Annotated in this window: 49 protein-coding genes and 7 tRNA genes (1 of these 56 running past the window's edge); 33 read left to right on the plus strand and 23 right to left on the minus strand. The window is 37.6% G+C overall.

The features are described 5' to 3' along the window. Positions 1 to 569: 569 nt before the first annotated feature. The 13 genes from F0475_RS10750 to F0475_RS10810 all read left to right on the plus strand — a co-directional run bounded on the left by F0475_RS10750 (position 570) and on the right by F0475_RS10810 (position 13,890). On the plus strand, positions 570 to 1,844 hold the full coding sequence (locus F0475_RS10750; RefSeq protein WP_155716632.1) for a nucleotide sugar dehydrogenase: 1,275 nt from the start codon (positions 570 to 572) through the stop codon (positions 1,842 to 1,844). Continuing rightward, positions 1,831 to 2,505 carry a DUF1919 domain-containing protein gene (locus tag F0475_RS10755; RefSeq protein ID WP_155716633.1) on the plus strand — a complete coding sequence of 225 codons (675 nt, stop codon included), beginning with the start codon at positions 1,831 to 1,833 and terminating at the stop codon, positions 2,503 to 2,505. The genes F0475_RS10750 and F0475_RS10755 overlap by 14 nt, the downstream gene beginning before the upstream one ends. Beyond that, entirely contained in the window at positions 2,486 to 3,481 is a 996-nt protein-coding gene (locus F0475_RS10760) for a glycosyltransferase (RefSeq protein WP_155716634.1), read from the plus strand. The genes F0475_RS10755 and F0475_RS10760 overlap by 20 nt, the downstream gene beginning before the upstream one ends. A gap of 33 nt (positions 3,482 to 3,514) precedes the next feature. After that, entirely contained in the window at positions 3,515 to 4,714 is a 1,200-nt protein-coding gene (locus tag F0475_RS10765; protein WP_155716635.1) for a glycosyltransferase, read from the plus strand. Between the two features lie 26 nt (positions 4,715 to 4,740). Beyond that, positions 4,741 to 5,886, plus strand: a complete 1,146-nt coding sequence (locus F0475_RS10770) for an EpsG family protein (protein WP_155716636.1) — start codon at positions 4,741 to 4,743, stop codon at positions 5,884 to 5,886. Then, on the plus strand, positions 5,886 to 6,755 hold the full coding sequence (locus F0475_RS10775; protein WP_036886804.1) for a glycosyltransferase family A protein: 870 nt from the start codon (positions 5,886 to 5,888) through the stop codon (positions 6,753 to 6,755). Before F0475_RS10770 ends, F0475_RS10775 begins: the two co-directional genes overlap by 1 nt. Positions 6,756 to 6,965: 210 nt before the next feature. Beyond that, positions 6,966 to 7,892: a glucosamine inositolphosphorylceramide transferase family protein gene (locus F0475_RS10780; protein WP_004361243.1), complete on the plus strand. Its 927-nt coding sequence runs from the start codon at positions 6,966 to 6,968 to the stop codon at positions 7,890 to 7,892. 5 nt (positions 7,893 to 7,897) lie between these two features. After that, positions 7,898 to 9,001: a glycosyltransferase family 4 protein gene (locus F0475_RS10785; protein ID WP_155716637.1), complete on the plus strand. Its 1,104-nt coding sequence runs from the start codon at positions 7,898 to 7,900 to the stop codon at positions 8,999 to 9,001. Positions 9,002 to 9,170: 169 nt separating this feature from the next. Beyond that, the gene (locus F0475_RS10790; protein WP_155716638.1) at positions 9,171 to 10,085 is read left to right on the plus strand and encodes an O-fucosyltransferase family protein; all 915 of its coding nucleotides are present in this window, start codon (positions 9,171 to 9,173) and stop codon (positions 10,083 to 10,085) included. 3 nt (positions 10,086 to 10,088) lie between these two features. Further along, on the plus strand, positions 10,089 to 11,201 hold the full coding sequence (locus F0475_RS10795; RefSeq protein WP_155716639.1) for a glycosyltransferase family 4 protein: 1,113 nt from the start codon (positions 10,089 to 10,091) through the stop codon (positions 11,199 to 11,201). Next, positions 11,191 to 11,826, plus strand: a complete 636-nt coding sequence (locus tag F0475_RS10800) for a GNAT family N-acetyltransferase (protein ID WP_155716640.1) — start codon at positions 11,191 to 11,193, stop codon at positions 11,824 to 11,826. The genes F0475_RS10795 and F0475_RS10800 overlap by 11 nt, the downstream gene beginning before the upstream one ends. Positions 11,827 to 11,884: 58 nt before the next feature. Beyond that, positions 11,885 to 12,520, plus strand: a complete 636-nt coding sequence (locus tag F0475_RS10805; RefSeq protein ID WP_155716641.1) for a sugar transferase — start codon at positions 11,885 to 11,887, stop codon at positions 12,518 to 12,520. A gap of 8 nt (positions 12,521 to 12,528) precedes the next feature. Further along, the gene (locus tag F0475_RS10810) at positions 12,529 to 13,890 is read left to right on the plus strand and encodes an aminotransferase class I/II-fold pyridoxal phosphate-dependent enzyme (protein ID WP_155716642.1); all 1,362 of its coding nucleotides are present in this window, start codon (positions 12,529 to 12,531) and stop codon (positions 13,888 to 13,890) included. 453 nt (positions 13,891 to 14,343) lie between these two features. On the opposite strand, the gene F0475_RS10815 is transcribed toward F0475_RS10810, so the two are convergent. Both F0475_RS10815 and F0475_RS10820 read right to left on the minus strand, forming a co-directional pair. Continuing rightward, positions 14,344 to 14,952, minus strand: coding sequence for a tetratricopeptide repeat protein (locus F0475_RS10815; RefSeq protein WP_234423003.1), 609 nt, complete (start codon positions 14,950 to 14,952; stop codon positions 14,344 to 14,346). Positions 14,953 to 14,966: 14 nt separating this feature from the next. After that, positions 14,967 to 15,293 (minus strand): 2-amino-4-hydroxy-6-hydroxymethyldihydropteridine diphosphokinase, encoded by a 327-nt coding sequence (locus F0475_RS10820; RefSeq protein WP_009436039.1) that lies wholly within the window; start codon positions 15,291 to 15,293, stop codon positions 14,967 to 14,969. Positions 15,294 to 15,458: 165 nt separating this feature from the next. Between F0475_RS10820 and F0475_RS10825 the strand changes: the two genes are divergently transcribed. Next, on the plus strand, positions 15,459 to 16,361 hold the full coding sequence (locus F0475_RS10825) for a glucosaminidase domain-containing protein (RefSeq protein ID WP_449421268.1): 903 nt from the start codon (positions 15,459 to 15,461) through the stop codon (positions 16,359 to 16,361). A gap of 569 nt (positions 16,362 to 16,930) precedes the next feature. Here F0475_RS10825 and F0475_RS10830 read toward each other — a convergent pair. The 6 genes from F0475_RS10830 to F0475_RS10855 form a co-directional block, all read right to left on the minus strand. After that, the gene (locus F0475_RS10830; RefSeq protein WP_155716645.1) at positions 16,931 to 18,127 is read right to left on the minus strand and encodes a CobW family GTP-binding protein; all 1,197 of its coding nucleotides are present in this window, start codon (positions 18,125 to 18,127) and stop codon (positions 16,931 to 16,933) included. A 196-nt stretch (positions 18,128 to 18,323) separates the two neighbouring features. Next, positions 18,324 to 18,405 (minus strand) — tRNA-Tyr (locus tag F0475_RS10835). Positions 18,406 to 18,413: 8 nt separating this feature from the next. Continuing rightward, positions 18,414 to 18,488, minus strand: a tRNA-Val gene (locus F0475_RS10840). A 223-nt stretch (positions 18,489 to 18,711) separates the two neighbouring features. After that, entirely contained in the window at positions 18,712 to 20,013 is a 1,302-nt protein-coding gene (locus F0475_RS10845; protein ID WP_155716675.1) for an NCS2 family permease, read from the minus strand. A 30-nt stretch (positions 20,014 to 20,043) separates the two neighbouring features. Next, positions 20,044 to 20,820: an NAD(+) diphosphatase gene (gene nudC / locus F0475_RS10850; RefSeq protein ID WP_004383324.1), complete on the minus strand. Its 777-nt coding sequence runs from the start codon at positions 20,818 to 20,820 to the stop codon at positions 20,044 to 20,046. 51 nt (positions 20,821 to 20,871) lie between these two features. Next, complete coding sequence (locus F0475_RS10855; RefSeq protein ID WP_155716646.1) at positions 20,872 to 22,620, minus strand: bifunctional metallophosphatase/5'-nucleotidase; 1,749 nt, start codon at positions 22,618 to 22,620, stop codon at positions 20,872 to 20,874. A 184-nt stretch (positions 22,621 to 22,804) separates the two neighbouring features. On the opposite strand from F0475_RS10855, the gene F0475_RS10860 reads away from it, so the two are divergent. Continuing rightward, entirely contained in the window at positions 22,805 to 23,317 is a 513-nt protein-coding gene (locus F0475_RS10860; RefSeq protein WP_155716647.1) for a hypothetical protein, read from the plus strand. 258 nt (positions 23,318 to 23,575) lie between these two features. Here F0475_RS10860 and F0475_RS10865 read toward each other — a convergent pair whose 3' ends face one another. From F0475_RS10865 to F0475_RS10890, 6 genes are all read right to left on the minus strand, one after another. Then, positions 23,576 to 25,294, minus strand: coding sequence for a DEAD/DEAH box helicase (locus tag F0475_RS10865; protein WP_155716648.1), 1,719 nt, complete (start codon positions 25,292 to 25,294; stop codon positions 23,576 to 23,578). A 63-nt stretch (positions 25,295 to 25,357) separates the two neighbouring features. Continuing rightward, entirely contained in the window at positions 25,358 to 26,575 is a 1,218-nt protein-coding gene (locus tag F0475_RS10870; protein WP_009435142.1) for an LptF/LptG family permease, read from the minus strand. Between the two features lie 11 nt (positions 26,576 to 26,586). Beyond that, a complete protein-coding gene (tgt, locus tag F0475_RS10875; RefSeq protein WP_009435140.1) occupies positions 26,587 to 27,714 on the minus strand; it encodes a tRNA guanosine(34) transglycosylase Tgt in 1,128 nt (375 codons plus the stop codon). After that, positions 27,711 to 30,176: an endopeptidase La gene (lon, locus tag F0475_RS10880; RefSeq protein ID WP_155716649.1), complete on the minus strand. Its 2,466-nt coding sequence runs from the start codon at positions 30,174 to 30,176 to the stop codon at positions 27,711 to 27,713. Before lon ends, tgt begins: the two co-directional genes overlap by 4 nt. 120 nt (positions 30,177 to 30,296) lie before the next feature. Continuing rightward, entirely contained in the window at positions 30,297 to 31,010 is a 714-nt protein-coding gene (locus F0475_RS10885; RefSeq protein WP_155716650.1) for a tRNA1(Val) (adenine(37)-N6)-methyltransferase, read from the minus strand. A gap of 17 nt (positions 31,011 to 31,027) precedes the next feature. After that, on the minus strand, positions 31,028 to 32,059 hold the full coding sequence (locus F0475_RS10890) for a diacylglycerol/lipid kinase family protein (RefSeq protein ID WP_155716651.1): 1,032 nt from the start codon (positions 32,057 to 32,059) through the stop codon (positions 31,028 to 31,030). A gap of 193 nt (positions 32,060 to 32,252) precedes the next feature. Here F0475_RS10890 and spt point away from each other — a divergent pair, with 193 nt between their 5' ends. The 13 genes from spt (at position 32,253) to F0475_RS10955 (ending at position 41,068) form a co-directional block, all read left to right on the plus strand. Next, positions 32,253 to 33,443, plus strand: coding sequence for a serine palmitoyltransferase (gene spt / locus F0475_RS10895; RefSeq protein WP_155716652.1), 1,191 nt, complete (start codon positions 32,253 to 32,255; stop codon positions 33,441 to 33,443). Positions 33,444 to 34,324: 881 nt separating this feature from the next. Next, positions 34,325 to 34,398: transfer RNA gene (locus F0475_RS10900), tRNA-Pro, on the plus strand. A 36-nt stretch (positions 34,399 to 34,434) separates the two neighbouring features. Beyond that, a tRNA-Gly gene (locus F0475_RS10905) sits at positions 34,435 to 34,507 on the plus strand. Between the two features lie 41 nt (positions 34,508 to 34,548). Next, positions 34,549 to 34,630 (plus strand) — tRNA-Leu (locus F0475_RS10910). Between the two features lie 30 nt (positions 34,631 to 34,660). Continuing rightward, positions 34,661 to 34,744: transfer RNA gene (locus tag F0475_RS10915), tRNA-Leu, on the plus strand. 36 nt (positions 34,745 to 34,780) lie between these two features. Next, positions 34,781 to 34,853: transfer RNA gene (locus tag F0475_RS10920), tRNA-Gly, on the plus strand. A 40-nt stretch (positions 34,854 to 34,893) separates the two neighbouring features. Beyond that, entirely contained in the window at positions 34,894 to 35,433 is a 540-nt protein-coding gene (locus tag F0475_RS10925) for a hypothetical protein (protein ID WP_155716653.1), read from the plus strand. A 31-nt stretch (positions 35,434 to 35,464) separates the two neighbouring features. Continuing rightward, the gene (locus F0475_RS10930) at positions 35,465 to 35,872 is read left to right on the plus strand and encodes a single-stranded DNA-binding protein (RefSeq protein ID WP_155716654.1); all 408 of its coding nucleotides are present in this window, start codon (positions 35,465 to 35,467) and stop codon (positions 35,870 to 35,872) included. After that, positions 35,872 to 37,191 (plus strand): gliding motility-associated protein GldE, encoded by a 1,320-nt coding sequence (gldE, locus tag F0475_RS10935; RefSeq protein ID WP_155716655.1) that lies wholly within the window; start codon positions 35,872 to 35,874, stop codon positions 37,189 to 37,191. The genes F0475_RS10930 and gldE overlap by 1 nt, the downstream gene beginning before the upstream one ends. Beyond that, on the plus strand, positions 37,175 to 37,678 hold the full coding sequence (locus F0475_RS10940) for a 4'-phosphopantetheinyl transferase family protein (protein ID WP_317163225.1): 504 nt from the start codon (positions 37,175 to 37,177) through the stop codon (positions 37,676 to 37,678). Before gldE ends, F0475_RS10940 begins: the two co-directional genes overlap by 17 nt. A gap of 171 nt (positions 37,679 to 37,849) precedes the next feature. Beyond that, the gene (locus F0475_RS10945; RefSeq protein ID WP_155716656.1) at positions 37,850 to 38,995 is read left to right on the plus strand and encodes a replication initiation protein; all 1,146 of its coding nucleotides are present in this window, start codon (positions 37,850 to 37,852) and stop codon (positions 38,993 to 38,995) included. A 120-nt stretch (positions 38,996 to 39,115) separates the two neighbouring features. Next, a complete protein-coding gene (locus F0475_RS10950; RefSeq protein ID WP_155716657.1) occupies positions 39,116 to 40,354 on the plus strand; it encodes a hypothetical protein in 1,239 nt (412 codons plus the stop codon). Between the two features lie 12 nt (positions 40,355 to 40,366). After that, positions 40,367 to 41,068, plus strand: coding sequence for a hypothetical protein (locus tag F0475_RS10955; RefSeq protein WP_155716658.1), 702 nt, complete (start codon positions 40,367 to 40,369; stop codon positions 41,066 to 41,068). A gap of 183 nt (positions 41,069 to 41,251) precedes the next feature. On the opposite strand, the gene serB is transcribed toward F0475_RS10955, so the two are convergent. The 5 genes from serB to F0475_RS10980 all read right to left on the minus strand — a co-directional run bounded on the left by serB (position 41,252) and on the right by F0475_RS10980 (position 47,212). Continuing rightward, positions 41,252 to 42,499, minus strand: coding sequence for a phosphoserine phosphatase SerB (gene serB / locus F0475_RS10960; RefSeq protein ID WP_155716659.1), 1,248 nt, complete (start codon positions 42,497 to 42,499; stop codon positions 41,252 to 41,254). 616 nt (positions 42,500 to 43,115) lie between these two features. Then, on the minus strand, positions 43,116 to 43,988 hold the full coding sequence (gene sucD / locus F0475_RS10965; protein WP_009435237.1) for a succinate--CoA ligase subunit alpha: 873 nt from the start codon (positions 43,986 to 43,988) through the stop codon (positions 43,116 to 43,118). A gap of 10 nt (positions 43,989 to 43,998) precedes the next feature. Beyond that, the gene (gene sucC, locus F0475_RS10970) at positions 43,999 to 45,138 is read right to left on the minus strand and encodes an ADP-forming succinate--CoA ligase subunit beta (RefSeq protein ID WP_155716660.1); all 1,140 of its coding nucleotides are present in this window, start codon (positions 45,136 to 45,138) and stop codon (positions 43,999 to 44,001) included. Between the two features lie 60 nt (positions 45,139 to 45,198). Then, positions 45,199 to 46,263: a butyrate kinase gene (buk, locus tag F0475_RS10975; protein ID WP_155716661.1), complete on the minus strand. Its 1,065-nt coding sequence runs from the start codon at positions 46,261 to 46,263 to the stop codon at positions 45,199 to 45,201. A gap of 37 nt (positions 46,264 to 46,300) precedes the next feature. After that, a complete protein-coding gene (locus F0475_RS10980; RefSeq protein ID WP_155716662.1) occupies positions 46,301 to 47,212 on the minus strand; it encodes a phosphate acyltransferase in 912 nt (303 codons plus the stop codon). A 146-nt stretch (positions 47,213 to 47,358) separates the two neighbouring features. Here F0475_RS10980 and F0475_RS10985 point away from each other — a divergent pair, with 146 nt between their 5' ends. From F0475_RS10985 to F0475_RS10995, 3 genes are all read left to right on the plus strand, one after another. Then, positions 47,359 to 48,726: a toxin-antitoxin system YwqK family antitoxin gene (locus F0475_RS10985; protein WP_394350005.1), complete on the plus strand. Its 1,368-nt coding sequence runs from the start codon at positions 47,359 to 47,361 to the stop codon at positions 48,724 to 48,726. A gap of 171 nt (positions 48,727 to 48,897) precedes the next feature. Then, positions 48,898 to 50,817 (plus strand): polysaccharide biosynthesis protein, encoded by a 1,920-nt coding sequence (locus tag F0475_RS10990; RefSeq protein WP_155716663.1) that lies wholly within the window; start codon positions 48,898 to 48,900, stop codon positions 50,815 to 50,817. 42 nt (positions 50,818 to 50,859) lie between these two features. Then, the gene (locus F0475_RS10995; RefSeq protein WP_155716664.1) at positions 50,860 to 51,987 is read left to right on the plus strand and encodes a nucleotidyltransferase family protein; all 1,128 of its coding nucleotides are present in this window, start codon (positions 50,860 to 50,862) and stop codon (positions 51,985 to 51,987) included. A gap of 377 nt (positions 51,988 to 52,364) precedes the next feature. On the opposite strand, the gene rny is transcribed toward F0475_RS10995, so the two are convergent. The 4 genes from rny to F0475_RS11015 all read right to left on the minus strand — a co-directional run bounded on the left by rny (position 52,365) and on the right by F0475_RS11015 (position 55,239). Next, positions 52,365 to 53,906 (minus strand): ribonuclease Y, encoded by a 1,542-nt coding sequence (gene rny, locus F0475_RS11000; RefSeq protein ID WP_155716665.1) that lies wholly within the window; start codon positions 53,904 to 53,906, stop codon positions 52,365 to 52,367. Positions 53,907 to 53,941: 35 nt separating this feature from the next. Continuing rightward, complete coding sequence (locus tag F0475_RS11005; RefSeq protein WP_155716666.1) at positions 53,942 to 54,235, minus strand: cell division protein ZapA; 294 nt, start codon at positions 54,233 to 54,235, stop codon at positions 53,942 to 53,944. 11 nt (positions 54,236 to 54,246) lie between these two features. After that, entirely contained in the window at positions 54,247 to 54,540 is a 294-nt protein-coding gene (locus F0475_RS11010) for a hypothetical protein (protein ID WP_155716667.1), read from the minus strand. A gap of 66 nt (positions 54,541 to 54,606) precedes the next feature. After that, positions 54,607 to 55,239, minus strand: coding sequence for a hypothetical protein (locus F0475_RS11015; protein ID WP_155716668.1), 633 nt, complete (start codon positions 55,237 to 55,239; stop codon positions 54,607 to 54,609). 282 nt (positions 55,240 to 55,521) lie between these two features. On the opposite strand from F0475_RS11015, the gene rfbA reads away from it, so the two are divergent. After that, positions 55,522 to 56,394 (plus strand): glucose-1-phosphate thymidylyltransferase RfbA, encoded by an 873-nt coding sequence (rfbA, locus tag F0475_RS11020; protein ID WP_155716669.1) that lies wholly within the window; start codon positions 55,522 to 55,524, stop codon positions 56,392 to 56,394. Positions 56,395 to 56,441: 47 nt separating this feature from the next. Next, positions 56,442 to 57,671, plus strand: the start of a protein-coding gene (locus tag F0475_RS11025) for a GumC family protein (RefSeq protein ID WP_155716670.1). Its footprint extends 1,275 nt past the window's final position; the window shows 1,230 of its 2,505 coding nt (coding positions 1-1,230); it begins with the start codon at positions 56,442 to 56,444; its stop codon lies off the right edge, out of view.

Raw genomic sequence — 57,671 nt, forward strand, 5'->3', positions numbered from 1 at the left:
TTGTGGGGTAAGGGGATATTGTAGGCAGAAGTGGGTGCTTCAAGTTCAAATTATCTGCAAATTCAGTAATGAGAGGACGTGTAAACGCAATAAGAACCTTCAAGGGCTTAGTTGCGGATTTGAGGTCGATTTCATTTTTTAATACTTCTGCTTTCTTTGATAGTATTAGGAGGAGGATATTTGCTTCCCGAAACACATTCTCTCTTTATTCATTTTATGGCATATACTTATGTATATAATTCCCCTTTTCTTTTGATACTTTCTATTTCAATTTTCTGTTTATTTAGAAATTTATCGTTCAAGAATAATATTATAAACTATTTAGCAAGTTCTTCTCTTGCAATTTATTTGATACATGAACATCCCTTGATGAGAGAAATTATATATGTGAAACCTTTTATGAAGATTATTTATATGAATCCATATTACTTATTTGGTACAATTATAATCTTTTCAATATTACTGTCAGTGATTTGTATGTTAATGGATAAAATAAGAGTATTTATTTTTAATTTAATAGATAAACCAATATCAATTGTTTCTGATAAGATTGAAAAAAAAATAGAGTTATGAAAGTGGAAAATATTAAAATTGCCGTTATTGGCTTAGGTTATGTTGGCTTGCCTTTGGCAAGATTATTCTCAACAAAGTTTAAGACCGTTGGTTTTGATATGAATCAGAGTCGTGTTGATGCGTTAATGGCTGGTCATGATGCTACATTAGAAGTATCAGATGAGTTATTACAGTCTGCTATAAAAAATGGTTTTCTTTGTACAACTAATCTGGAAGACATTAGAGACTGTAATTTTTATGTAGTTGCTGTACCAACACCTGTAGATGTAAACAATCGCCCTGACTTGAAGCCTCTTTGGGGTGCAAGCGAGACTGTTGGTAAAGTTATTTCTAAGGGAGATATTGTTGTTTACGAGTCAACTGTTTATCCAGGAGTAACGGAAGAAGAATGTTTACCTGTAGTAGAGAAGGTTTCTGGCTTAACATTCAATAAAGATTTTTTTGCAGGTTATTCTCCTGAGCGTATAAACCCAGGTGATAAGGAGCATACTGTAGAAAAAATAAAAAAGGTAACATCAGGTTCTACTCCAGAGATTGCTGATTTGGTAGATAATGTGTATAATGCAGTTCTTATCAACGGAACACATAAAGCACCTTCTATAAAAGTAGCTGAAGCTTCAAAGATTATTGAGAACTCTCAACGTGACGTTAACATTGCGTTTATGAATGAGTTGGCTAAGATCTTTAATGCAATGGGTATCGATACAAGAGATGTAATAGATGCTGCTGCTTCTAAGTGGAATTTTATTAAGTTGAATCCTGGTTTAGTTGGTGGTCATTGTATCAGTGTAGATCCTTATTATCTCATTCAAAAGGCACAGGTCTATGGTGTCTTGCCACGTATCATGTCTGCAGCACGTAGATTGAATGACGGTATGGGAGATTACGTCGCAAATCAGACAATCAAGATGATGAATAAGAAGGGTGCACTCGTCAAGGATTCTAATATCTTGATACTTGGTATCACCTTTAAGGAAAATTGTCCTGATGTACGTAATACTAAGGTTGTTGATATCTATTCTACATTGTCGGAATACACTTCAAACATTACGGTCTTAGACCCATGGGCTAATGTTGAAAGAGTGAAGAAAGAATATGGGATTGATGCTGTCGCGTCTTTGCCTAAGGATAAGAAATATGATGCTATTATTCTTGCCGTTTCTCATAAGCAGTTTGCTGATACAGACTGGAGAGAGAAATTAAATGAGAATGGTGTTATTTATGACGTCAAAGGCTTCTTAAATAGAAATCAAATTGATGGTAGACTTTAAGAGCTTTCTTCTCAATCATCTAAAAGGATTAGCCTCACGTGTTATGACTAATCCTAGACGATTGTATCATAAAAAGAAATCAAAGTACTGTTACAGAGATAAATGTAGTATTATTTGTAACAATTGTACGGGTGGTGTTATTCTACACGATTTAGGACTAAAATTTGATACGCCTACAATAAACACTCTCTTTTATAGTGCAGATGATTTTATTTTTTTTGTTTCAAATATAAGAGAGTTTTCTAAAACTGATGTTTTCAAGATAAATGACTCTAAATATTCTTATCCTGTTGGTGGAATAAAACTTGGTTATCGTGTTGTAAAAATAGGTTTTGTTCATTACTCAACTTTTGAAGAAGGAAAAAGAAAATGGATAGAACGTTTTGCTAGAGTTGACTTTGATAACATGGTTATTTTGTGGGAAGGAAAGGGTGTTGATGAAAAAGAACTTGTCTCTTTAGATGCTCTGAAATTTAAAAAGATGGTTATTTCAAATGTAAATTATGCCCTTTCAGATAAATTCCCTTTCTATAGGGGAAGTAATCTATATGAGAATTGGTTTCCAGGTAAAATCCTAGAATATAAAAATATATTTGGGCTAAAAAGATTTCTTGATGATTTCGATTATATTAGTTTAATAAATGATGGAGTTAAAATTTGATTTAATGCTTAGCATAATAATTCCAATGTATAATGCTGAGAAGTACATTGAAGAATGTTTGGATTCTATTCTTAATTCAAATTTACCAAAAAAATTGTATGAACTTGTTATAGTTAATGATGGATCGAAGGATAAATCTCCAGAGATAGCTCAGAACTATGCAGCAAAGTATTCCAATGTAACATACTTAACTCAAGAAAATCAAGGACAGAGTACTGCGAGAAATTATGGAATAAAAACTTGCAAAGGTGAATATGTTTGGTGTGTAGATGCTGATGATAAAGTTATAAGTGAGCAGTTGCCAAAGATTATTGAAGCTTTAGACGAATATAAAAATTTGGATATTCTGGCTGTTCAACTTCAGAACGTAACAGAAGGAGGACAGTATTTAGATGTTGAATGTAGTCAGCCTATGCTTGAGCACAATAAGGTTTTATCTGGTGTTGAGGCAGTTCTTTCTGGTTATAATCCTTCTTCAATCTGTGCTTTAATTACAAAGAAGCAATTATTTATTGATAATAATATATTCTTTGTGAAGGGAATTACACATCAAGATGTTGAGTTGACATATAGACTTATGCCGTGTGCAACGAATGTTGTGTTTAGCGATATAACTCCTTATCTGTATATATATCATCCAAATTCTACCAGCAAGTCTATGGTACCAGAGAAGAAGATAAAATACATTAAGGATGATATTTATATTATAAATTCTTTCCGTAGGTTAGCTTTGTCTTTTAAGGATATAAACCCTCAGTTATATAGTGTAATATTTAATCGAAGCCAGAATGTGCTGTTTGGTTTGGTATACTCTTTATATAAAAACAAAAAAGAATGGGGAAAGCTTGGTATCAATTCTGTTATTATAGAAGAAATGAAAAAAGAACAGTTATATCCAATGAAGGGACATTTTGATTCATTGAAGAAATCATTATTTGTAAAGTTGTTTTTGAATATTCCTTGTTTAATTAAATAATTTATCACAAGTCGTTTAAAAGTATAGAATAATATGAAAGTCACTATGATTTCTGTGATGATGCCTGCTGCGGAAAATATCCGTGGTACAAGTGCATTGCCTTATCATTTACTTGCTGGTAGAGATAGAAGTATAGAGGTAATTCTTTATTCGTATAACTTAAATCGGCTTTCTAAAGAGCAGATTGATTCTGTAGCAAAGGAACTTAATATAAAGATTTGTTTATTGCCAGTACCATGGTGGTATAATTTTTTCCTTAGATTTCTTTTACCATTTAGAATATTATTGAATTATCCTATTGGTAATTATATTAGCTTAAGTTCTTCACAATTAGATACTATTATTAATGATTATCCTGATGCTATATGGATTTATGGCGAGGAGTTATCTCGTGTCAGTTGTCAATTAAAGGATTTTAGGCGAATACATACATTGCCAGATTGTGAATCTCTCTATTATTATAGGATGCTTGGTAAGCGTTTCGCAATAAGAAATAGAATAAGATTTTGGAGATCAGCGTTTATGTATCCTAAGTATCTGAATATGGAGAAACAGTTTGATACATCTTCAAATATTCACTATCATTTGGTAGGTAAAGAGGATGTTAATTTCCTTGAGGAGATTTGTCCTGGAATTCAAGCTCATTTTCTTCGTCACCCTCATTATCAAGTTGCAAAACCTGCTAAGGTTATTTCCTTTAATTCTCCAAAAATAAAGGTTTTATTTGCAGGGCAGTATAACTTGTATATGCAGCAGGATGCTGATATGCTGATAGATTGTCTGATAAAATCTAAAGATCTCTCAGAACTAAAAGAACATTATGTATATACTTTTTTAGGTAAGGGATGGGATAATCATGTAGAGAGACTTAATAAAGCAGGGTATGAAACTCATCATATAAAATTTGCCCCTGATTATATTGAAGAAATTTGTAAACATGATATTCAGGTAACACCTATATGTATAGGTACAGGTACTAAGGGAAAAGTCCTAGACGCAATTGCTAATGGTTTGTTGGTAATCGGCTCATGGTATGCACTGGAAAATATAGCTGTAGAGCATAATGTTTCATGTATACAATATGAAGAGATAAAAGATGTTGTTAACATTCTAAAGAAAATACACCTTAATCCTTCTAAGTATGAGGCTATAGCTGAGTGTGGTAGAGAAAATATTTTGCAGAAGCATAACGGAGAGACTACTTCTAAAGAGCTTTTCTGTCTCTTCAAGTAGTTATTTATAATTAAAAATATCCTCACATGATAGTCTATTTATTCATTTTTATTCTTGTTCTTTTCATTAACAGTTTAGCCATCAAGTATAATTACAATCGCGATAGGGCCTTGTTTTTCTCACTTGTGATATTGGCCGTTTTTGTAGGTCTGTCTGACATGCTTGGTGGATATGATAGATATATATATGCAAGTTTATTTGATGACATTGCTGATATTACTAGAGTAGGAGGAAATTATAAAGATGCTAGTATTTTTACATTATATCCATCTGAGATAGGTTATATTGGGAGTAATGTCTTGATTTCTTTTATTACAAGTAATAGGTATATATTTATTCTACTGTATACTTTGATAATTTATTTCCTATATTATTTTTCCCTAAAGAAGTATTGCATTAATTATCCATTTGCTATAATGCTTTTTATGGGACTTATGTTCTTCTTTACATTCACTTATCTTAGACAAATGGTGGGAGTAGGTATTGCTTGGTTTGCTATTAGATATGTTTATAAGAAAGAATTGTACAAATTCATAATATGCGTATTGGTTGCAGCCTCATTTCACAATTCTGCTATAATTTTATTCCCATTATATTTCTTACCAATCAAACGTTTTAGTCAACGAAGTATTATTATTATTATGAGTATATGTTTGGTTCTTGGTTTGTCTGGTGGTCCTTCTGCATTATTCAGATTATATGGTGATGTAACAGATATGCAATATCGAACAGATTCTTATGCGGAGCAAGAGACTGGCTTTAGATACGAATATATTATAGAAGCATTTGTTTTTTTATATTTCATATTAAAGAATTATTCTTTAATCCCAACTACGAAAAAAAATATAGTTCTACTCAATACATCTTTAGGATTCTGTGCAATATTATTACTTTTTGTTCTTTCTCTTAATGGTGGGCGATTAGGATGGTATTATTTGATAGGAGTAATAAGTACATTATCTTTGATTGCAAATAATATCAAGAGTAATAATCTAACGAGGAAAATTATTCCTATTATCTGTTTCTTACTTTTCTTCCGAATTGTGTATTATTGGGGTTTTTTGCTTTCTCCTTATAAAACATTCTTCACAAATGGTGTACGTGAATATGATCCTATCTACGAAAAATACGAGTATGATGAGAAATATTCTATAGATAAATTTTATCGTTGATGATTACAGTTTTAACACCTACTTATAATAGGGCTTCTTTACTTATTAATTTATATCAAAGTCTTACAAAACAGGACTTTGAAGATTTTGAATGGGTTATTGTTGATGATGGTTCAACAGATACTACTACAGATATCGTAGATAAGTTTATAAAAGAACAGAAAATAGTTATAACTTACATACAGCAGCTTAATGGAGGTAAGCATAAAGCCCTAAATAGAGGAGTTAAAGAAGCAAAAGGTGAACTTATTCTTATTGTTGATAGTGATGATAGTTTACCTCAAAATTCTTTATCTATTATACAGCGTTATTATTTGGATATAAAAGATAACCCTTTAATTGGGGGGATATGTGGTTTGATGGCCCATCACGATGGGACCGTTATCGGAAAGCGGAACGTTTCTTTACCGATAAATATAAGTTCTATAGAAATGCGTTATAAATATGGATTTGTAGGAGATGTTTGTGAAGTGTTTAAAATAGATGTTTTGCGAGAGTTCCCTTTCCCGGAGTTTGATAATGAAAGGTTTTGCCCAGAAGATTTAGTTTTAAATAGAATAGCAAAAAAATTTAAGTTACTATTTATTAATGATGTTATCTATTTGCGTGATTATTTAGAGGGAGGACTAACATCGAAAATAGTAAAGATACGTATGCAAAGCCCTATTGCTTCTATGATGTGTTATGCAGAAATTTTACAAAACGATATCCCATATATTTATAAATTAAAAGCTGCAATAAATTATTGGCGATTTAGATACTGTTATCATGGTAAAGGTTCTTTTCCGAAAATAAGAGGGATATGGAATGTTGTGTCACTAATAGGTTGGGGAATGCATATAAAGGATGTTTATCTTTTAGATAAATAATACTGATAAGAATAGATGAATATTATGAGAAAATATACTTTTATTTAAAAAAATATGAATGAATATTACTTGGTTTTTTATTGGTTTGCAATGATAGTATAAAAGATAATCTTAATGTTATGTAAAATGAAGAAATAAACTTTAACTAGTTATCTTCATATATTGTAAAATGAATATTAACGTTTTGTTCAATCATTAGATGTGTATATTATGTTTCTAAAAAAGAAAATTAAGAAACTAACAGAAGAACGTTGGAATGTTGGTTTTATTCAGAATTCTATAGAAGACATATTGAATAATTTCCCTTTAAAAGTGAATTGGGTTAAACATAATTATAAAAATTCATGGTTTGCGGATCCATTTATTTTGGATGTATCTGAAAAGAAAATAGAACTTTTAGTAGAAGATTTTTTTAAGCCAGCAAATAAAGGTAGAATATCTAAGCTAACAATAGATAAAGCTTCTAGCGTCTTGCAGAGTTGTGATGTAATCCTTGATTTAACGACACACCTTTCTTTTCCTTTTATCATAAGGCAAGAAGACCCTTTGTCTCTTTTTATTAGAGATATAGATACTCATGTAAATTCTTTTAATGAACCTTATGTATATATCTTACCTGAAAATGGGGAAAGTGGACATTTAAGCATATATAGATATTTTCCACTATCAAATAAAATCGATTTTTTACACAGTGTATTGGATGAAGGTGTTGAGGATGCTGTTCCTTTCTTTATTGATAATCAAACTTTTTTATTCTGTACTCCGAGAAAGAATCCTAATGGAAATATCCTATATATATATAAATGGCATTCTGAAGAAAAAAAGTTTATTTTCTTGAAATCAGTTTCTTTTAAGGAAAATGTTGCTCGTATGTCTGGAGCTTTCTTTTATTATAATAATAAGCTTATACGCCCGACACAAGAATGTAATTTGCAGTATGGGCACGCAGTCACATTACAAGAAACAAATATAAGAAATTTCAGTTTCAAAGAGCTTAGAAGGATTTATTCTACACATCCTATTTTGAATGTCGGAAGTCATACGTTTAACTCTTATAAGAATATTATAGTTACAGATACTTTAGGATTTGATAGGATGTGGATACGTAAGATATTAAAGCGATTTAATTTAATATAAAAACAATGAGAATACTTCAAGTCATAACATCTTTGGATATGGGAGGCGCTGAAACGTTGGTGGTTAATTTGATACCAAGGTTGCAGGCTTTGGGGAATACGGTGGGTTTATGTATCTTTAATGGAAAAGAAACACCATTGGCTCAGAGATTAAGGAAAGAGAGTCCACAGACAAAGATATATGCGTTAGGACATGGGGTTTATAATCCGCTCTATATATTAAAGCTAATAAAGATAATGAGGAATTATGACATTGTTCATACTCATAATTCATCACCACAACTATTTGTAGCTATTGCTAACTTATTTTGTTCTAAAAAACTGGTATCAACAGAGCACACAACTTCTAATCGCAAACGTGAATGGAAATGGTATGCACCTATTGAGAGTTGGATGTATGGGCAATATAATCATGTGATTTGTATAAGTCAGATTGCCGAAGATAAATTGCGAGAGTACATGGGAGGAGTTTGGTTAGATAAGACTAATCCTCAATATAAGCAAATCTCAACGATTAATAATGGTGTAGATGTTAAGGGCATTAGTGATGCAACTCCTGATAATGCTTTGTTGTCATTAAAGAGGCAAAGAAAGGCAATCTTGATGGTAGCTGGGTTCCGAGATGCGAAAGATCAGGATACGGTTGTTAAAGCCTTAGGACTACTCGATAGCAGTCACTTTGAGGTTTGGTTTGCTGGTGTTGGTATACGTCAAGAAATAGTTAAGCAGTTAGCAGAGTCACTTGGTGTAAGTGACCGAGTTAGATTTTTAGGTTTACGTACTGATATTCCAAATGTTCTGAGAGCAGCAGATGTTATCGTGATGTCTTCTCATTGGGAAGGATTGAGTCTTAGTAATGTAGAGGGAATGAGTGCACATAAGCCATTTATAGCTTCTGATGTTAATGGTTTGAAAGAAGTTACTAAAGGATATGGTTTACTTTTCCCCCATGAGGATGCAAAGGCATTGGCTGAAGAAATTAATCGTTTAGCAAGTGATGAAGCTTATTATAATGAAATAGCTGAACGCTGTTACAATAGAGCTTTAGAGTTCGATATTTCAAAAACGGTTAATGGGTATAACTCTGTATATGAAACTGTAGTGTCGTAAAAAAGAGTTTTTATATATTTTCTCTTTAGTTTTTACTTCATGTTTTGATGCTATCCCTGCACTGCAGTTAGTATTTTAATAGTTTAGACATGAAGAAAGAAAGTCTTAATTTATGATAGGTAGAAATAGTTTAGTTAAGCTTATAGATTACTGTTATCGTGAACCTCTGATGAAGTTTAGGATAATGAAGGAGAAAGGGTTCTCTTTGTATACAACGGGTAATAGTTATCCATATATTTTTATGGTAGATGGGAGAATTCCGCATGGTGGAATGTTTGATAGACTGAAAGGTCTGATTACCATTTATGCTATATCTAAAGCTTTGGGAAAGCCATTTAAATTGAACTGGAGTTATCCGTTTGTTTTAAGTAAGTATCTTGAGCCCAACGAGTACGATTGGCTAATTGATGAGAGCCAAATGAATTTTGGTTTTCTTTCATATAATAATGTTATAACCTATGGAGAGATAGTAGACCCTTCCCGTTTATATAAGAAACGTTCATCCGAAACACATTTCTATTATGGATATAACTCATTAGATAAGGTGAATGCTCATTTTGGAACGAGTTACCAGTGGGGTGAGTTGTATAGAGAGTTATTCCGTCCAACAGCTTATCTTCAACGCTATTTGGACCTATATCAGTCAGAGATTGGAGCTAACTATATCGCAATTCATACACGTTTTATGAATCTTTTGGGTGATAAGACGGAAACGGCTATCAACCCAGAGTTAGGTTCTGATAATCAAAAGAGTGCATTGGTAGAGGCAGCTATCAATGCTGTAAAGAAGATATCTGAACAGCATCCTAACACAAGGATTCTTATCGCTTCGGACTCTATGGTCTTTATTGAAGAGATAAAAAAAGCAAAGCTTGATGTGTATATCGTGCCTGGAACAGTAAAGCATATAGATACTGCTGGAGAAACAGATGATTCTGAGAATATCAAAATGTTCACTGATTATTATTTAATCAGCGGTGCACAAAAGGTATATAGCTTATGGCATGAAGGAATGTGGAAGAGTGCATTCCCTGAATATGCTGCAAGAATTGGAAATGTGAATTTTGAACGTGTCGAGTTCTAAATCATGAAGAAGAAGTTAATTCGCATTACAACTGCGGACATATCTTTAGATGGATTGCTAAAAGGGCAGTTGAAATTTTTGAACCAATACTTCGAAGTTGTTGGTGTTGCAAAAGATACTGGTGTTCTGAAGGAGGTCAGTGAGCGAGAGGGAATCCGTGTGGTAAATGCTCCGTTAGAACGTCCTATTAGTTTAGTGAAAGATATCAAGGGTTTATGGTTCTTGTATCGTCTGTTCCGTAAGGAGAAACCATGGTGTGTACATGCTAATACTCCTAAGGGAAGTTTGTTGGCAATGATTGCTGCGTGGTTTGCATGTGTTCCGCATAGGGTATATACCGTTACTGGCTTACGTTATCAGGGTGCTCATGGCATGTTGAGGACGATTCTTAAGACAATGGAACGATTGTCATGTCTTTTTGCTACGAATGTAATTCCAGAAGGGCAGGGGGTATTACATGCCTTGCAAGAGGATTGTATCACAAAGAAACCGTTGCGGGTGATTTGGAATGGAAATATTAATGGTATTGATACAGAGTTCTTTTTGCCTGTAGAGAATACTAATGATAAGTCAGATACATTTACCTTCGTCTTTATTGGAAGGATGGTTAAAGATAAAGGTATACATGAGCTTACGGAGTGTATGCAACAATTGAATTGTCGGTTAATATTGGTTGGTACTTTTGAGGAGGAGGACGCCGTTTCGGAATCAGATAAGGAGTTTTTGACAACTTCTGACAAGGTGAAGTTTGTCGGCTGGCAAAGTGATGTTCGTCCTTTCTTGGCTCAAGCTGATGCACTTGTCTTCCCAAGTTATCGTGAAGGATTCCCTAATGTGCCAATGCAAGCTGGTGCTATGGGATTGCCTGCTATAGTTACGAATATCAATGGTTGTAATGAAATTATTAAAGATGGTCTGAATGGTAAAATTATAGCTGCCCCTCTTAAAGAAGGGTCTGAAGTTATGCAACAGGCTTTGCTTAATACTATGAAATGGTTTATTGAACATCCTGAAGAGGCTAAACGTATGGGACGCAATGCACGTCCAATGATACGTGAAAGGTATGAGCAGAAGGATATTTGGAAGGCTTTAAAAGAGTTTTACGATGCTTTATAAAATAGCACATATCCTACGTGACAAGTTACCTTGGATCTGGGATATTATAGGGATTATCAATTCCTTCCTTTTTGGATTAAGGTATGGAAGTAAAATGAAGAATGTTCAGAAGATTCTTTCTCATTTTACTAAAACTACAGATGAGGCTGGTAATGCACTTTCCTATAGGATAGAGAGCCTTGGTAAGGATAATCTTCCTATGTTGGCAAAGATGTTTGCAGAACAGCCTACGTCAGCCTTTGACTTCTTTAAACCTCATGGTTTCGATGAACTATCATTGAACAAGTTAGCAAAAGATAAAAGTTTTCTTGCTTATATCGTTGTTGCAGAAGGAGCTGTTCAACAAAAAGTATGTGTTGGATATTTCTTCCAGCGGAGTTTCTTTTGGGGGAAATCCTTTCGTGGGTATATGACGGATTATCGTTGGCAACGTCGTGGAATCAATAAAATGATGAATCTATGTGCAACAGAGATTTCTTCATTATTAGGTCTTAGGGTTTTTGGAACAATCGCACCAGATAATATTGCTTCTATGAAATCTGCTCAGACTGCTAATGATATTCAGATTATTGAAACATTACCTAATGGAGATTACTATGTAGAGTACAGACCTAAAAAGGATTAATCTGTAAGGTTATTTTTTTAGATTCTGAAAAAATCATTCTTAATATTGCAGTATAATTATGTTTTTAAAATGGATATTTGATAAACTCGCATCTTTGTTTGGTTTGCTATTCCTTAGTCCAGTGTTATTGGTAGTAGCAATTCTAATCAAGGTGAATATGCCTGGTCCTATTTTGTTTTGTCAGAAGAGAGTGGGGCAGTATGGCAAACTGTTTACTGTATATAAGTTCAGATCGATGACAGTCAAGGCAGAGGCTTCTGTAGCAAGTAGAGATTCAGAAGCAACTTCTATTGCTTCAACTGAACAGTGCCGTATCACACCACTTGGCGAGAAGCTTAGACGTTATAAGTTAGATGAGTTACCAGAACTCTGGAATGTCCTCAAAGGTGATATGAGTTTTGTCGGTCCACGCCCAGACGTTCCTGGTTATGCAGATCAGTTGCAAGGAGAAGAAAGAGATATTCTGAAGTTAAAGCCAGGAATAACAGGTCCAGCCAGCTTGAAATATAGAAATGAGGAAGAACTCTTAGCCTCTGTTGAGAATCCTGCTCAATATAATGATGAGGTTATTTTCCCAGATAAAGTCAAGTTAAACCTCTATTATTTAAAGAACTATTCCTTTATAAAAGATATTCAAATGATTGTCTGTACAGTTCTCGGAAAAAAGATGGACTATGCAGGTGAAAAAATATAATTAGTAAAATGGAAAGAAATCGTGTTTTACTTTGTCTCGCTCACATGAGTGGTAACGAGATGAGATACATCCAAGAGGCGTTTGACACCAATTGGGTGGTGCCATTGGGACCAAATGTCAATGGTTTTGAAGATGATCTGAAGAGATTTGTTACTTCTGTGGTTAATTCTAAAGAGAAAGAATCATCTTTTAGAGATGGAGGCTATCCACAATCAATTCTTCCACATGAAGATAATCCCGGTAACTTATGGAAAGATTCATTGCCAAACTTAGAGGATAAGCGTGTTGTTGCGCTCTGTTCTGGTACCTCTGCTGTACACCTCGCTTTAGTTGCATTGGGAGTTAAAGCAGGGGATGAGGTCATCTGTCAGAGTTTTACCTTTTGTGCCAGTTCACATCCAGTAACTTACCTTGGTGCAACTCCTGTGTTTGTTGACTCAGAGAAAGAAACATGGAATCTTGACCCTGCACTTTTGGAGGAAGTTATTAAAGATAGAATTGCCAAGACCGGTAAGAAGCCAAAGGCAATCATCGTAGTTTATCTTTATGGTATGCCTGCAAAGATAAAAGAAATTCTTGTAGTAGCAGATAAATATGATATCCCTGTTGTAGAGGATGCTGCAGAGGGTTTAGGTTCAAGATACGAAGGACAGGTATGTGGTACCTTTGGTGAGTATGGTATTCTGTCATTTAATGGAAACAAGATGATTACCACATCAGGTGGTGGTGCACTTGTTTGTCCTAATGAAGAGGCTCGTAATAATGTGATGTTCTATGCAACACAGGCTCGTGAGGGTTATCCATACTATCAGCATGAGAAGATTGGTTTCAACTATCGTATGAGTAATGTTTGTGCTGGTATCGGTCGTGGTCAGATGACAGTTTTAGATGAGCATATTGCTCATCACCGTCATATTGCTCATTTGTATGAAGAGGCTTTCAGTAAGATAGATGGTATTACCTTCCATGCAAACCCTTCATCGGAGTTTGATTCTAACTTCTGGCTGAATACAATGGTTCTTGACCCTTCTGTTAAGGTGAAAGGTCAGGAGAATGCATATAAGACAACAGTACAAGGAGCTGTAGGTGGTGCGGCAGGTGTTATTCATTCAGTAGATAATGCACATACTGATTGTGAACCAAATGCTAATATTGAGGCTATGCGTGTCTTCCTTGATAAAGCCAATATTGAGAGCCGTCCTCTTTGGAAGCCAATGCACAAGCAGCCATGTTATAAGGATTGTCCAGCATACGTAAATGGTGTGAGCGAAAGTCTTTTTAAAGTAGGTATGTGTTTACCAAGTGGACCATTAATAACAGATGATGATGTGAAATATATTGTGGAGAAGATAAAAGAGGCAATGGCATAAGTGTTATCTTTTATAACCCATATTAAGGGCTGACGTCGGAGATCTTAATGTCTTCGGTGCCAGCCCTTGTTGTGTTTCTCCATATATTAGATTATGGTGATATCTAATTCGCCTATCTAAGTTTTATCCTTTAATAACCTGTGGATTAATAGAGTTTGTAATCTTTGAGAATCCTTTTAATTTGCAAGTTAGTTTGTAGGTTACCTAGAATAGCGTACTTTCTCTTTACTGATACGTTTAAATCTTGTATGCAGCAAAAGTACGAAAAAAAAATTAATAGAAGAAGAAATCACAAAAAAACTAGTAGCTCTTTTTGTGTTTTTTATTCGATGTTACTTTGTAGGATGTATGGTTTACTTTTACTTTGTAAGTACTTGATTCTTAACAAGTATCATGGTTTTTATTATCGTCGGTATGTTTGTGGTAAATGTAGATAAAATGATGGGATTTTTATTAGTCGTTTTTACTAATCACAGAGTCCTTAGGCAAGTTTTGTATATAATTCTTCCAACAAGCTTTTGCCATTCTTTTCGTTTGTTCTAATCTCGTTTTGACGATTTCTTCCGCTTTATAAGGGTTATAATCTATTTCGGCTTTCATATAATTATCATAGGCTTGCTTCCATTGTTCCAGAAACATGTGACACATTGCTACACGATAATAAGCGTCAGGCTTCTCCCTTTTGTAACAAAGCGTAGCAGCTTTCTCATAATAGGGAATAGCCTTTTCGTATTGTTTCATATTAAAATGGCTTTCACCTGCCGTATAGTAATACACCGAACGCTCATGCGGAGCAAAAGCATCTAGTTGTGGAATAGCATTATCTAGGTATTTAGCAGCCATTTCATAATCCCATTCATTATAATAGCATAATCCAATATAAGCTTTAAACCTAGGATTAAGTTGATATGCCTTATCTAATCTCTGAAAAATGATCAATGCTTCATGATATTTTTGTGAAGTGAAATAATCTAAAGCCTTACCTAAATCTTCAGAATCTTTACTTTTTTGCGCCAATAAAGGTTGGAACGACAAGCAAAGCATAGCGAAGGTTATTATCATCTTGTTCAAGAAATTCATAACCATATTATATCCCTTATTGTTTTATTGCCATATTTAATGAGATCAATATCAATGCGTACAAGTCCATTCTTATGATTCTCGTGCGAATCCCCGAGTTCCGTTTCAATTTGTTTGAAATATCGTTCTATGATAGCTTGCGGATAGGATGTCTCAAAAGTAGCAATACAATTTAAGAACCTATCAGAAACAATACCGATAGGCTCCGTCCATTTCTGTTCAGAAAAGCATATATTGGGGAACAATTCCTTTAATCGTTCTTTCGCTTTACGAATGTTCTCTTCCTGATTATAATTAGAACCTAATGTAATAATTACCTTCATGAGAGCAAAGTTACTGATTAGTTTTGTAATGTTTGAGAGAATTTAAGAGAATTCGTTTTGGAATGTATTAAAAATCGTGTATTTTTGCACACAAATAATCCAAAAGAACTTTTTATGAAACGATATAGCCTTCTTTTAATCACCCTATTTTGCTTTTTATCCACGATGATAGGTGCTCCGATTAAGTGGAATCAAGCCTATCAAACTTATATTAATCAATATAAAGATATAGCGATTGAGGGGATGTTGAAATATGGCGTACCAGCAAGTATCACCCTTGCGCAAGGGCTATTAGAGAGCAGTGCAGGGCGTAGCGATCTTGTCCTTCAAGGCAATAACCACTTTGGAATTAAGTGTCACGGTTGGACGGGTCGAACTGTTTATCATGACGATGACTTAAAAGGGGAATGTTTCCGAGCATATCCCAGTGCTTTGGATAGTTATGAAGACCATTGCAAATTCCTTCGCGAGCGCCCTCGTTATCGTAGTTTGTTCGATTTAGATCGTACAGATTATCGTGGCTGGGCATACGGATTGAAGCGTGCCGGCTATGCGACGAACCCTTCTTATGCGCAAATGCTCATTAACATTATTGAACTTTATAAGCTATATGAGTTTGATAAGGCAAAGCATTACGATCGATTCATGGTGAAGCACAGCGGAGAAGAACCACCAATTCTCACTCCCGATAATGGACTTCCTGCTTACACTCCTATAGCGGGACCACACCCGATACATAAATATAACGAAAACTACTATATCATTGTAAGACAGGGAGATAGCTTTAAGTCGTTAAGTAAGGAATTAGACATCAGCGCGCATAAGCTAGCTAGATATAATGAGCGTAATAAGAAGGATAAGCTCATTCCTGGTGAGTATATTTGGTTAAAGAAGAAGCGTAAAAAGGCACCAAAGAATTTTAAGAATCGCCCTTATTATGTGCGAAAGTCAGAGAGCATGTATGATATTGCACAGAAGTATGGCATCCGTTTGAAGAGTCTTGTTAAGAAAAACAAAGCGATTGCCGAGCGTGGACTCCGTTTCGGAGATGAAGTTCAGTTATACTAATACATGAATTTTCTAGCGTGAAATACCCTCGCCCGTCCTTAAGAAATTATCTAACGGATAGGCGAGGGCATTTGTTTTTATCTATCGAATCATCAGAATTATCATCTCACTTTTGTAATAGAATATTGCTAATTTCGATACTTGTATTTGCGTTATTTTCATCCTAGCTTAGGTTCTTTCCAAATATGCAAGTTATAGGATAGTTCTCATACTTATTGTAATACTTTGATAATCAGTAAATTCTTAAAAACATAATAGCAGTTAGTCGATTAAAACCTATCTTTTTCTCCAGAAATCACCATCTTTTGGATAAAAACCTACTATCTTTTCATTTAAAAAGTACTATCGTTTTAGCATAAAAGTACTATAGTTTCACTCAAAAAGCACTATCGTTTTATTCAAAACCATCTTTTACTTCTTATTTTTCGTAATTTCTTTCCATTTTTAACGCTAGAATTAGATTTTCTTTTGTAAAGGATTATCCGATTAAAACGGTATGAGAAAGCATACAAAAAGAGGATATGCTTCGATTGACATATCCTCTTGTTTTGGTTATCTGTATGCTTGTTTTAGAAATCAGTTAGGCATTGATCAAGTGCTTTTGTAATTGCGTCTTTGTCTAAATCCTGACCAATAAATACAAGTTTCTGCATACGATCTCCGTAAGGTTCTTCCCAATCTTTGTTTATTTTAGGGTTCTTTTCAAGGAAACTCCTTAATTCAAATGCGGGCATTGTAGCATACCATTGTCCAGCATTACGTAAGCTAACTTGTTTTCCTGCCTGTTCGAATACGTAACATATATCTTTTTCATTCTTGAAATAGCATAATCCTTTACAACGAATGATTTGTGCTGGCCACTTACGTGCTACGAAATCATCGAAGAAGTTAATATCAAATGGTTTACGCGCATTGTACACGAAGGTCTGAATGTTATATTCTAATGCCTCACCACTCTCTTCGTTTTCTAGTCCATGATGGTGGTGATGATGGTGATGCCCATGATGCTCTTCTTCTTCCTCATGCTCGTCATGATGTCCCTCAATCTCAGCAATCCAAGCGGCTGATGTTGCTACTTCATCAAAGTTGAATGCTTTTGTATTAATAATCTTATTAAGGTCGACATCTCCATAGTTACATTCAATAATCTCTGCCTTGGGTTGGAGCGAACGAATAATGCTTTTTACCAATCCTAACTCTTCTGCATTAACATCATCCACCTTGTTAAGTAAGATAATGCTACAGAATTCAATCTGTTGAATCAGTAGGTTTTCAATGTCATCTTCTTTGAGGTCTTTCTTTAACAAGTCATTACCTGCAGAAAACTCATCACACATACGGCGCGCATCAACTACGGTAACGATAGAATCGAGTACAGCCTTTCCGTTCTTTGCTAAGTCGGGATACATTTGTGGATATGCACAAATAGTTTGCGCAATAGGAGCTGGTTCACAAATACCGCTAGCTTCAATAACAATGTAGTCAAACTTATTTTGTGATACAATATCGTTTAACTGCTTTACCAGATCCATTTTCAGTGTACAGCAGATACAACCATTCTGAAGAGCTACGAGCGAATCATCGTTTTGATCTACTACGCCGCCTGCTTCGATAAGGTTCGCATCGATATTCACCTCACCTATATCATTAACAATAACTGCAAATTTAATACCTTTCTCATTGGCAAGGATTCTGTTTACCAATGTCGTTTTACCGCTTCCTAGGTAACCGGTAAGCAATAGAACTGGTGTTTCTTTTATCTTCATATTATAAAGTATATGTTTTATGATGTTCTGTACTTACAAAGTTACAAAAAATATTCATAACGAAGAAGAAGGATTCTTTTAATTAGGATAATGAAAGTTAGTTATACGTTAAATGATAACTAGGATGAAAGTTAGTTATACATTACATGGTATATAAAACAAAAGACTTGCAATCGATTGGATTGCAAGTCTTTTGTGGGTAGTGATGGATTCGAACCACCGAAGCTAGAAGCAGCAGATTTACAGTCTGCCCCATTTGGCCACTCTGGAAACTACCCTTTGATAGTGGGCGTTGACGGATTCGAACCGCCGACCCTCTGCTTGTAAGGCAGATGCTCTAAACCAACTGAGCTAAACGCCCTTACTTATTGTAAGCGGTTGCAAAAGTAATGATTTAATTTGAACTCTGCAAACTTTCTTCATCCTTTTTTACTAATTAGTTCTGAAAAACGGGATTATAGTTGTTGTGTTGGGCATAAATCTAGTGTGAGGATGATTCAAGGCTAATTGTTTGTATAAAGTTCGCCCTGTAAGTAGTCCGTAGAAACCGATACTTACAGGGCGAAGCAATTTTATGAATATCTTTAACTGATGATAAAGTTCAAGACAAAGAGAACAGCCAATATACAGAGTGTCAAGTTAAGATCTTTCCATTTCGCTGTACATACTTTCATAAACACAAATGACAAAATACCAAGACAGATACCATCAGCAATAGAGTAGCAGAGCACCATGGTTATCATTGTGATGAAGGCAGGGAATGACTCTGTAATATCATTCAAGTTAATCTTCTTCACGGAATCAATCATCAACACACCTACCATAACCAAGGCTCCACTTGTTGCAGCACTTGGAATAAGCATGAAGATAGGGGAGAGGAAGAGTGATACAAGGAACAGAATACCTACAAAGAATGCAGTTACACCAGAACGACCACCTTCGGCAATGCCGCTTGCACTTTCAACGTAAGTTGTAAGTGTTGAGCTACCTAACATTGCACCGCAGGTTGTTCCAATGGCGTCACTCATCATAGCTTCTTTTACGCGTGGGATATTACCATTTGGTTCCACAATACCCGTCTTATCTGCTAAGCCCATAAGAGTACCAATCGTATCAAAGATATTTACCAATAACAATGAAAAGACAACCAATACCGTCTTGAGGTTCAAAAGACCACTAAAGTCGAACTTACAGAATATCGGACTAATATCTTGTGGTGCAGAGAAAGGCATCCAACTACTAGGAATAACTGTTACTCCTAAAGGAATACCGATGACGGTTGTAATAATAATACTCCAGAATAGCGAACCTTTGACATTCTTAGCCATTAACACGCCACTCAATAAGATGGCAATTATACCAAGAATACAACTAGGAGTGAAAGCACCGAGACCAACAAAGGTAGCATCTTTCGCAACGATAATCTCTGCATTCTTGAGTCCTATAAAGGCAATGAACATACCGATACCCGCTGATATTGCGTATCGTAAATTGTTCGGTATAGAATCGAGAATCATCTCACGCACATTAAAGAAAGTAATGAGGATGAAGACAATTCCCTCAATAAGCATAATAGCTAAAGAGTGTTGCCAGGAATAACCCATAGTTTGGCAAAGCGTGTAAGCAAAGAAAGCATTAAGACCCATGGAAGGGGCTTGTGCAAATGGTAGCTTAGCCATGAAAGCCAATAACAAGGTAGCAATAGCAGCTGCTAAGGCTGTACCAGTGAACAATGCTCCTTTATCCATTCCTGTGGAGGTAAGGATAGCAGGATTGACGGCTAAGATATAGCTCATCGTTAAGAAGGTTGTAGCTCCAGCAATAAGTTCAGTACGGAGCTTCATTGACTTGGGGTTAAAGCCAAGGGCTTTTTCTAAGAAAGTCATCATTGTTTTAAGGTTTAAATACTCTTTAGTTTATATTGAAGTTTGATTGATCCAATCATCAAGAATCATGCGTGCGATTGACAAACGTTCTGGAATATTGGGCAGATTCTCTTTTGTGAACCATGCTCCTTTTGAGATTTCGCTTTGCTGTAACTGTAAATCGCCTCCATCATAATCTGCATTGAAGCCCACCATTAGCCCACAAGGATAAGGCCAGGGTTGGGAACCGAAGTATCGTAGGTTCTTTATCTTGATACCTGTTTCTTCAGCTACTTCACGATGCACTGCTTCTTCTAGTGTTTCTCCTGTTTCAACGAAACCTGCTACTAATCCAAAGAAGTCGGATTTGAAATTGCGTGCATGAACTAACAACACTTCATCACCTTTATGAACAAGGACGATAATAGCTGTCGCTAATTGTGGCCATACTTCTTTCGCACAATTCGTGCAACGTTTCGATATATCAGTGTGCATTTTCATGGGTGCTCCACACACACCGCAGAATTTTGTGTTCTGATCCCAGTAAAGCAGTTCATGACATTTGCCAGCCTTCAAGTACAATTCAGTTGAAAGAAGATAAAAGGATGGTCTAAGTCCGCACATCTCGTAATTAGGATTATCAGTTACAGGACTATCAATCATGAATGCTTTTACTTCTGTTCCATCCTCCGTTGGACCAATATTCATCACATGAGTCCAAGGACGTAAGGCGATAGGTGGTTCTTCTGAAAGTGGAATCGTATAGTTATTACCAACCTTCTCTAACAGAAGGTCGGTCTTACAAAAGATAAACCAGTAATATTTCATCTTTATGATAGTTATAATCAGCTGTTTATGAAGTTTATGCTCCCTTCTAACTTATTCTCCAAACAAGAGCTTGCGGTCACGTGCAGCTGCAGGGATGGTCCACTCTTCTGGTATGAACTTCCAATTTTGATGTGCTTGCGGATTCATGGTACCAGCCTTCTTAATCTCCTCCATGAGATAATGGCGTTGATCTTTTGGACTCTCCCAGATTATCCTACTTTGAAGTGAATCATGTGGTATTCCAGCTCCCTTTGTGAGTAGTTCCCCACCGCCATTTGCACGATAACTATTAACAGCAACGGTGTACCATTTATGCTCATCGAAGGGTTGCCCATTACTCATACGTAAGATGTGAACTTTCTCGCCGTTAGGTTTAGTTACATCAACCGTATAATCAATACCAGCGGCAGAATCGAAGTTAAATGAGAAGTTCTTGAAGCCTAAACGTTGTGCATCATTCTGCGTGTTAGAGAGTAACAACAGATGATCATCAGGACTCTTCATCGTGTTTACCCATAAGTCGTAACTCATTTCAAGGTGCTTGCGAATCTCTTCGCCAGTCATCTTTATCACACAGAGTTGGTTTTCGTATTTATAAAGGTTGAACATATCGCCCACTGTTACAGGACCAGCCTTGATAACAGAGTTAAATTGTAGAGGAGCGTTAAAGGCAATATCAGCCTTTGTAATCTTTAGTTCCAGGTCGAGGATTAGATCGTTGAAAGCAGAATTGCCGAAGAAGCAGTCCTTCGTGTAGATTGTATTTTCAAAATTACCAATCACCTGTTCACTCCATTGTTTTACAGCATCTATCTCTGGTTGGAAATGCTTAATGAAAGCCTCATCAGCTTTCAAGTCCCTCACATCCACGAGTTCGCCTTTTGCCTTAGTCAATGTGTATTGTTTCTTACCTTTGATGTTCTTAGGAGTCAATGTTAGGGTCGCCATTGCTACGCGTTGCGCATTGTTAGCAGGGTCAAGGCAGATGACTTCCTTACCTATGATGTTTCTTTCAGTTGAATTATGAGGCGTGTGATCGTGTCCGAAGAAGACAACATCAAAGCCAGGAACCTCCTGCGCTACCTTTTGAGATGCATCCTCATCATATTGGGGCGTCTTGATACCTCCATTCCAACCAGAATGGAACAAACCAACTATTACATCAGGATTCTCCTTCTTTTTCACCTCTGCCATGGTACGTTTAGCACATGAAACCATCTCATCGAAACGAAGTCCACTCCATATTGTTTCCTTCAACCAGTTGGGTATTGCAGGTGTCAGCATACCAATAACACATACTTTCAGTCCGTTCTTCTTTTTGATGACCGTGTAAGGAAGTATGTAAGGTTTGTTCGTTCTAGTATTGATGATATTTGCACCAAGAATAGGGAAGCGTAGTTCTTTAAACCACTTGTCATAGACACTATGCCCTGTCTCAATATCATGGTTACCTACAGTGGCGGCATCATACCCCATATAGTTGAGCACACTCGCTGCAATATTCGTTTTCTCAGGGGCTACGTAGTTGTAATAATAAGAGATAGGTTGCCCTTGCAAGATATCTCCGTTATCCAACAGATAAACATTTTCTTTGCCCTCCTTCTTACGTAAATCTTCAACGAAAGTATTTACTCTTGCCATGGAACCGCTCTTTGGCTTACGTGTAATGAAGTCGTAAGGGAAGAACGATCCGTGTACGTCAGATGTTTCAACGATTTTAATGGTAATATCTTTCTGTTGTGCCATGGAGGAAGAACTGATCCCTAGCATGATTGTGAGTGCGATTGTTGATAGTTTCATACTTTTATTTTAAAATCACTTGCAAAAGTAATAAATTAAACGGGAATAAACAACGTTGGTCTTATTTGATTTTGCATTGTCGTTTCAATCGTTGTAGGATGTTTCTCAGCTTTGAGGATAATAAAACGAGTTGTTTCTCGTTTGTTGTTATATCTGGTTTCCTACCTTTTATAAGTGTGAGTGTATGTACAAGAAAGGGCTAATTAAGTTATTACGATACCTATTGTGTATCGAACTTCTATGGTTGATTGTTGTTTGGTTATCGCCATGGTCATTCTATCCAGTTATTACAAAGTTTGCTCAGTTCACACTTCCCTGGTTAGTGCTTTTCTTTCTTATTCGTTTTATTAGAGGTCGGTGGGAGCAGAATCATGAGGTACTTATAGGTTGTTTGTATAGTTTGTTATGGGTAATGGTGCCCGTACTATTCGTTATACAAATCTTCTACTCATGGCTTCTGATGTCAGATAGCGAAACTACTCATGTATCGTATGAAGACGATAAGTATCGAGTCACAGAACTTTATGGCTTCTTTACAACTAATTCTGATAATGTGAGAATAGAGGAACATTGGGGACCTTTCTATCGTGAGGTGTATTATGGTGATCTTTATTCTGCACATACAAAAACGTTGAAAAGTAAGGTTGCTATACAACGCTTTTTGGAGAAACAGAAGAAGGAAGGTTATGCTCCTTAACAAGGTTAAATAGTGCTTGCTATAGGGTTGCATCTTTACGTTCTTTGTGCTTTTCTAGTGTGGCTTTTTGTGTATTAAGTTAAAGTGCGCTTGTACTTTAACTTAAACTCCATTTGTACTTTAACTTAAAGGGCAATCGCACTTTAACTTAAAGTCTCATTGTACTTTAAGTTGAAGTATTATGCAGAGAAAAGTTATGGTAAAAAGAAAGCCTGTAGCTTACTTGCGTATAGCTACAGGCATTATCATCATCGGATGTTATTTCTTTCCAAGATTACGGAGCCACTTAAGCGGCTTCTTTATCAGTGCTTTCAATCCAGAGTCACTCTTAGAACTTGTTGGTAGCTCTTCACGAATATCGTACTTCGTACTTCTTCTTGCACCCTTCTCGTTCGTGTTACGCTGACGATTGTTATTCTTCTTCTTTTTGTTGTTAGGCTTTCTATTTTGTTGAGCGTTCGTCTTCTGACTAGCCTCCTTATTGCTTGCAGCTTCCTTGTCGTTTCGTCTGTTATTGTTAGGCTTCGTCTGCTTGTCAGTTTGCCTATTCTTGTCTTGACGATTATTCCGCTTGTTTGCGCTCTTTGCCTCAACAGCATTGTTATTATTGTTCTGCTGTTCTTGCCCTTTGTTCTTCTGCCTGTAGTTAGGCTTACGCTCCTGTGAGTGCTGCACCTTATTGTCAGAAGATTCTTGACTTTGCTGTTCGGGGCGTCTTGAACGTTGCTTGTTATTGCCCTGTTTCTTATCCTTGTGACTTTGATAGTCCCTATTCTTCCTGCGAATGCTCTTTGCGCTAGCTCCCCTCTTAGGCTTTCCGTTGCTCTTATACTCTGGTGCTTCGCCCAATCCATCAGGTAGTTGAACCTTCTCGATCTCCTTACCTAAGAATGACTCAATCTGCTGAAAGAAGTAGATGTCATCTTCATTCACAAGTGTGATAGCAGTTCCATCATGATCAGCACGTGCAGTACGACCAATGCGATGAACATAGTCTTCTACATCGTGTGGCACATCATAATTAATAACCATTGTGATGTCATCAATATCAATACCACGTGAGACAATATCAGTTGCCACTAGAACATCAACTTGCCCGCTCTTGAACTTGAACATTATGTCGTTACGCTGCTCTTGGTCAAGGTCGGAGTGCATCTCACCGCAGTTGATATGCTTACGGCTAAGCGCACCTGCAATCTGCTTAACCTTTTGTTTCGATCCAGAGAAAATAATGACACGCTTCATGTTTCCACCTTTGAAGACATCCTTGAGTATCCCCATCTTCTGTGTTTCGTAACACACGTATGCCATCTGATGTATCTTTTCAGCAGGTTTGCTGACAGCTAACTTGATTTCTACTGGATTCTTTAGCAGAGTCTTTGCGAGTTCCTCAATCTTCTTAGGCATTGTAGCCGAGAACATAATCGTTTGGCAAGTACTAGGGAGCTTCTTGGCGATGGTCATAATGTCTTCAGAGAAACCCATATCAAGCATACGATCAGCCTCGTCAAGAATGAAGAAGCTAACCTTTGACAAATCAACATTTCCTAATGAAAGGTGAGAGATGAAACGACCGGGAGTAGCTATGACAACATCGGCTCCGAGCGATAAGCTCTTAAGTTCCTGGTCATAGCGATTGCCATCATTGCCACCATAGACAGCAACGCAGGAAACGCCATTTAGATAATAAGCAAAACCTTGCATTGCTTGGTCTATCTGCTGTGCAAGTTCGCGTGTTGGTGACATGATTACACAATTTATGGCAGACTCTGGGTAGCCTCCATCGGCTAATTTAGATAATACTGGTAAAAGATAAGCCGCAGTCTTACCAGTTCCTGTTTGTGCAACGCCTAATACGTCGTGACCTTTTAATATTTCTGGAATGCACTTCTCTTGTACGGGCGTACATTTATCAAAACGCATATCATAGAGTGCGTCGAGTACATTATCGTTTAAATCTAAATCTTCAAAAAACATAATTTCTAATTTATCCTCTTTGTCACAGAGGGTAGTTCTTACTTCTTCTTCTAACTCTCCTTATTAACTTGGTGCATGTCTATAACAGAAGTATGCGACAATAGCAAAGATAATGTTCGGTATCCATGCCGCGAGCATTGGTGGTGTGTTGTCTTGGATGGCGAAGGTAGCAGAAACTGTTTGCAACATAATATAGCTGAAGCTCAATGCAAGACCTATACCTAACGATAGCCCCATTCCACCTTTTCGCTTGCGAGAAGAAAGAGTCAATCCAATAATCGTCAATATGAAAGAGGAGAACGACATGGCTATACGTTTATGGAACTCAACCTCATATTGCACCACATTCCCTGAGCCACGGCTTGTCTGCTTAGAAATATAATCAAGAAGCTCTGGTGAAGTGAACGTTTCTTGTTGTCCTTTTGAATATACAAGGTCAGTAGGCTCCATGAGTAGAACCGTGTCCTTAGTTGCTCCACTCTGAATGTGTTCCTTCAGTCCTTTGAGCGTTCTTATTTTCCAGTTACTTAACTTCCAATGATACTTTGAGTCAGCAATCGTATCATATTGAATCTCCATTGCGGTTAAGTGACTTACAATCTTCTTGTTTTTGATCTTAACAAGCGAAAAGCCATAACCACGCTTGTATTGGTCGTCATAATTCTGGATATAAGCAGTGGTGTTCTTAGCTACAAATAGTTGGATGTCCTCCGCAGATGTATTCTTCTTCGAATTACGATATAAGGTTTCAAAGTTCTGTCTGATAACAGTGCCATGGGGGATGACAAAGCTATTGAGATAGAATGTTAAGCCTGCAATGACTACGCATGAGAGCATGTAAGGGCGCATTAACCTCTTTATAGACACGCCTGCTGCTAACATTGCTATAATCTCCGAGTTTCCAGCTAACTTAGATGTGAAGAATATAACAGCAATGAATACGAATAGCGGTGAGAAGAGGTTGGAATAATAAGGTATGAAGTTGGCATAGTAATCAAAGATGATGGCTCGCCATGGTGCGTGGTATTGCGTGAATTTTGAGAGATTCTCATTAAAGTCGAATACAATAGCGATGGAGATAATCAAAAGGATGGCATAGATATAAGTTCCAATGAACTTCTTAATGATGTACCAATCAAGAATGCCAAGATATCTAGTTGGGGAGATCTTCTTGAGTAAGTTTCCCACCTTATATATATAAGGTAGGCAAGGCTTAATCCTTTGACTAAGCTTACCTAGTAATCCTTTAATTATGCTTACAATCTCTTTGACCTTATGCATTGTGCGTATCCTTAAATTCTTCTTCCTAATTGCTCAATTACAGATGCCTTCCACTGAACGAAGTCGCCTTGCTCAATGTGTGTTCGTGCGTCTGTTACCAAACGAAGATAGAAAGCTAAGTTGTGTATACTAGCAATCTGCATTGCTAATAGTTCGCCTGCCTTGAATAGATGGTGTAGATAGGCTTTACTTGTAATTTGATCGATGTCACATCCGTCAGGATCAACAGGGGAGAAGTCTTTCTCCCATTTCTTGTTACGCATATTCATCGTTCCATTGTAAGTAAAGAGCATTGCATTACGACCATTACGTGTAGGCATAACGCAATCGAACATATCAACACCACGCTCGATAGCCTCAAGGATGTTTTGTGGTGTACCTACACCCATCAAGTAACGTGGCTTATCTTTAGGTAGAATCTCATTAACTACCTCAATCATTTCATACATAACATCAGTAGGCTCACCGACAGCTAGTCCACCAATAGCATTACCATCAGCACCTTGATCCGTCACAAACTTAGCAGCCTCTCGACGTAAGTCTTTGTAGGTGCATCCTTGAACAATAGGGAAGAGGCTTTGCTCGTAACCATAGAGAGGTTCGGTCTCATTGAATCGTTTGATACAACGAGTTAACCAACGTTGGGTCATGCCTAGACTCTTCTTTGCATATTCATAATCACTTTGACCTGGAGGACATTCATCTAGCGCCATCATGATGTCTGCACCTATAATGCGTTCGGTATCCATAACATTCTCTGGTGTGAAGAAATGCTTAGAACCATCAATATGGCTCCTAAACTCACATCCTTCCTCTGATAACTTACGAATACCAGTTAATGAGAATACTTGGAACCCACCTGAATCAGTAAGGATAGGGCGCTCCCAACCATTAAAGCCATGCAAGCCACCTGCAGCTTTTAATACATCTAAACCTGGACGTAGATAAAGGTGATAAGTATTACCTAAGATAATCTGCGCCTTTACCTGTCTTCGTAGTTCTTCAAAGTGTACACCTTTCACAGAACCAACAGTACCCACTGGCATAAAGATAGGAGTCTTTATCTGTCCATGGGCTGTCGTGATTAGTCCTGTACGTGCATCGCTTGCGTTATCTGTATGTTGCAGTTCAAATGTCATTTCTTTGTAGCTTTATTGTCTTCAGATATAGTGAAGTCTACTGGATGTTCTACCAGCTCATCGGTAAGAGCGAAATCCCATACTTGTTTGATATTCTCAACGAAGTGGAACTCAATACCCTTTCTGTAAATCTCTGGTATTTCTTCAATATCTTTCTTGTTCTCCGAACACATTACGATATCTGTAATACCTGCACGTTTAGCAGCTAGAATTTTCTCTTTAATACCACCAACAGGAAGAACTTTACCACGCAGCGTTATCTCGCCAGTCATAGCAGTGTTTTTGCGCACCTTGCGTTGTGTAAGGGCTGAGGCTATACTTGTAGCAATAGTTATACCAGCGGAAGGACCATCCTTTGGTGTTGCTCCTTCTGGTACATGGATGTGTATGTTCCATTGTTCAAAGATGCGATAATCAATACCTAAAGTATCAATGTGTGCTTTGACATATTCGAGTGCAATAACCGCTGATTCCTTCATCACATCTCCAAGATTACCAGTGAGTGTTAACTTTCCTGCCTTTCCCTTTGATAGAGAAGTTTCAATAAACAATATCTCACCCCCCACACTTGTCCAAGCAAGTCCTGTTACTACACCAGCGTATTTATTTCCTTGATAAATATCACGTGTGAAAGGAGGCTTACCAATGAGATCTTCCAGTGCTTCTGGAGTAATCTTCGTGTAAGGTAAGTTAGCGTTCATCGCTTGTTCAAATGCCAATTTACGCATTACCTTATTGATTTGTTTCTCTAATTGACGTACACCACTCTCACGTGTGTAACTTTCAATAATCTTTTCTAATGCGCTCTTTGTAAACTTTGGTTTAACTTCTAACTGATCTAAGCCCGTATTTTCAAGCTCTTTTGGAATCAAGTGTCGTTTTGCTATTTCTATCTTTTCTTCTGTGATATAGCCTGAAACATTGATTAACTCCATGCGATCTAACAAGGGTCTCGGAATCGTATTGAGATCATTGGCTGTTGCTATGAAAAGTACCTTTGAGAGGTCATAATCCATATCAAGGTAGTTGTCATGGAAAGCACTGTTCTGTTCTGGGTCAAGTACTTCCAATAATGCAGAAGAGGGATCACCATTAATTGTGTTTTGCGTTATCTTATCAATCTCATCAAGGATGAAGACAGGGTTGGAAGAGCCTGCCTTTTGTATGTTCTTGATGATACGTCCAGGCATAGCACCTATGTAAGTCTTGCGATGACCTCTAATTTCAGACTCGTCATGTAAACCACCTAACGATACACGTACATACTTACGTTTCATTGCTTCGGCAATACTTACTCCTAAGCTAGTCTTTCCTACACCTGGAGGACCATAAAGGCAGAGGATAGGAGACTTTAGACTGCCACGTAATTGTAATACAGCTATATATTCAAGGATTCGCTCCTTGACCTTCTCCATTCCATAATGATCTTTATCTAATATACGCTTTGCACGCTTTAAGTCGAGATTATCAGTTGTATATTCATTCCATGGTAAGGCTACCATCGTTTGAAGATAGTTTACTTGTATGCTATAATCAGGACTTTGAGGGTTTAGTGTGTCGAGCTTATCAATTTCTTTTTGGAAGATTTTAGCAACATCTTGTGACCATTTCTTATTCTTTGCCTTTTCCAGTAATTCCTTCTTATCTGGTGCAGAATCGCCATCACCAAGTTCTTCCTTTATATTCTTAATTTGTTGATGGAGAAAGTATTCACGCTGTTGTTCATCAAGATCCTCACGTGTTTTTGAGCGAATATCTTGACGTAAATGTTGAAATTGAATTTCTCTGTTCAGTATCTTCATCAGTCTGAAGAGACGATCCTTGATGGAGTTCTCTTCCAACATTTGAATCTTATCAGCTACGGGGAAAGGCATTGTAGAGCAGGTGTAGTTGACAGCAATGATAGGGTTGCCCATGTTGTCAAGTGCAAGCTGAGTATCGTCAGGAACTTCCTCGCTCCCATGAATATACTCCTTAGCTACTAACTTCATGTCTTCTACAGCAGTAATGAATTCCTTATCTTTCTTAGGATCCATTTCTTCTTGCAGCGCCTCAGTAAAACCTTTCATGTAAGGTGATTTGGTCGTTATCTCTTTGATACGACATTTGCCAAATCCTTGTAAAATAATGGTTTTGTTATCTCCCTCATAATTGCCCGGCATATCAAACGCACGTACATAGCGTGCATAGATACCTGTTTTATAGATGTCGTCCTCTTGTGGCTCATTGACATTGCTATCCTTCTGACTTACAATGGCAATGATGGTTTCTGGATTTTTCTCCAAATATTTTACCAATGCTAATGTTGCCTTTCTTCCAACAAGGATGGGGGAAAGGATTCCAGGGAACATTACGAGGTTGCGGGTTACGAATATGGGGATTTCACCATTAACTTTGATATTTAAGTCAGGTAAGTCGCCTTCGTAATCTGTAAACATCTGTATTGAGCTATTTTGTTTCATAAAGTTTTGTTATACCTATATTAGCTTGCAAAGTTACAAAATAAAAGCGAAAGACAGAAGAATTAGTGTGCTTTAATGTTTTGTAACCTTGATGCAATTCTATGGTGATGAGTTGTTTTCTTACTTAATGTAAAAATCTTTAGTGAGATGGTGGTACCACTCTGAACGCTCTCCATTGTCTTGCATTAATGTTACGTTTGTCTCTTCTTTCGGTGCGGTTAATGTTTTTTTTAATTCGAGTAAACACCGTTTAGGTGACTTGGATTCTTTTGTTTTTATATTAACAACTTTAGTGGTTGATAATCCACAAAATACAGCCTCTGACTCTATAATAATTTTATTGTCTGATGGAATAATGATAGAGAGAAGCCCTCCATCTTTCAATAGGCGTGATGCGTGATGTAGTAAATCATGGGGTGTTAAAGTGTCTGTGTGTCTTGCAATAGTCCTTTCTTGTAAAGGGCTTTTTAATGATTTTATAAAGTAGGGGGGATTACTCACAATCGCATCATAAATGTTGTCAAAGTCAGTTTTGAATGTATCTGGATGATACTCTTGCAGAGAAGTATGGATGAGACTAATTCTATTATTAAATGGCGATAATAGTGTGTTGGTCGTTGCATCTTCTAATGTTTTAGCGTCGATTTCTATAGCATCAATGTAGGCATTAGGAAAACGCTGAGCCATCATTAATGCTAGAAGTCCAGTTCCTGTTCCAATATCTAATATCCTTGCGCCACCTTGCGCCCATGCTCCAAGGAGTATACCATCAGTGCCAACTTTCATAGCAGAATGTTCTTGGGTGATATGAAAATTTTTTAGTGTAAAGCCCATTCTTCTTATTGGTACAGTTATATATTCAACTTACGTAATATTGTCTTGTTGATAGCTTGCACCTTTCTACTTTGTTTGGTGATATCCTGCCTCATTAAGTCAATGTTATAGAAAATTTCAGAGAAAGCTGTTTGTAGTATATTGGGCTGCCTGCGTGTCTTATCAGCATTGTGGTTAATCACGATGTTGATTCCCTTTGACACAATAGATATATCAACGTCAGCACCAGAAAGTACGGGATCTCCATCGTAGTGGATTACTCCTTCTTTCTTTCGGTGGATATGTATTTTCTTTGCTTTGAAAGTTTTGATTTTGAGGTTCTTGTCAAGAGTTTTGTTAAAGAGTTCAATAGCTACTTGTGGTGCCTCAATAATATCGAAAGGTTCCATGATAATGATGTCTAATAGTCCATCACTCATAGAAGCTTGAGGAGCTATGTAAGCGTTGTTACCATATTGTGAAGCATTGGCGGCTGATACAAGGAAGGCTTTGTAGCGTTTAACACCATTTTCATCTTCTATCTCATAAGTTTCTGGTTGGTATTTGAGTCCTTCTTCCAAAACTTTTTGCATGTAGGTGATAGGTCCTCGTTTACCAGCTTGAGCAAATTGCATTGATATAAATGCGTCGAAGCCCATACCACAGGTACAGAAGAAAGGGTGCTCATTAATGATACCATAATCTAAGGCTCTAATTTCGCATTCATTTATGATATCTATACATTTCTTGAGATTCATCGGTAGATTTAAATGGCGTGCAAGTCCATTACCTGACCCACAGGGTAAGATTGCCATAGCTGTCGATGTGTTAATTAATGATTTACCGATTTCGTTTACGGTCCCATCACCCCCAATAGCAACGACAATATTGACGCCCTCTTTTACTGCTTGTTTTGCTAACTCTGTGGCATGTCCTGCATATTGTGTTTCTAATATGTTGTAATCAAATTCACTTTTGTTAAGTCGTTCTTCAATAAGATCGGGAATACCAGCCTTGCTGATAGTTCCTGATATAGGATTAAGAATGAAAACGATTCTTTTCTTATTCATAGTGCTGTATGGTCAGAGTATAGTTCCTCCGGCAAAGTTACACATTAATCTTATATCTTATTGAAAAAGTGGTATGAAAAAAACTTTAAAAAGCACTTTTCTAATCAAATTGTTCTTTTTGTCGTACAAAGTTAGTATCTTTGCAACCTAAAATAATTATTATGTAGTCGTTGGCTACACCATATTAAATATAATGGGACAGTTACAAGATAAGTACAAAAGTTACCGTGATCCGCAGAAGTTTATAGAAGCAGGAGTTTATCCTTATTTCCGCGAGATTACGAGTAAGCAAGGAACAGAAGTTACAGATATCGATGGAAACGAGATTCTCATGTTTGGCTCTAATGCCTATACGGGTCTGCCAAATGATCAGCGTGTTATAGACGCAGCACATCGTGCTTTAGACAAGTATGGTACTGGGTGTGCAGGTAGTCGTTTCTTGAATGGAACATTGGATCTTCATGTTCAATTAGAGAAAGAACTTGCAGCTTTTGAAGGAAAGGATGAAGCTCTTGTTTTCTCTACTGGTTTCTCCGTCAATGCTGGCGTTCTAGCAATGGTTGTTGGGCGTGGTGATTATATTATTTGCGACGATCGTGATCATGCTAGTATTGTTGATGGTCGTCGTTTGAGTTTCGCAACTCAACTTCACTATAAGCATAATGATATGGTGGATTTGGAGCGTGTTCTCCAGAAACTTCCGCATGAGGCTGTGAAACTTATCGTTGTAGATGGTGTCTTCTCAATGGAAGGTGATTTAGCTAATCTACCAGAGATTGTGAAACTGAAGCATAAATACAACTGCTCTATTATGGTTGATGAGGCACATGGTTTAGGTGTGTTTGGTCGTCAGGGTAGGGGCGTTTGTGATCATTTCCATGTAACAGATGAAGTCGATTTGATCATGGGAACGTTCTCAAAGAGTCTTGCATCAATAGGTGGTTTTATTGCAGGAGACAAGGATACAATCAATTATCTTCGTCATACATGTCGTACATACATCTTCTCTGCAAGTAATACACCTTCAGCTACAGCTGCGGCTTTAGAGGCTCTTCATATCTTGGAAAATGAACCAGAGCGTATAGAACATTTATGGAAAGTTACAAACTATGCTTTGAAGCGTTTCAAGGAGGAGGGTTTCGAGATTGGTGAGACAGAGAGTCCGATCATTCCACTTTATGTTCGTGATATACAGAAGACTTTTATTGTAACGAAGTTGGCATATGAGGCAGGTGTGTTTATCAACCCTGTTATTCCTCCTGCTTGTGCACCTCAAGATACACTTGTTCGTTTTGCTTTGATGGCTACTCATACAGAGGAGCAGGTTGAACGTGGCGTACAGGCGTTGAAGAAGATTTTTAAAGAAGAAGGTGTCATTAAGTAGAAGTTTCTTCTAATTGATATTTTCGTCACTGAAATAGAGGAGAAGGTTGTGTGTTATTACGCAATCTTCTTTTTTTATTTTTTCTATGTTCACTTTTTTGAAATCCAAGTTTTCCTAATCACGTTAATCAGAATCTTTTGTAGTGCATTTACCTTTTGACTCTGACCTTGCTAACGCTAATTTCTGACCTTGCTAAGGTTAATCTTTGAGTTTGCTAATGCTAATCTTTGACGCTAAGAACGCTTATCTCTAAGCATACGAGCACTAACTTCTGAAACTTTTTGGGGCAATCTCGCGATCTGCACTCCCCTCCTTTCGGAGGGGTCGGGGGAGGCTGTAGAGGTTGGGTAGGGCTTTTTTATTCCCAATCACACAATCACAATCACAAAATCACAAAAAGGATTTTCAACGTGTAAAAAGGGATTCCTAATATAATATAATACCTTATTAATAAATAATAATATATAATGATACATTATTTACATAAAGAAAAAGCATAATACTACCATAATTGATTTTGTGATTTTATGATTGTGATTTTGTGATTGATATGAATTTCAGTTGTTTTCATTTTTGATATTTCTTATTTGCTAAACTCTTTGTTGCAAAATACCCTTTAAAAAGTAAATTTGAATTGAAATAATACAGACGATGATGGAATATATATTTTTGCAGTATTTTGTCCTATGTAGGTGTAGATAAATATATAGTGTTGTTTATCAGGATTTTACATATATTCTTGGGATGCCCAAAGTTCTTTGTTTAAAAAATAAATGAACTTTTTGATAGAAAAATCGCAGAAACATTTGGTAGTTTCAAAAAAAAGTACTACCTTTGCACTCGCAATTCAGAAATACTGCTAATAATTTCTGGATATGCAACGGGGCGTAGCGCAGCCCGGTAGCGCTCCTGGTTTGGGACCAGGCGGCCGCAGGTTCGAATCCTGTCGCCCCGACAATCATCAATCTTTAGAGTAAGTAGATGTTTTATTGCGGCAATAGCTCAGTTGGTAGAGCACGACCTTGCCAAGGTCGGGGTCGCGAGTTCGAGTCTCGTTTGCCGCTCTTTGATATTCTGAAAGGCTTTTAGTTATCTCAAAACTAATGCCCAGGTGGCGGAATTGGTAGACGCGCACGTTTCAGGTGCGTGTGTTTCACGACGTGCAGGTTCGAGTCCTGTTCTGGGCACGGAAGTTCTTTGAATATTATAGGCATATTGGAGAGGTGGCGGAATTGGTAGACGCGCTACTTTGAGGGGGTAGTGAAAATTGATTCGTGGGAGTTCGAGTCTCCTCCTCTTCACATGCAGATTTTGGTAAGTAATTACTTACATTGTATGCGGCAATAGCTCAGTTGGTAGAGCACGACCTTGCCAAGGTCGGGGTCGCGAGTTCGAGTCTCGTTTGCCGCTCTTATTTGTTAGAAAGAGAAACATACATAACATTATCTTTATGAATTTATATTTACGGTATTTCGATAGTGAAGTATTAGTACATAATGTTGAAGAGGCGTTAGATTTTTTGAGTTCTATTCCTGATATTCAACTCACTCCAGAATTGGAAGATGATATTAGGAATTATGCAGCGAGTGATGTATTCTATCCTAAACGTTATAAGGTTCGTCCTCGTGTTTATTTTATCGTCATAAAGACAGAGGCTCCTAGTATGATGGATTTTAAACAGAAGAAAGCATTGCGTCCTAGCGTTGATAGCATACAGCGTAAGGAGAATCCTGCAATTATGCATCTTAATGAAGAACGTGAGGGCTGGTATGAAGGTGAACTTGATTTCAAGCGTGTTGTTTTAATACCATCTACAGGTAAGCACGAATACAGGGATACGCATTTTGTTGTACAATGCAAGGCTGTTTCAGGCTGGGATTGTTATACACGTATGGTTGAATACTTGAAGGAGAGAGTTGACAATAGAAGTCAGTTCCCTTCAGCTAAAGGTAAGAACTTTAGATTTAAGTATTTGGGAATGTGGAAGTAAAGAATTTCTCTTTCTTTTAGATTTGTGCTATATGAACAAAGTGATGTTAATTGGTAATGTTGGTCGTGAACCAGAAGTGCGCTATTATGATGCGGATCAATGTGTTGCTACCTTTACGTTAGCTACAACAGAACGAGGATATGAGCTTCCTGGTGGAACTAAAGTCCCCAATCGTACCGATTGGCATAATATAGTACTATTTAAGAGTTTGGCAAAGTATGCCGAACAATACATTCATAAGGGCGACAAACTATATGTTGAGGGACGTATAAGGAATCGTTCTTATGATGATAAAAAAGGGGTGCGCCGACAGGTTACAGAAATCTATGTGGATAATCTTGAATGGTTAAGTGCATCTCGAAAGATGGAAAATGCGTCAGAAGAGAAGAATAAAGATGCTGATAACTCCATCTCTGATAATAACAAATTACCTTTTTAATGGATAGTTTTCTATTAGATATATCTTCTTATATCACCGTTAATCCAATAAGTCCAAGTATACTTATTTCTATCCTCTTGGCATTCTTTCTTATCCTTTTATCTGGCTTTGCTAGTGCGTCAGAGATAGCCTTTTTTAGTTTGTCTCCAGCAGATTTAGAGGCTATGGACCCAGATAAAAGCCCATTGGATATGTTGGTTCAGAAACTTCGTGATGATAGTGAGCGCACACTGGCAACTATTCTTATAACGAATAACCTTGTTAACGTGACCATCATCATGTTGTGTAATTATATCCTCATCAATTTACTAACATTTAGTGCAGAATGGTTACAATTTCTGTGTGTTACGATTCTATTAACCTTCTTGTTGTTACTTTTTGGTGAGATTATTCCTAAAGTATATGGTAATACGAATCCACTTGCCTTCTGTCGTAAGGCAGTGAAAGGGGTTATGTTCTTTCGTAAGTTATTTTGGCCGATAGAGACAATTCTTTTAAAGAGTGGTGCTTTCGCAGAGAAAGTCTTACAGAAAGAGAATAGGCAATTATCAATCGATGATTTGGAACAAGCACTGGAGCTTACTGATAAGAGCGACATCAAAGATGAGCAAAGTATGTTGCAGGGCATTATACGTTTTGGTGATGAGACCGCAAAGGAGGTGATGACTTCTCGCCAAGACATAATAGACCTTGATATACGCTGTTCTTATGAGGATGTGTTGAAGTGTATTGTTGATAACAACTACTCTCGTATCCCTGTTTATCAAGATAATAAAGACAATATCCGAGGTGTTCTTTACATCAAAGACTTGCTCCCTCATCTATCAAAGCCAGCTAACTTTAGATGGCAAAGCTTGATACGTCCACCTTACTTTGTTCCTGAAACGAAGAAGATTGACGACCTTCTACGTGAGTTCCAAGAGAACAAAGTTCATATTGCAATCGTTGTGGATGAGTTTGGTGGAACCAGTGGTATAGTTACGCTCGAAGACATCTTAGAAGAGATAGTCGGGGAGATTAATGATGAATACGATGAGGAAGAGCATAACTACACCAAATTAGACGCTAATAGTTATATCTTTGAAGGTAAAACCTTATTGAATGACTTTACCAAAATACTCAATCTTCCAGATGATGAGTTTGATGACGTAGAAGGTGATGCTGATTCACTTGCTGGTTTATTGTTGGAAATCAAAGGCGATTTCCCTGCAGTGCATGAGATTTTGAAGTATAAGCGATATACCTTTGAAGTGTTAGAGATAGATGAACGTCGTATTAGTAAAGTCAAGGTGATCATAGGTTGTGAGGATAACGCGTGACGTTTTTGATAAAATCACTATCGGTCTTTTGCCGATAGACAAAGGGCGAAAGGCAGAGAAAGAAGGCGAGCAACGTCTTCTTTTTGCTATGTTGGGTTATGTTCCTGTTATCAATCATAATGAGGATGGTAAACCAACTATCGAGGGCTATCACATTAGTATATCTCACACCATTGGTTATGTTGCTATTATCTTTTCCACGGACTTTGAAGTAGGGATTGACATTGAGTATGTGTCCAATCGTGTGAGTCGTATCACCTCTCGTTACCTTCGCTCTGACGAGCCCTTCACCGATTTACGTTCCCAGCTTATAGCTTGGTGTGCAAAGGAAACCACCTATAAACTGTTTTCAGAAGAGCACTTAGCCCTTCAAGAGATGAAGGTAAACGTTGCCTTAGACCATGTTACCAACCTTAGAAGTAATATCGACATAAAGTTTGTAAGCGAAGTTACACATGATTATGTGTTAACTTATGCGTGGAAATAAGTAGCATCGAAGCAATCGTTTAACCTTTAAAGCTATTTGCCTTTAGCCTTAATCAATCGACTAATGATAAGTTATCATTTTCGGTGTTATTAGTTGATTGTTCAAAAAAAAACAGTATCTTTGTAACTTCAAGTCAATAAAAGATATAGAGCTAAGGCAAATTAAACAGATATGACTGATAAGATATCCAGCAAGAAGATAACTCGTAAGCGTGGAGCAAAAGCCCAAAAGGCACCACTAAAGAGTCGTACCATATCGAACGACCTCATCCCTATTGAAGAAGAGACATGGTTATTGCAGCCAATTGCTGTGACAATGATGCGTCATGACTACTCGCTAATTCAAGTCCGCATCCTCGTTTCTATTGTTGAGAGTTTACAAGATATTTTGCATGGAATCTTAAAGAGCAAACGAGGCTTTCAGTTAGATTTGTTTCAGACAGATGAGCTTGATGAAGATGGAAGAATGCCGATTAAGTTGCCTTTCAAAGAATTAGGTGTTGACCCTAACCATTATCCTCAACTTCGCAATTCATTGAAGATGTTAGCTTCCATCCCTGTTGAGATACCTTATAAGACGACTGAAGGGCGTAAGTACACGAAGGCAACTAACCTTTGTGATGTATATATTCCCGAAGACCGTTCCTATAATAAGTATGCTATTTTAAAGTTGGATCATACAGTAGCTGAACGTCTGGTTTCTTTAGATTTAGGTTATCATAAGTTTGGTAAGCAGATTGTCTTTGCTTGTAAGAATAGATACACACAGCGCATCTATATGTTTATCGAGTCATGGGCAGATAAGGGGCGTGCCGTCATTGCAACATTAGATTTCCGCAAGATGTTACGTCTTGAGAATAATTATAAAAAGTTCTCTGACTTCTGCCGTCGAGTACTCGATCCTGCCATGCAAGAGTTAAAGGAATTATCCGAGAAAGGTTCTTGTGATTGCTTCTTTGAGTATGACAAGAAGTATGATCATGGGCAACGTGGTGGCGAACCAGACCGTTTAATCTTTATCATCCATCGTACTAAGGACAAGATGAATGCGCAGTTAGAGAACATGATACAAGCACAACGTCGTCAGTTCCAGCAGTACCTTGTGCAGTATTTTAATTTTACTCCAGCGAACGCCCAACAGATGGCTGATCGTATAACTGCCGATAACTATCAAGAGGCTGTTCAGAAACTAATGAGCTTGCGTGACCGCTTCTCTAAGACTGTCGTTCAAGATAAGGCTGCCTACACCTTTAAGAGTTTAGATGAATTATTAAGATCTAAAGAAATTCCTAATACAATCGTTGAGGAAGTAGAGTAATGCGACTATAGTATAGGAACATTCCCTTCGTAATTAGGAATTTACCTATTGCGTATTTAAACGTTATCAGCTATCTTTGTCATTGTAAATAAAGGTAGTTATTAACTTAATATGATAGCAATGGATAGAAGATTTTTATATACAATAGCATTGGCGTTTACAAGTTTAAGTCTAACTTCTTGTGGCTCTCTATTCTCAGTAGGAATGGGTGTAGGTGGTCCTGTGGGAGCAGTTGGAAGTGTATATGATGACTCTTATGGTCGTTATGATGATTACGGCGATAGTTATTATCGTCTCGGCTATGAAGAAGCTCGTCGACAAGCTTTATTCTTATCTGATAAGATGGCTTATGAGTTACGTTTGAACGATGCTCAATATGCAGCTGTCTATGAGATTAACTTAGACTATTTACTGAACTTACAGGGAGGCAACTCTTTATATGGTAGTTACTGGGATCAACGAAACAGAGATTTATACTTTGTGTTGAATACTAACCAGTATAATTACTTTACAAGGGAAGACTACTTCTATCGTCCAGTTTATTGGAGTAACGACAATTACTATTACCGCGTTTATTCGCGTTATGGTGATCGCAATTACTTCTACCGTACATGTCCTTCGGAGTATTATTCTTACAGGGGTGGGCGTCCAAGTAGCTATTATCAAAGCCAGTTCGGTTCCCGTAGGGATCAAGCTCCAATGCCAAGCAGTACAAGGGTTTATCAAAATCCTTATCCAAATGGTGGTTCCTGGAATGCGCCCAACTCACCTAGAACTGACAGCCAGCAAGGGAATCGTAGTTTTGGTAATGCTACTCGAGAGAACATGGATATGAACAATACAACGAGAAGTACGCAAAATAACACTTACTCACGTCCTAACAATCAGTCGTTTGGAAACGCTCGACCTGAAGCGCCATCTCCTTCATATTCTCCTTCACAGAGCACACCTGTTTTCCCTCAACAGCCAAGCAATGAGAATAGAGCTTCATTTGGTAACGCACGTAGGATGGACTCACCGAGTCAACCTTCATTTGGAAGCCAATCATCTTCGAACACTGGTGCTACTCGAGAGAACATGGATATGAACAATACGAGGAGAAGTACGCCAAATAACACTTACTCACGCCCTAACAATCAGTCGTTTGGAAACGCTAGACGTGAAGTGCCATCTCCTTCTTATTCTCCTTCGCAGAGTACACCTGTTTTCCCTCAACAGCCAAGCAATGAGAATAGAGCTTCATTTGGTAACGCACGTAGGATGGACTCACCGAGTCAACCTTCATTTGGAAGCCAATCACCTTCAAGCACAGGTGCTTCTAGTTCGTCAACTGGGAGTGTATTTGGAGGTCATAGATAAATTAAAGAATATATGAGAATAACGGACATTAACCGATCGAGAGTAGCCACTGCAATGGTCAGGGGCTACTTTCATTCTTTCTTCTCTGGACAGATAGATGCTTTATCATCCGACAAGAAGAAATTAGAACCACGAGAGTATAAGCAGTTGTTAGTTAATAACTTCGATAACCTGTCTTCACAATTTGTATCGGTACTATTCCCCGTTCTCATTCGTTTGAATTATGATGACTTTGATAAGGTGACTACTGATATGAAACGTAGACATTTCTCCTCTTCTACTTCTTCAAAGTTGCTCTTGCGCTATGCTTGTGGATCAAAGGAATTATACGACTTGGTTACTGCGGAATATCAGAAAAACGTCTTTGCTTTAATGGAAGGGCATTTGTTGACAAAGGAGGAGTTCTTTGCTTCTTGCCCTAGCTTGCAGGCAGACGATACAGTTCCTGTTTCTTTAGCCATTCGCTCTGTGGTGCGTGTACAGATGCAAGCGTATGTAACTGGCGTTACAAGTGCACAAGCATCTACGAACGACTTGCGACAGGCTACTATCTATCGTTTAATGCTCTCGGGTATGGAATCTTTGTTACATGACTCACCTATTCTTCTCGAGGAGGAGAATTTAGAAATGATGTTCCGCAAGGTTTCATTAAACTCTGAAAACTTCGAAAGATTAATGGATGAAATGACTATGGCTTACACGGAATTAGTGTAGACACCTGGCTATTTATGTACGCATAAGTAGTCTGACTTCTGTAATCTTACTATAAGTTTACTCCTATATATTGACATCCTCGTTTGCCCACTCAATTTAAAGAGCTTTGGACAAACGAGGATGTTTGTTTCTGTTGGTTTAACAAAAGAAAGAGAGTCCTTCACTCAGAAGAAACTTCTTTACTTAAAGCTTCCCTGCGTCTCCCAAGTAACTATCCTTGAATCCAAGAAAATACAACACACCATCAAGCCCGATAGTTGTTATATTTTGTTCGGCAGTAGCTTGCACACGTGGCTTTGCATGGTAAGCAATGCCCAATCCCGCTTCTGAAATCATGGGTAAGTCATTAGCTCCGTCGCCTACAGCAATCGTTTGTGCAAGATTGACTTTCTCAACTTGAGCCAGTAGCTTCAATAGTTCTGCCTTGCGTTTTCCGTCAACTATATCGCCGAGGTAACGCCCAGTTAACTTATTATGCTCATCTATTTCTAGTTCGTTTGCATAGACATAATCAATACCATATTTGCGTTGTAAGAACTCACCAAAATAAGTAAATCCACCGCTGAGAATCGCTATTTTATAACCACATTGTTTCAGCACATTCATCAATCTGTCTACGCCTTCCGTAATTGGCATTGACTCTGCAATATCTTTCATTACGCCAGCATCTAATCCCTTCAATAGTGCTACACGTTCAGCGAAACTCTCTTTGAAATCAATCTCACCACGCATCGCACGTTCTGTGATCTCTGCCACTTGTTCGCCAACACCAGCTCGCTTTGCAAGTTCGTCAATACACTCGGTCTGAATAAGTGTCGAATCCATATCAAAGCAGATGAGTCTGCGCATACGACGATACATATCATCCTTCTGTAGGGAGCAGTCAATACCTTGTTCATGGCTCATTTGCATCAACTCCGCTTGTAAGCGTTGATAATCGGTAGGGGTTCCTCTAAGTGAAAACTCAATGCAGGCTCTGACGTGCAAGTAATGTTTCTTAATACTTTGCCGTCCAGTAAGGCGTCGTACAGCATCAATGTTAAAGCCATGCGCCGAGATGATTTGTGCCGTTGCTTGTATGTTCCTTGCCGACAATGATCGCCCAATAATAGTAAGGATGTATCTGTTCTTACCTTGTTGATTCACCCATTCCTCATACTCATCGTCACTGATTGGTGCAAAACCAATGTTTACACCAATTTCTGTAGCTTTGAAGAGCAAGTCTTTCATCACCTGCCCTGAGCTTTGTTTGTCAATTCTGATGAGAATACCGAGTGATAGGGTGGAATGAATATCCGCCTGACCAATGTCTAAGATATGTGCGTCATATTGTGCAAGTATTTCCATGATAGACGCTGTTAGTCCCGGTCGGTCTTGCCCTGTTACCCTGATTAATATTTGTTCTTCTTGTGTGTTTGTCTTTTCTTCCATATCAAATCTTTGTTCATGCAAAAGTACTGATTAATTATGACGTGAGCAAATGTTCTAGCAAACTACATTAGGATTATCTTCGGTTTACTCCCGTGTGTAGGATGATAGTCTAATTTTAAGTACTATCCACTTCTAAGTTTAAGTACATTTGATGTATAAGTTAAAGTACGCTTGACGTTTAACTTAAAGTATAAACCGACTTTAAGTTAACGTGAAAATTAACTCTAAATTGGAGGCTGTTTTATTCTATATTAAAAGTTTAATATTAACTACTATGTAATTGATTATCAAATTATAATAGATAGCTTGTAAGTGACAAACTATAAGCTTTATTTAAGTTAAGATTAAGGCTTTGTTGAGAAGAAATTTATCCCTATGAAGTCCTACGACTTTTCTATAAAAGCAAGTATTGATTGGTATTTAATGTTTATGAAACTAATGAGCAAATAAAGGTTGTGTCTTCATGTAGATCTTGTCTAGAGTATTTCGATGACAGACTAAAAGTAAAGACAGACCCCCTCGTCTATTTATTAAAGCAAATGTGCTTCAGTTAGGCGAAAGCGTCTGTCCCTACTTATTGTATAAACGATTTATCTCTTTGTGAGATACCTCATCTTTACTTCTTCATCTGTTGCTTTAGTAGTGTTGGAATCTCACTTGTCTCACGTGCAACAGGAACTCCAACAGCCTCAAACGCAGCTATCTTTTCGCTTGCAGAGCCAGAGCCACTTGAAATTATAGCACCAGCATGCCCCATTTGTTTGCCCGGAGGAGCTTGTTGTCCAGAGATGAAGACAGCTACGGGTTTAGTTACATGCTCCTTTATAAACTTTGCGGCGCGTTCTTCAGCGTCACCACCAATCTCACCAATGAGAGCAATGCTATCCGTCTCTGGGTCATCTTGGAACATCTGTAATAGTTCTTCAAAGTAAAGACCTACAACAGGGTCACCACCAACGCCAACGGCTGTTGATTGTCCGAGACCTGCTTGGGTGAGGTTATGCACCACCTCATAAGTTAAAGTACCGCTACGACTGATGACGCCAGTGTGTCCTTTCTTAAAGATGTTCGTTGGCATAATACCAGCCATGCTCTCTTCTGGAGATATCAAGCCAGGGCAGTTAGGTCCGATAACCTTTACACCATGAACTTTAGCATAATGCTGTGCAGCTACAGCGTCGAGCGTTGGTACACCTTCTGTAATACAGATGACAAGTTGAATGCCGCCATCAATAGCTTCCAGCATAGCATCCTTTGCGAAAGGTGCAGGAACAAAGATAATAGAAGTGTTTGCTTGTGTTGCAGCCACCGCATCTTTCACCGTGTTGAAAACAGGGATACCACAGACTTCTTGTCCTGCCTTACCAGGAGAGGTACCACCCACAACATTGGTTCCATACTCTTTCATCTTTGATGCGTGAAAACTACCATCACGACCAGTTATACCTTGTACAATTAGTCTTGTATTTTTGTTGATCAGAATACTCATAATATCTTATTTAAAGTTGTTTACTTAGTTCAACTGCCTTATGTCCAGCATCTGCCATAGAGGTGGCAACATTGAAGTGGGTTCCTTCTAATATTGCCCTTCCTTCTGCCTCGTTGGTACCAGTGAGACGGATGACAATAGGTATGTCGGTTTGAATCACCTTGAATGCTTCAAGCAAGCCCTTAGCAACGTCATCGCAACGGGTAATTCCACCAAAGATGTTAATGAGAACAACCTTTACATGCTTGTCGGCTAATAAGAGCTTCATGGCTTCAACAATCTTCTCGGGGTTAGAGCTACCACCAATGTCAAGGAAGTTAGCTGGTTCGCCACCATAGAGTTTAATCATATCCATCGTAGCCATTGCAAGACCAGCACCATTCACCATACAACCGATAGAGCCTCCAAGGTTAACGTAACTGAAGCCCTTATCCTTAGCCTCACGCTCTTTCTTCTCCTCGGCAGTAGGCTCGAAGAGTTCAGCTATATCGGGATGGCGGAAGAGGGCATTATCATCAAAGGTCATCTTAGCGTCGATGGCTTTTAGTGTACCTTCCTGTGTCATCACGAGAGGATTTATCTCTGCAAGTGAGGCATCCTTTTCGACGAAGAGTTTATAAAGGTTCTTGAAGATAGGCACTGCTTGCTTCACTTGTGCCATATCATCGAATAACTTGAATGCTGCTTCACGTGCGAGGAAGTCGGACATACCAATAGTTGGATCAATGACAATCTTCTCAATCTTCTCTGGAGTCTCTTTTGCCACTTGCTCAATATCCATACCACCGGCACGACTCAACATCAACATAGGGCACTTCGACTTGCGATCAACAAGAATACTCATGTAGTACTCAGATGCAATGTTAACAGCTTCGCTAACTAGGACGCGATCAACAGTGAACCCTTTGATGTCCATGCCTAAGATTGCTTCTGCATGTTGGCGAATCTCTTCTTCACTACTTCCAAGTTTAACACCACCAGCCTTACCACGACCGCCCGTGTGTACTTGTGCTTTTACTACCGCTTTTGCTAAACCTAATTGTTTATACGCAGCAACAGCCTCATCCGGTGTTCGACAAACGATGTTGCGATCTACCGGTAGTCCATAAGATGCAAAGATACTCTTTGCTTGGTATTCATGTACCTTCATAAGATTTGTTTTTAATTATAAACTATAGTTTAGGTGTTCTGTAAATCGATTGAATGTGAATCAATAGTCTTTAGCTACTCTTTCTCCACGTAAGACAGCCAAGGCATTCTCTGTTAATGCGAGCATCTCATCTTGACCAGGATAAACATGCACTGGAGCAAGATATTCTATTCGACGTTTAAGGCGGTCGATGATGTAATCGCTTTTTGCCATTCCACCCGTGAGAAGGATGGCGTCAACTTTACCATATAGAACAGCCCCTTCTGCGACTATGTTCTTCGCAACATGCCATATCATAGCTGACACGATTAACTCTGCATGTTTATCGCCAGCCTTTATCCAGTTCATTACCTCTCTTAGGTCATTTGTACCAAGATGTGCAATTAAACCAGCCTGCCCACTGACTCTGCCTAGTAATTGGCTTTCAGTGTATTTACCACTAAAACAAAGGCGTATTAAGTCGGCTGCTGGGAGGCTACCCGCACGTTCGGGTGAGAAAGGACCTTCACCATCAAGGGCATTATTAGCATCGATGGCTCGACCATGATTGTGGGCGGCAATTGATATTCCACCACCAAGATGACAGATGATAAGGTTGAGTTTCTCGTATTTAGTACCTATATCTTTGGCGTATCGTCTACCAATGGCTTTCTGATTCAAAGCGTGCCAGATACATGCACGAGGCATTAGAGGAGAACCAGAGATACGGGCTTCGGGCTCTAGTTCGTCAACTACACCAGGATCGGCAACAAAACTTTTGCAACCAGGGATGTCACGTGCAATCTCGTCTGCAATCATACAACCTAAGTCACAGGCATGCTGATGAATAGCTTGCTGCTGGTCAAGTATCATTTCTTCCGTAATGGTGAATACACCGCTTGACACGGGTTTAGCTAATCCGCCTCGTCCGATAACTGCATCAAAGTCAAGAGGGATATTGCGTTTCTTTAATTCTTCAATAACAACTTGCTTTCGGAAATGAAATTGATCTGTAATCTTCTTGAAAGTACTTAGTTCTTCTCTTGAATGGGGTATGTCTGCAACAAAGACAGGTTCATCGTCATTCGCTAAGGAGATTTTTGTTGAGGTTGAGCCTGGGTTAATAGCTAGGATCTTGTATGCCATAATGTTTTATTGGGTTATATTGGGAAGGGTAATAACCTTATTTTACTATGAGACTTGCAAGTGCAAGACTATATAACTTGGAGGTAATAGTATCGCCTCTGCTAGGGAGAACTACAGGTGCCATTGTTCCTTGAAGTACACCTGCGACCTCAGCATGACAGAAGAGCGTGATAGTTTTATAGAATAGATTGCCCGACTCTATATTGGGGAAGATAAGTGCGTCAGCCTCTCCGTTGATAGGTGAGTTGATTTGTTTAATCTCCATTGCTTCCTTAGAGCATGAAGTCTTTAAATCTAAGGGTCCATCTATCTCACACTTACCGAAAACTCCTGCTTTAGCATCTTCTTTTAATGTTAGATAATTTGCCGTATGAGGGAAGTGTTTGGTATCGACCTTCTCGGAGCAATGTATTAGAGAAATCTTAGGACAAGTGATGTTGAAAGCATGGCAAAAGTCAACAAGATATTGTACTTGAGCTTTACGCTGTTCATCCGTAGGATAAGGAATCACAGCAGCATCAGTAAAGAATATTAGTTTGTTATACTCTGCTAATTTAGCAACAGCAATATGGGTTAAGACAGCCCCTTTAGGTAATATACCTAGTTCCTTATCTAATATAGCGCGTAGCAGGACATCCGTATTGACAAAACCTTTCATTATTATATCGGCTTGCTTCTCTCGGATAAGTGCCACAGCCTTACGTGAAGCCTCTTCTGGAGAGTCTACAATAATAGTTTCAAAGCCTTCCTTTTGTGCAAAAGTATTCCGTGTAATTTCAGAGCATATCAATATGGGCTTTATAAAACCTTCGTGGGCTGCTAATAAGACAGCTTCTTGTGTGTGGCTCTCTTCTGGCCATACAACAACTACACGTTTACAAATATGTTTCTCTTTGAGCAGACTTATTAGTTGTTTAAAGTCTTTGATACTTCTTTCTTTTTCTGGCATGTTCTGTTGATTTTTAAGTAGTAGTATGATAACGCAACAAAGATACTATTTTGTTTTGATATATAGATTCATTTTAAGGAAAAAACTGATTAAAATTCTTTTATTCCCATTAGTTGCAGTATATTTGCAGCCAAATTAGAGTCTATATGAAACGTCTACTTTTCTTTTTCTTAACGTGTATGGTTGTTGTTATTGGTTTCGCACAGACAACTAATCATTCGCCTATACCAAAAGATGCTATTTTCTATAATGCACGTTGGCAAGGAGTTGCCACGGCAAATAAGGCGGCGTATTATCGTGTTCTTACTATAGATAATAGAGGGGCTAAGATGTTCTATGACTATTACATTACGGGGCAGTTGCGTGCAGAGAAGCATTACATAAGCATCAATCGTCAAGATGATAAACTAACGAAGTTAGAGGGAGTGTGCCGTACATTTTATAAGTCAGGTAAGGTAGAGTCTGTAATGCAATATAAGAATGGTGTAGCTAATGGGCGTGCCCTTTCTTTCTTTCCTAGTGGGAAAGTCGGTATGAAACTGAATTATCGTAATGGTGTTTTAGATGGACCTTGTTATGCTTATAATGAACAAGGTAGGGTAGAGTACACGACTATCTGGCGTGACGGCTCTCGTATATCAGACTCAAAGGGAGGCAAAGATTACTATATAAATAAGGTGACGAATGAAGATGAGTTTTGTGAGCGGTATCGTGTAAGGGAGCGTGTAACCATGGCGCAATCTAGACAGGTAAACACATCAACTATTGATGACAAGAAGATTGAAAAGCGTGAAGCCCCTGCAAGTAAAGTTACATCTTCTACAATAAAGAAGGATGAGAGCCAGCAAGCGAATAAAGCATCAGTTCCTCAACAGAAAGTCTCCAAAGAAATGACAGAAGAAGAGCGATTGATAGCAGAGGTGAAATATCCTGATGCACCAGTGGATGTTACGGAATCATCGAAAGGTAATTCTTCGAAGAAAGAGAAGGTAAAAGCACCAACTATTGCAGATGAATGTTTGTTCCCATTCCCTTACTTATGTCACATCTTACTAGATGATACTGAACGTTTGAAGGATATACCCTCTTTGGTTGCATTGAGTAAAGTGTTTGCGTTGAAAGATTCACAAACCATCAATGGGTATAGTACTCAGAAAGAGATTATCTTCCATCACAATATGTATTATGATGAACAGAGTGGTCAAGATAAGGTTGTCGGTAAACAACCAAGACAAATAGGCTATTTAGGAACCTTTGTTGATCATCAATTAATGTTAGAACGCATCAACCTATTTACTTGGTCTTCAGATGAAATGTTATCATTTGCTCGACAAGCTATTGAGGCAGGTTATCATGTTTTGGGTGGAGGAGATTATCAGTCCTTAGATGGTAACTTTATCTTAGAGCCTAAGAGTTCGAAGGTCAGTGACGGTTCTCGATCAGTTCTTATTACCTTTACGCATCAGCCCAATCTTTATGGAGGTCTTTACCATATTCAAATGGATGTAAGATGATAAAATGAGGTGATTTTATAAAGTTGAGATAAATAAGTTGTGAGATATGTGGTGAATTGCAAATTTTTGTCTATATTTGCAGAATCAACGTAATTGTGAATTAAAGAAACTTCGGTGTGTCTCTTAGTCCTTTCTTTCTGATACACTAAATGTAACGACAACATATCGAATATGAAAGTAATTGAGAAACTTTGGAATTGGTATTTATCTGCCAATGCTTTGCCTTATTGGGTTATTTTAGCCATTGATATCTTTATCTGTTATTTCTCAGGTTTATTCGTCTTTTGGTTGTATTCTCATGGTGCTTTGGCTTGGAGTTATATTGCATTGTTCTCTAAGACAATCCTTATTTACATGATCTTCAACCTGATAGGTTTTAGAATCTTCCATACCTATTCAGGAATCATTCGATACTCCTCTTTTGTTGATTTACAACGTGTAGGTTTAGCAATGTTATCTTCTTTAATTGTTGCTGAAGCCATGCATTATGTTATTTATTATTGGGATCTTGATTTCATTCGACTTCAAGGACGACAGATTGCGGCAATGTATCTAGTTGCTACAATTGGAATGATGTTGTTTAGAATTGTTGTTAAGTCTCTATATGATGTTCTCTTCAATACGGGCGGTGGTATGCGTACGCTCATCTATGGTGTGAAAGATGGTGGTATCGGTTTAGCCAAGAGCATTCGAAGTAGTAAACCTAATAAGTTTACTTTGAAGGGCTTTATTGCTCATGATTCAACTTTCAAAGGACGTATCTTGATGGGAGAAAAGGTCTATATAGTAGATGATGATTTGGCAGAAATTATTAGGGAGTTGAAGATTAAAGCAGTCTTAGTTTCCCCTTTACAGAATGAGCGTTTCCGTGATGACCAAAAGCTACAAGATGTCTTGTTAAGTCAAGGCGTCCAGATCTTTATGAGTGAAGGCGAGAAGGAATGGAGTCAGGATGATGATTATTCAAATGTACAACTAAAGGAGATTAGTATTGAGGATCTTCTCCCACGTGATCAGATACGTGTCGATATGGATTCTATCGGTGCTCTCCTGCGTGGGAAGAAGATTATGATTACTGGTTCTGCAGGTAGTATTGGTTCTGAAATGGTGCGTCAGATTGCCATTTATAATCCTGCCGAATTGATACTTATTGATCAAGCCGAAACGCCACAACATAATATTCGATTGATGATGCACTTTGAGTGGCCTAACATCAAAGCACATACAATCGTTGCAAGTATTGCTAATGCTGATCGTATGGAAAAGATTTTCCAAACTTATAAGCCTGATTATGTGTTCCATGCCGCCGCTTATAAGCATGTGCCAATGATGGAGAATAATCCATCAGAGAGTATTCAAAATAACGTTTGGGGAACGAAAATTATTGCGGATTTGAGTGTTAAGTATGGCGTAAAGAAGTTTGTTATGATATCTACAGACAAAGCTGTAAATCCAACGAATGTGATGGGTTGCTCTAAACGAATCTGTGAGATATATTGCCAAAGCTTAAACAAAATAATTAACGAACAAGCTAATGGTAAACCTGTGACGCAGTTTGTAACAACTCGTTTTGGTAATGTATTAGGCTCTAATGGATCTGTTATTCCTTTGTTTGAAAAGCAGATTAAGTCAGGTGGCCCTGTTACGGTTACTGACCCAAAGATTATTCGTTTCTTTATGCTTATTCCAGAGGCTTGTAAACTCGTGTTGGAAGCTGGTACACATGGTAGTGGAGGAGAGATATTTGTCTTTGATATGGGTAAACCCGTAAAGATAGCAGATCTAGCGAAACGAATGATAAAACTCTCTGGAGCAAAGAATGTTGAGATTAAGTATACTGGTTTACGTGCAGGTGAGAAGCTTTATGAAGAAGTTTTGAGCACAACAGAGAATACTCTTCCTAGTTTCCATGAGAAGATTCGTATAGCAAAAGTACGTGAGTATGACTTCAAAGAAGTTGAGGCTCAGATTAATTCCCTGATCTCTTTGAGTCACACCTACGATGATATGGCTATCGTTGAAAAGATGAAAGAGATAGTACCAGAGTATGTAAGTAATAACAGCAAGTATTCTGTTCTCGATAAACACTAAACTTTCTTAGGAAAGAAGTATGAGAATGAAATCATTACTGCGATGAACAATAATAGAAAAGATTCTACTATTATATTTTTTGAGTTCCTTAGGTTTTGTCTAAAAGAAGATAGTACTGAACCGCAAAGCCTAAAGGATATGGATTGGGATGCCTTGTATGATTTTGGCAGGAAACAGGCTATCTTAGGTGTTTTATTTCATGGTATTAAGCGATTGTCTTCTTCTGAATTTCGACCAGATAGAAAACAAATACTAAAGTGGTATGCGGCTTGTTCTTTTATTGAACAGGCGAATAGGCAAGCTTATAAAGATGCATCTGATCTTACAAAGTTAATGCGGGATAAGTTTGGTGTTCGGAGTTGTGTCTTAAAGGGACAAACTAATGCTTTGATGTATCCTGATCCTTACATGCGTACTTCCGGAGATATTGACCTTTGGACAGATGCGAAAACTATTGATATTATTCGTATCTCTCGACAATTAGATAAAAAGGGAGAGATTGGTTATCATCACATAGAACTTTCTTATTATAAGACTCCCGTTGAAGTTCATTTCTTTCCATCCTTTATGGGGAATATATGGCACGAATATAAGCTGCGACGTTTTTTCAATCAATGTAAACAAGCACAATTTGAGAAGTTATCTGAACTCCCTAATGGGTTAGGAAAGATATATACACTAACAGATGAATTTAATCGTGTTTTTCAGATGTCTCATCTTATGCACCATTTCTTCTTTGAAGGTATTGGATTACGGCAAATGATAGATTACTACTATCTATTATTACGTGGATTTTCAGAAGAGGAACGTCTACAAACAATAAAAGTCTTTAAGCAAGTAGGCATGTATAAGTTTGCTGCTGCCGTGATGTATATAATGAAAAATATGTTCAACTTACCAGAACCATATTTATTAATGAAACCTAATGAAAGAGTTGGTAAGGTTCTTGTATCAGAGATTCTTCAAAGTGGAAATTTCGGGTTCCATGATGAGCGGTATTCTTTTTCAGGAAAGTCTGTGTATAGTCAGTATTTCTTAGAAATATATCGTAATTTACATTTTGCTCTTGATTTTCCTTCTGAAACTATTTGGGGACGCCCTATCTCTCGTTGGTGGCACATGCTATATAAAGCACTTTTACGTCGTCAACTGCGTAAGAGTCTACAATAATTCTTTTTATTAAGATGATAAATCCAAGCGTAATAGGCAGTATAAACTTACCAGTCTATTCTTTGTCTGTTATGTTGTTTCTTATAAGTGTTTGCCAAAAGATATCCTGGGAATAATTTATTCTGTTTCTCCAAAGTACTTGTAATATTTATTCAATGCTTTTGTAATGTTTCTCTAGGATATTTGTAATATTTCATTAAGAGATTATTTTCTGTAATCTAAGGAAACATTGTAGGTATAATTAGTATAGTTAGAATAAGATAGTAGACGATGGAATTTCTCTATGACTAAGATGTTAGAAAGGGTAGAATGAAGAAATGCACCCCATGAACTGAAGTGCATTTCTTTATTATCGAAATAGATAAAACTATTTATCGTTACTTTGCATAAGCAACAGAACGGGTTTCACGAATTACTGTAATCTTAACCTGACCAGGATAAGTCATTTCGTTCTGAATCTTCTCTGCAATTTCAGAACTTAGTTTCTCGCTCTCTACATCGTCCATCTTATCAGCACCAACGATGACACGGAGTTCTCGACCTGCCTGTATTGCGTATGTCTTTGTCACACCTGGATAGCTCATTGCAATAGCTTCCAAATCATTCAAGCGCTTAATGTAAGCTTCAACAATCTCACGACGGGCACCTGGACGAGCACCAGAGATAGCATCACAAACCTGAACAATTGGTGCAAGAAGAGTTGTCATCTCTACCTCATCATGGTGGGCTGCAATAGCATTGCAAATATCTGGTTTCTCTTTATACTTCTCCGCGAGCTTACCACCATAGATTGCGTGTGGTAAATCAGTCTCCTCATCTGGGACTTTACCAATATCATGCAATAAACCTGCACGCTTTGCCTTCTTTGGGTTTAAGCCTAACTCACTTGCCATAACTGCACAAAGGTTCGCTGTCTCACGAGCGTGTTGGAGAAGATTCTGTCCATAAGAAGAACGATATTTCATCTTACCAACAATGCGAATCAACTCTGGATGCAAGCCATGAATACCAAGGTCGATTGCCGTACGCTTACCAGTCTCAATGATTTCATTATCAAGCTGCTTTTTGACTTTTGCGACAACCTCTTCAATACGTGCAGGGTGAATACGTCCATCTGCAACTAGCTGATGAAGTGCCAAGCGGCAAACCTCACGACGAACTGGGTCGAAAGCTGAAATTACAATTGCTTCTGGCGTATCATCAACAACGATCTCTACACCTGTAGCAGCTTCCAAAGCACGAATATTACGACCTTCACGACCAATGATGCGACCCTTTACCTCATCGCTATCAATATGGAAAACACTTACAGAGTTTTCGATAGCAGTCTCTGTTGCAACTCGTTGTATAGTCTGAATAACTATTTTCTTTGCTTGTTGATTCGCATTAAGTTTGGCTTCATCAACAATCTCATTAATATAAGAAGCTGCATCCAACTTCGCTTGATCTTTCAAGCTTTCAATCAAACGTTCCTTTGCTTCTTCAGAGCTAAGTCCTGAAAGTTCTTCTAACTTAATACGCTCCTGCTCTTGCATCTTTTCAAGATCCTGTTGTTTTACCTGTAACAGTTTCTTCTCATTGTCAACACGCTGTTGCTGCTGATCAACATCCTGCTTATGTCGATTGAGCTCCTCTTGACGCTGATTAAGAGCAACCTCACGTTGCTTTAATCTATTTTCTCCTTGTTGTATCTTGAGTGTGCGTTGTTGAACTTCTTTTTCAAGCTCGCTCTTTTTGTTAAGGAACTTCTCTTTGACTTCAAGTAATTTCTTTTCTTTTATTACTTCTGCCGCTTTCTCTGCCTCACTTATAGTGTCGTTGTATTTTCCTGTAAGGATATAGCGGAAAATAGCAAATCCACCAGCACAACCTGCAGACAAACAAAGCACAGCTATTACAACTGTAACAATTGGACTCATTTATTATTCTTTTATTATTTTAGTTAATATTCTCGTTATTTCTTTAATACTTCTTCGATTTCTGAAGTGAGTTTACCGAGAATATCATTGAATGGAGCCGTATCATTGCGTACTCCTTCTTTCTTATATTTCAATGCAATATCAAGCATTGCCATATACATAATATCCTTATCCCCTTTTTTACCTTTGAAAAGAGTAGAATAAGTATTGATAGTATCAGTAATTAATTTGGCTGCAGAACGATAATACTCCTCATCGTCGTGTGGAACGTTTACAGAGAGTTCTGTATCATAAACATGCAGTCTTATATGTAGTTTATCGTCTGCCATTATATTCTGGATTATTTCTCACTTAGAAGTGTTATGCACTTGTTAACATCCCGGATTAGTTTGGCAACACGCTTTTGTGCACCTTCCATATCACCATCAGTTACTTCGAGCATCTTTGCCATCTTTAACGAATTATAGTTAGCTTCTGCTTGAGACAACTCTTCTTGGAGCTGTTTAATTTCCTTCTCACGTTGATCAACAAGTGTGTAAAGTTCATCATTTTCTTTCTTCAGTTCTGCATACTGAAGAATCATCTGACGCGCACGAGTTGCAAACGTATTGAGAGTTTTCTCATTCGAATCCATAACTAACTTATTCGTTTTGGCTACAAAATTACATTAAAGTTTCTGTTTAAGCAAATATATACCTAATTATTTTGACTCTGCTTGTTCTGCAGGTTTAGGTTCTTTCTTTGCTAAAGTTACAATCTGATAAACGAAATCAGTAGTCCATTTTCTACTAAAGCGCAGTCGCTGATTATATTGTCGAACCGCTACAACTGCTTTGATTACACCAGCATCAGAGAAGTCATTTTTATCGTAAATATCATTTACGGTCTTCTCCGTCATTGTGTATATAGCTTTTTTGAAGAAGCCTGGAACACGTAATTTGAATTTCATCAAATTGCCAATTAACATCATTAAGTCTTGTGTGAAGCCTTGGAATTGATAAAGATAAGGCTGTACATCTTGCATCTTCTTACAATTCTTTTTAATACTTGCGTCTATTTCTTCAAAGAAATTATCATCAACTTTATATAAACTTTTCATGGTTTTCTTAACACTAGCCATTTCACCTAATCCCAACTTATTATGTAGGGTTGGAACATGGAATGTTTGTTTATATGTGCGTAAATCAGGGAGCATTGCCAAGTTGTTGATACCTAGGCGAGAAGCAAGTACTGCTTGAAAATAAACCCTAATAAGAGTCATATAGTCTTCCATACCTCCAGACTTCGCTGTTTCATCCCCACTTTTATTAAAAAGCTTTGAAAAAAATCCCATTTCTTATATCTTGTTTTTAAGTTATTACAATGTAATTAAATTATTTATTCGCTTGCAAAGTTACTAAAAAAAACAAGAAAACACATTCTTAATGTATGTTTTCTCATTTACAGTTATTTTAATTAAATTAAATTTGTTATCTTTGCATGCGTTATATATGCATCGTTGAATGAGGAATTATTTGCATGATAAACTCATAAGAGCTGACCTATTCAATTCCGTTATTCTTCTCTGCTCATAATAGCAACTAAATTATAAGTTAAGATATAAAACGAACTGATTATGAAAGGAATTGTTCTAGCTGGTGGATCTGGCACTCGTCTCTACCCGATAACGAAAGGAATAAGCAAACAACTTATTCCTATATTTGACAAGCCAATGATCTATTATCCTATATCGGTATTGATGTTGGCTGGGATCAGGGAAATTTTAATTATTTCTACGCCACATGATTTGCCTGCGTTCAAACGATTACTGGGAGATGGTAGTAGTTTTGGGGTGCGATTTGAATATGCAGAACAACCCTCTCCTGATGGACTTGCTCAAGCGTTTCTTATAGGTGAAGAGTTTATAGGAAATGATTCTGTCTGCCTTGTTTTAGGAGATAATATTTTCTATGGTGCGGGCTTTAGTAGTCTGTTAAAGAATAGTGTTCAAAGGGCTGAAGAAGAAAATAAAGCAACAGTGTTTGGATATTATGTTAATGATCCTGAGAGATATGGTGTTGCAGAGTTCGATAAGAATGGAAAGTGTCTTAGTATAGAAGAAAAGCCAGAGCAACCCAAGAGCAATTATGCTGTTGTTGGACTTTATTTTTATCCCAATAGTGTTATTGATATTACCAAACAGATTAAACCTTCTGCACGCGGAGAACTAGAGATTACGAGTGTAAACCAGAAATATCTAGATCAAGATATTCTGATGGTTCAAACTCTTCAGCGTGGTTTTGCATGGCTGGATACAGGTACACATGATAGTTTGTCTGAAGCCAGTACTTTTATTGAGTGTATAGAGAAAAGGCAGGGACTTAAGGTTGCATGTTTAGAGGAGATAGCGTACAAGAAAGGATGGATAACAGCAGATCGTTTGAAAGAAGAAGCTCAACCGATGGCCAAAAACAATTATGGGAAATATCTACTTGAATTGATTGATTAGAATAAGATACGAGTCTTGTTAGCGGATGAAACAAAAATAAAACAAATATGGAAGAAACGACAAAACTAGAACTAGACAAAGAACAAGAGAAGGAAGGCGTAACTTCTTTCTTTGACTTTGCTGCTCTTTATCGAACCATAATTCTTAATTGGTATTGGTTCGTACTTTCACTAATTATCTTTGGTGGAATTGGAGCTATTTATTTAAGGTACACCACACCTTTGTATCAATCAACAGCAAAATTGCTCATTAAAGATGATGACAATGGAAGTAGTAGACGAGGTTCTTCGTTACAGAACATAACTAACTTGGGAACAATCTCTAATTCCGCTGGTATCGATAATGAGATGGAGATTCTTTCATCACATTCTATTGCTGAAGATGCTATCCGAGATTTAAAGTTGTATGTGAATTACACGACAGAAGGAAAGGTTAAGGATGTTATAACATACCGTGACCAACCTTTGGTTGTAGATATTGATGCTGCCCATTTGGATAGACTGAATAGACCTATCAATCTTAACATTACAAAGAATGGTTCTTCATTTGTTGTTAATGGAACATATTCTGTTCCAACAGATGAGGAAAATAGTGAAGGTCCTTTCTCTATTAATAAAAAGTTTACGAGTCTGCCAGCAACAATCCCTACACGTGCAGGTATTATTACCATTAATTCTAATAATGGTAGAACTTTACATGAAGGTCAAGTTCTAAAGGTTAGCATTCTTTCTCCTAAAATGGCATCTGATAAGTATGTAGGTGAATTAAAAATAGGTCAAAGTGGGAAAGGTACTTCTATCTTACAACTTCAATTGACTGATGAGGTTCCTCAACGTTCTCTTGATTACTTGAAGCAATTAGCAATTGTTTATAATCGTCAAGCAAATGAGGATAAGAATGCTGTTGCACACCAAACAGAGAAGTTCATTAATTCACGTTTGGAGAAGATTAATGCTGAATTAGGTAAGACCGAAGGTGAGCTTCAGAACTACAAGCAAAAGAATGGCATGGTAGAACTGAAGATGAATGCTAGTAATTCTGTTTCCAACCAGAATACATCAGAGCAGAAACTTGCAGAAATGGAGACTCAAATTGAGCTCTTTAATACGATTGCTCGTGAAGTAGAAAGCTCTTCACGCAATTTAACACAAGTTATTCCATCTAATGTAGGATTGGATGATGAAAGTTCTACTTCTTTGATTAATAAATACAATGAGTTAGTTCTTGAGCGTAATCGTCTTCTTCGTAGTGCATCTGAGAGCTCACCAGTTGTTGAA

The organism is Prevotella vespertina, from assembly GCF_009728485.1.
Lineage (GTDB): Bacteria > Bacteroidota > Bacteroidia > Bacteroidales > Bacteroidaceae > Prevotella > Prevotella vespertina.

Excerpts from the sequence above, each read along its gene's own strand:
- F0475_RS10750 (WP_155716632.1), top strand. The coding sequence starts at position 570 with ATGAAAGTGGAAAATATTAAAATTGCCGTTATTGGCTTAGGTTATGTT.
- F0475_RS10755 (WP_155716633.1), top strand. The coding sequence starts at position 1,831 with ATGGTAGACTTTAAGAGCTTTCTTCTCAATCATCTAAAAGGATTAGCC.
- F0475_RS10760 (WP_155716634.1), top strand. The coding sequence starts at position 2,486 with ATGATGGAGTTAAAATTTGATTTAATGCTTAGCATAATAATTCCAATG.
- F0475_RS10765 (WP_155716635.1), top strand. The coding sequence starts at position 3,515 with ATGAAAGTCACTATGATTTCTGTGATGATGCCTGCTGCGGAAAATATC.
- F0475_RS10770 (WP_155716636.1), top strand. The coding sequence starts at position 4,741 with ATGATAGTCTATTTATTCATTTTTATTCTTGTTCTTTTCATTAACAGT.
- F0475_RS10775 (WP_036886804.1), top strand. The coding sequence starts at position 5,886 with ATGATTACAGTTTTAACACCTACTTATAATAGGGCTTCTTTACTTATT.
- F0475_RS10780 (WP_004361243.1), top strand. The coding sequence starts at position 6,966 with ATGTTTCTAAAAAAGAAAATTAAGAAACTAACAGAAGAACGTTGGAAT.
- F0475_RS10785 (WP_155716637.1), top strand. The coding sequence starts at position 7,898 with ATGAGAATACTTCAAGTCATAACATCTTTGGATATGGGAGGCGCTGAA.
- F0475_RS10790 (WP_155716638.1), top strand. The coding sequence starts at position 9,171 with ATGAAGTTTAGGATAATGAAGGAGAAAGGGTTCTCTTTGTATACAACG.
- F0475_RS10795 (WP_155716639.1), top strand. The coding sequence starts at position 10,089 with ATGAAGAAGAAGTTAATTCGCATTACAACTGCGGACATATCTTTAGAT.
- F0475_RS10800 (WP_155716640.1), top strand. The coding sequence starts at position 11,191 with ATGCTTTATAAAATAGCACATATCCTACGTGACAAGTTACCTTGGATC.
- F0475_RS10805 (WP_155716641.1), top strand. The coding sequence starts at position 11,885 with ATGTTTTTAAAATGGATATTTGATAAACTCGCATCTTTGTTTGGTTTG.
- F0475_RS10810 (WP_155716642.1), top strand. The coding sequence starts at position 12,529 with ATGGAAAGAAATCGTGTTTTACTTTGTCTCGCTCACATGAGTGGTAAC.
- F0475_RS10815 (WP_234423003.1), bottom strand. The coding sequence starts at position 14,952 with ATGATAATAACCTTCGCTATGCTTTGCTTGTCGTTCCAACCTTTATTG.
- F0475_RS10820 (WP_009436039.1), bottom strand. The coding sequence starts at position 15,293 with ATGAAGGTAATTATTACATTAGGTTCTAATTATAATCAGGAAGAGAAC.
- F0475_RS10825 (WP_449421268.1), top strand. The coding sequence starts at position 15,459 with ATGATAGGTGCTCCGATTAAGTGGAATCAAGCCTATCAAACTTATATT.
- F0475_RS10830 (WP_155716645.1), bottom strand. The coding sequence starts at position 18,127 with ATGAAGATAAAAGAAACACCAGTTCTATTGCTTACCGGTTACCTAGGA.
- F0475_RS10845 (WP_155716675.1), bottom strand. The coding sequence starts at position 20,013 with ATGACTTTCTTAGAAAAAGCCCTTGGCTTTAACCCCAAGTCAATGAAG.
- nudC (WP_004383324.1), bottom strand. The coding sequence starts at position 20,820 with ATGAAATATTACTGGTTTATCTTTTGTAAGACCGACCTTCTGTTAGAG.
- F0475_RS10855 (WP_155716646.1), bottom strand. The coding sequence starts at position 22,620 with ATGAAACTATCAACAATCGCACTCACAATCATGCTAGGGATCAGTTCT.
- F0475_RS10860 (WP_155716647.1), top strand. The coding sequence starts at position 22,805 with ATGTACAAGAAAGGGCTAATTAAGTTATTACGATACCTATTGTGTATC.
- F0475_RS10865 (WP_155716648.1), bottom strand. The coding sequence starts at position 25,294 with ATGTTTTTTGAAGATTTAGATTTAAACGATAATGTACTCGACGCACTC.
- F0475_RS10870 (WP_009435142.1), bottom strand. The coding sequence starts at position 26,575 with ATGCATAAGGTCAAAGAGATTGTAAGCATAATTAAAGGATTACTAGGT.
- tgt (WP_009435140.1), bottom strand. The coding sequence starts at position 27,714 with ATGACATTTGAACTGCAACATACAGATAACGCAAGCGATGCACGTACA.
- lon (WP_155716649.1), bottom strand. The coding sequence starts at position 30,176 with ATGAAACAAAATAGCTCAATACAGATGTTTACAGATTACGAAGGCGAC.
- F0475_RS10885 (WP_155716650.1), bottom strand. The coding sequence starts at position 31,010 with ATGGGCTTTACACTAAAAAATTTTCATATCACCCAAGAACATTCTGCT.
- F0475_RS10890 (WP_155716651.1), bottom strand. The coding sequence starts at position 32,059 with ATGAATAAGAAAAGAATCGTTTTCATTCTTAATCCTATATCAGGAACT.
- spt (WP_155716652.1), top strand. The coding sequence starts at position 32,253 with ATGGGACAGTTACAAGATAAGTACAAAAGTTACCGTGATCCGCAGAAG.
- F0475_RS10925 (WP_155716653.1), top strand. The coding sequence starts at position 34,894 with ATGAATTTATATTTACGGTATTTCGATAGTGAAGTATTAGTACATAAT.
- F0475_RS10930 (WP_155716654.1), top strand. The coding sequence starts at position 35,465 with ATGAACAAAGTGATGTTAATTGGTAATGTTGGTCGTGAACCAGAAGTG.
- gldE (WP_155716655.1), top strand. The coding sequence starts at position 35,872 with ATGGATAGTTTTCTATTAGATATATCTTCTTATATCACCGTTAATCCA.
- F0475_RS10945 (WP_155716656.1), top strand. The coding sequence starts at position 37,850 with ATGACTGATAAGATATCCAGCAAGAAGATAACTCGTAAGCGTGGAGCA.
- F0475_RS10950 (WP_155716657.1), top strand. The coding sequence starts at position 39,116 with ATGGATAGAAGATTTTTATATACAATAGCATTGGCGTTTACAAGTTTA.
- F0475_RS10955 (WP_155716658.1), top strand. The coding sequence starts at position 40,367 with ATGAGAATAACGGACATTAACCGATCGAGAGTAGCCACTGCAATGGTC.
- serB (WP_155716659.1), bottom strand. The coding sequence starts at position 42,499 with ATGGAAGAAAAGACAAACACACAAGAAGAACAAATATTAATCAGGGTA.
- sucD (WP_009435237.1), bottom strand. The coding sequence starts at position 43,988 with ATGAGTATTCTGATCAACAAAAATACAAGACTAATTGTACAAGGTATA.
- sucC (WP_155716660.1), bottom strand. The coding sequence starts at position 45,138 with ATGAAGGTACATGAATACCAAGCAAAGAGTATCTTTGCATCTTATGGA.
- buk (WP_155716661.1), bottom strand. The coding sequence starts at position 46,263 with ATGGCATACAAGATCCTAGCTATTAACCCAGGCTCAACCTCAACAAAA.
- F0475_RS10980 (WP_155716662.1), bottom strand. The coding sequence starts at position 47,212 with ATGCCAGAAAAAGAAAGAAGTATCAAAGACTTTAAACAACTAATAAGT.
- F0475_RS10985 (WP_394350005.1), top strand. The coding sequence starts at position 47,359 with ATGAAACGTCTACTTTTCTTTTTCTTAACGTGTATGGTTGTTGTTATT.
- F0475_RS10990 (WP_155716663.1), top strand. The coding sequence starts at position 48,898 with ATGAAAGTAATTGAGAAACTTTGGAATTGGTATTTATCTGCCAATGCT.
- F0475_RS10995 (WP_155716664.1), top strand. The coding sequence starts at position 50,860 with ATGAACAATAATAGAAAAGATTCTACTATTATATTTTTTGAGTTCCTT.
- rny (WP_155716665.1), bottom strand. The coding sequence starts at position 53,906 with ATGAGTCCAATTGTTACAGTTGTAATAGCTGTGCTTTGTTTGTCTGCA.
- F0475_RS11005 (WP_155716666.1), bottom strand. The coding sequence starts at position 54,235 with ATGGCAGACGATAAACTACATATAAGACTGCATGTTTATGATACAGAA.
- F0475_RS11010 (WP_155716667.1), bottom strand. The coding sequence starts at position 54,540 with ATGGATTCGAATGAGAAAACTCTCAATACGTTTGCAACTCGTGCGCGT.
- F0475_RS11015 (WP_155716668.1), bottom strand. The coding sequence starts at position 55,239 with ATGGGATTTTTTTCAAAGCTTTTTAATAAAAGTGGGGATGAAACAGCG.
- rfbA (WP_155716669.1), top strand. The coding sequence starts at position 55,522 with ATGAAAGGAATTGTTCTAGCTGGTGGATCTGGCACTCGTCTCTACCCG.